This is a genomic window from Variovorax sp. H27-G14, assembly GCF_046156345.1.
GTDB lineage: Bacteria > Pseudomonadota > Gammaproteobacteria > Burkholderiales > Burkholderiaceae_C > Variovorax.
Map to the genome: position 1 here is coordinate 224,935 of NZ_JAYLVN010000008.1, position 46,031 is coordinate 270,965.

Here is a 46,031-nt window from a genome sequence, read left to right on the forward strand (position 1 = left end):
AGCCTGCGGGCGGGCTGACCTTGCTGGACCGCAAGCGGCTGGAGCTGGCACGCGCGCTGGCCACGCGGCCGCAGTTGCTGCTGCTCGACGAGATTGCGGGCGGGCTCACGGAGCCCGAGGCGGCGGTGCTGGTGGGCGAGCTCAAGCGCATCAAGGCGCGCGGCGTGACGATGATCTGGATCGAGCACGTGGTGCATGCGCTGCTGTCGCTGGCGGACCGGTTGTTGGTCATCAACTTCGGGCAGAAGCTGGCGGAGGGGGAGCCGCGGGTGGTGATGAACGATGCGGAGGTGCGGCGGGTGTACATGGGGATGGAGGCATGAGCGCGCCCTGTCTGCGCATGGCTCCTTCCCCTTCCGGGGGAAGGTTGGGATGGGGGCACGACGGCGCTGGTTTGGCCTGTGTGCTTCATCGCGTGCCGCCGGCCCCCACCCCCGCCCTCCCCCGGAAGGGGAGGGAGCAAAGACCCAGAACGCGCTGCGCGACGCGCGTGTCCTGCCTTGCTCCTTCCCCTTCCGGGGGAAGGTTGGGATGGGGGCACGACGGCGCTGGTTTGGGCACGGTGCTTCATCGCCTGCCGCTGGCCCCCACCCCAGCCCTCCCCCGGAAGGGGAGGGAGCAAATGCCATGAACGCCCTGCTCGACACCCACGCCCTTCAAGCCTTCTACGGCGACGCCCAGGCCCTCTTCGGCATCGACTTCTCGCTGACCCAGGGCGAGCTCGTCGCCATCATCGGCGCCAACGGTGCCGGCAAGTCGACCTTTCTGAAAAGCCTCACCGGCCTGGTGCGCGCACCGCGCGAAGCGATCCGCTTCAAGGGCCAGCCCATTGGCGGCCTGCCCCCCGGCGACATCGTGCGCCGCGGCCTTGCCATGGTCCCTGAAGGCCGCCGCCTCTTCCCCAGCCTCAGCGTGGAAGAGAACCTGCTCATGGGCGCCACCGCCGCACGCAAGGGCCCGTGGAACCTGCAGCGCCTGTACGCGCTGTTCCCCATCCTCGCCGAGAAGCGACAGCAGCCGGCCACCTCGCTTTCAGGCGGCCAGCAGCAGATGGTTGCGCTGGGCCGCGCGCTCATGAGCAACCCCGAGGTGCTGCTGTGCGACGAGCTCTCTCTGGGCCTCGCACCCATCGTCATCCGCGAGATCTATGCCGCCATGCCCACCATCACCGGCGAGGGCATGACGGTGGTCATCGTCGAGCAGGACGTGACCATGGCGCGCCAGGTGTCGCGCCGCATCTACTGCTTTCAGGAAGGCCGCGTGTCGCTCCAAGGCAATTCGATCGACCTCACGCGCGAACAGATCTCGCAGGCCTACTTCGGGATCGGGATCGGCACCGGCACCGGCAACGGCACCCACACGGAGACCGCCCATGCTTGAAACCCTCGTGCAAGGCGTGCTGCTCGGTGGCCTCTACACGCTGTTTGCGCTAGGCCAGTCGCTCATGTTCGGCGTGATGCGGCTCACCAACACGGCGCAGGGCGACTTCATCATTCTGGGCGCGTTCGCGGTCATCGCGGGCCTGTCGCTCACGGGCAGCGCAGCGCCCTGGATGGTGGCGCTCGTCGCGCTCGCGGTGCTGCCGCTGGCCTTCGGCTTCGGCTACGCGTTGCAGCGCTATGTGCTCAACGGCACGCTGGGCAAAGACCCGCTGCCGTCGCTGGTGGTCACCTTCGGCCTGTCGATCGTCATTCAGAACCTGCTGCTGGAGCTGTTCTCCGCCGACCCGCGCGCCATCGAGACCGGCGGGCTCAGCACGCAGGGCGTGGCGCTGGGCGACATGTCGGTCGGCGTGTTGCCGCTCGTTGTGCTGGCCATCGCGGTGGTGGCCACGGGCGCGCTGCAGTGGCTGTTTGCGCGCACGTCGCTGGGCCGGTCGTTTCGCGCGGTGTCCGACGACCGCGAAATTGCAGAGCTCATGGGGCTGAACGCGAAGAAGGTCTATGCCTTTGCCACGGCCATTGCCTTCGTGCTCATCGCCATTGCGGGGGCCCTGCAGGGCATGCGCACCACCGTGTCGCCGTCGGACGGCCCGCTGCTGCTGCTCTTCGCCTTCGAGGCCGTGATCATCGGCGGCATGGGCTCGTTCTGGGGCACGCTGGCCGGCGCGATGATTCTGGGCGTGACGCAGCAGATCGGCTTTCGGCTCGACCCGGGCTGGGGCATCTGGGCCGGGCACATCGTGTTTCTGCTGGTGCTGGTGGTGCGACCCCAAGGCCTGTTTCCCAAGACCCGTGGATGAAGCCGATGACACACATGCCCCCACCCCTCATTGCCGTGGAGCGTGCCACCGCCGCGAGCCGCGCCGCGCTGGCCATCGGCATTGCGCTGGTGCTCGTGGCCGCCAGCCTGCCGTGGTGGGGCGAGTCGAGCTGGATGCGCGAGTTCGTCGAAATTGCCTGCTACTTCATCTTCGCGATGATGTGGAACCTGCTGGCCGGCTACGGCGGCATGGTCAGCATCGGGCAGCAGGCCTTCTTCGGTTTTGGCGGCTACGTGATGCTGATGCTGGGCAACTTCGCGGGGCTCAACCCCTTCGTTGCCATACCGCTGGGCGCCTTGGCCGCGGGGCTTGTCGCCGTGCCCGTGTCGTTCGTGGCGTTCCGCCTGTCGGGCGGCTACTTCGCCATTGGCACCTGGGTGATTGCGGAGGTGTTTCGCCTGAGCTTTGCCAATGTGTCGGCGGTGGGTGGGGGCTCTGGCACCACGCTCACCGCGCTGCGCGGCATCGACAAGGCCACGCGCGAGAGCACCACCTACTGGATGGCGCTGGCCTGCGTGGTGGCGGCCGTTGCGCTGGTGTACCTGTTCTTGCGCAGCAAGCGCGGCCTGGCGTTGCTGGCCATCCGCGACAACGAGGTGGCGGCCGAGTCGCAGGGCATTCCGGTCGCGCGCATGAAGCTCGCGGTGTATGTGGTGGCGGCCTTTGGCGCGGGGCTGGCGGGCGCGCTGTACTTTGTGGGCAACCTGCGCATCAGCCCCGACGCGGCCTTCAGCGTCAACTGGACGGCCTTTGCCATCTTCATGGTGGTGATAGGCGGCATCGGCCGCATCGAAGGGCCGCTGGTGGGCGCGCTCATCTTCTGGGCGCTGAACAAATTTCTGAGCGACTACGGCACCTGGTACCTGCTGGGCCTGGGGCTGCTTGCGATTCTGGTCACGCTGTTCTTCAAGCAAGGGCTGTGGGGCTACGCGCAGCAGCGTTGGGGGTGGTCGCTGTTTCCGACGCAGCGCAAGCTGGTGCTGCAGCCCGTGGCCGCTGGCACTCCTGCTGCCGCCGTTGCTGCTGCTGTCAAGGCTTCTTCGCGGGCGTGACGTAGTACTCGAGCTTGGTGCGGTCCTTGTACGGGTCGTCCTCGAAGATCTTCTTCTCTTGCGAGATCTTGATTTCGTACCCGTCGCGCACGCCCCAGAGCTGGGTGGGTGTTTCGTAGGTCACGGGCGACAGCGCAGGTCTGTGAAAGGCCGCGACGGTCTTGAAGTCGTCGGTGCTGAAAGCCTTGACCGATGCGCTCGTCACGCGGCTGTTGCTGTCGGCGCTCACGTTCACGTCGGTCATTGCGGTGTTCGGCGGCACCGACAGCAAGGTGGCCAGCGGCGCGGGCAGCGCCTTGGCGCCGCTTTTTTCCTTGATGCGGTAGTGCAGGCCGCCTTGGCCGTCGGGCTCGCCGCCGGCCGCGGCCGAGTCTTCCATGCGGCTGACCAGCCATGCGCTGACCAGTATCAAAGGCACCGCGATGGCACCCACGTAGAGCAGGAAACGAATGCGTTCCTTGGTCCTGAAAAATTCGATCATGGCGTGGGTTCTCCCTGTTCTCCCTGTCGTTGGTATGCGTCGGCAACGCTGCGATGCGATGTCGCGGGCCATGCTAAAGCCCCTGCCCGGGTCGCTCTTAAGGTTTGCTTCATGAAGCGCCTTATGTAACTCTGTGTAAGCTATGGCCTCAAGTTTTCCCTGCTTTACTTTCTCTCTGGAGTTCACGTGACGATCACCAAACGCCGCCTGCTCGAAGGCGGCGCGGCCGCTGTTGCCGCATCGCTGTTTGCCAAGGCTTCCTGGTCGCGGCAGCGCGGCAGCGCCGCCGACACTGCCTGGCCCACCAAGGCCGTGCGCATCCTCGTGGGCTTCCCGGCCGGCGCATCGCCAGACCTTGCCGCCCGCGCCGTGGCCGAGCCGCTGTCCAGGCTGCTGCATCAGCCGGTGGTGGTCGAGAACAAACCCGGCGCCAGCGGCAACACCGTGGCCGAGCTGGTCGCCAAGGCCACCGACGACCACACCATCGGCGCGCTCATCAACGGCAACCTCACCATTGCCAAGCTGCTCAACCCGTCGCTGCCCTTCGACCCCGAAAAAGACTTTGCCCCCGTCGGCCTCATCGGCACCGCGCCGCTGGTGCTGGTGGTGTCGGGCAGTGCCGCCGGCAAGACCGCGGCCGAGCAGCTGCTGTGGGTGCGCAACCTCGCCGGTGCCGCCAGGTACGGCACGCCGGGCGTGGGCACCGTGGGCCACCTGGGCATGGAACTCATCAAGAGCCGCGCGGCCATCACCGCGCAGCACAAGCCCTACACCGGCAACCCGCAGGTCATTGCGGGCCTGCTGGCCAACGAGGTGCAACTGGCGCTGCTGCCGCCGGGCCTGGCCATGCCGCACATCGCGTCGGGCAAGCTCAAGGCCATCGGCGTGACCTCGCCCGAGCGCAGCGCGCTGGCCGGCGAGCTGCCCACCCTTCGCGACGCCGACGTGCGCGGCGCCGACCTGGAGATATGGACCGCACTGGCCGCGCCCGCCGCCATGAAGCCCGCGGCCGTCGCCAGGCTCAACGCCGCGCTGGTCGAGGTGATCAGCTCGCCAGACGTGAGCCAGGCGTTGCTCAAGACCGGCTGGCAAGCGCAGCCCGGGTCGCCCGACATGCTGGCCAAGCGCATGCGTGCGGACACGACACGGCTGGGCGGCGTCATCATCATGAAGGGCATTCGCTCCGAGAGCTGAGCGGCGTGCCGATGCAGGGCGCCAGTCAGCTCTTCGCAGAAGCCCCCAGCCCCAGCGCCGCATTGCGTATCGCTGTTGCCAACGCCCGCACCGTGGGCTGCTGCGCGATGCTCTGCGACACGAAGAAGCTGATCGGCGGCAGGTTCCAGGACAGCGCGTAGGGCAGCACCGCGCACGCGCCGCCTGCGGCCAGTTCCGCCGCCACGTCGCGCGCCAGAATCGTCACGGCATTGGGTTCGCTGCGCAGCACCGTGTCGATGCTGCGCAGCGACCACGTCTCCACCATGGGCGAGGGCGGCTGCACGCCCGCCCCCAGAAAGATCGCGTTGAAGGTGCGCCGCATCGGCGTGTTCGGCGGCGGCATGATCCAGTCGAGCGCGGCAAGCCTGCGCCAGTCCAGCGGCCCCTTCGACAGGCGCGCCCGGCTCTTCACCGGTACCAGCAGGCAAGGCACCTGCTGGTAGATGGCCTCCTGCGTGATGTCGATGTCGATGCCGCCATGGAACGAGCGCCCGATCACGCAGTCGAGCTCGCGCGCGCCCAGCAGCGCCACCAGCTCGTCGGTGGTGCCTTCCCTGGCCATCACCGCCACGCGCGGCGTCTGCCCCAGCAGGTGGGTGAAGGTGGCATTCAGCAGTGCCTCGGGCACGTGCGGCGTGACGCCGATGCGCACGCGCCCCGTCAGCCCGGTGTCGATGGCGGTCAGCACCTTGGCGGTCGACGCCATGTCAGCGAGCGAGATCAGCGCGTAGTGCAGCACCGCCTCGCCCGCGGGCGTCGGGTTCAGGCCGCGGCTGGTGCGCTCGAACAGCGGTGTCATGAAGATCTCTTCCACCTCCTTCAGCGCCTTGGTGATGGCCGGCTGGCTCAGCCGCATTTCCAGCGCCACGCGGCTGAGCGTGCGGTGCCTGTGCACGCTTTGCAGCAGGGCCAGGTGGCGCATCTTCAGGCGAGACACGAGGGTGTGGCGCAGTTGCTCCGCGCGGTCGTGAGGGGCGGTGGATGCAGGCGATGAAGGCGATGCAGGCGATGCAGGCGATGAAAGCGAGCCAGGGTTCTTGGCCATAAGCGTTTGGTTATAGCGTTATCAAAAAAGAGCGCGAATTGGTGAATGGCCGATCCTAGACTGCCCTTCATGTTCACGCCACCCGAAGCCACCAGCCCGCTGGCCACAGCCCTCTGCGCGAACCTGTTCGACGCGTTGGAGCAAACCAGGGACGTCGACAGCGCCATGCACCTGATCGACGGCTTCCTGCGCCTGATGGTCGGCCCCGTCACCTTCAGCATCAACCTGAACGTGACCACCGCGACCGACCCGGCCAACGAGGTGCAGCTGCAGCGCTTCTATTCGTCCAATGCCAACGAGTTTCCGGTGTCGGGGCGCAAGCGCAAGACCCTCACGCCCTGGACCGAAACCCTGTTCGCTCGCGGTCAGGTCTTCGTGGCCGAAGGCAGCCATGTGCTTGCCGAGGTCTTCGACGACTACAGCCTCATGGCGCCGCTGGGCCTGAACGCCGTCATCAACGTGCCGATTCTTCGCGGCACCACCTGCATCGCCACCTTCAACGTGTTTGGCGTGCGCGGCCGCTGGCAACCGCACGAGGTGCTGGCCGTGCGCTTGCTTGCACTGCTGGCGGCGCGCTGGATCGTGCCCGCGCCCGGGCTTCACTGTTGGCTGGGCAAGGCGCAAGCTGGCAGCTGACACCGACCTTCATCGCTTCCTTCTCAAAGGCCTCCTCATGACAGCCACGCAGAATTCGCAGCACGCCGCATCCCCGGCGCGAACCGCCGTCTTCATTGTTGGAGGCGGCCCGGTCGGCCTCTCGATGGCGATCCTCATGAACCGCTTCGGCATCGACTTTGTGATGGTCGAGCGGGCCTCGTCCACCACCGACCACCCGAAGGCGCGCGGCTGCTGGAGCCGCACCATGGAGATCTTTCGCCAGTGGGGCATCGAGGAGCGCATGCGTGCGCGCGGCCTGCCCGACAACTCCGACATGTTCGCGTTCGTCGAGTCGATGGCGGGCCACGAATACGGCCGCACGCTGCCCGAGGTCAACATTGGCCTGTCGCCCGCCTGGAAATGCATCCTCTCGCAGGACGCGGTGGAAGAAGAGCTGCTGAAGCACGCCCGTGAGCTTGGCGCCGCCGGCACCAGCCGCAACCACATTCTTTATTCGACCGAGTTCGTCGACTACACCGACACCCCGCAAGGCGTGAAGGTCACGGTGCGCGACCTCAAGACCGGCGAGACCGTTGCGTGGGACGCCGCCTGTCTCATTGCCGCCGACGGCGCGGGCAGCAGCGTGCGCCGCGTCAGCGGCCTGGAAATGCGCGGCCCCTCCACCATGGCGGTGATGGCCAACGAGTACTGGAAGGCCGACCTCAGCGGCATTCGCGGCGCCGCCAACACGGCCGCCTTCCGCGTGGTGCCCAGGGACTCGAATGTGCCCATGGCCTCGGTGCTCAACACCAACGGCTGCGACCGCTGGCTCAGCCTGATCAAGATCGGCGCGGACAAGGACGAGCGCCCCGGCGAGCGCACCGACGAAGAGGTGGTGCGCCTTGCGCGCATCCACACCGGCCTGCCGAACCTCGACGTGCAGGTCATCAACCGCTCCATCTGGCGGCTGAGCCGGCAGGTGGCCACGGGCTTTCGCAAGAACCGCGTGTTTCTGGTCGGTGACGCGGCGCACCGCTTTCCGCCCAGCGGCGGCTACGGCATGAACTCGGGCATTCAGGACGCGCACAACCTGGCCTGGAAGCTCGACCTTGTGCTCAAGGGGCGCGCGAGCGAGCGCCTGCTCGACAGCTACGACCAGGAACGCCGGCCCGTGGCCGAGTCGAACGCCGACTTCAGCTACGGCAACACCCAGCGCTTTCTGAAGACCGACGAGGCCTTTCGGCGCGGCAACATCGACGAGATCAACTTCTGGATCAAGGACACCGAGAACCACGTGCACAGCGTGGGCCAGAGCCTCGGGTTCAGCTACGACGAAGGCGCGCTCGTGCCCGACGGCACCGCCAAGCCCGCGATGCGCACGCGCTCGTACGAGCCGAGCGACCGGCCCGGCGGGCGCTTTCCGCACCTCTGGCTCGACCTGGCGCGCAAGCGCTCCACGCTCGACTGGTTCGACAAGCACTTCGTGCTGGTGGTCGGCCTGAAGGGCGAGGCCTGGCTGGAGGCCGCGAAAGAGGTGTCGGCCCGCAGAGACCTGCAGATCGACACCCGCCAGCTCGAGGAAGACGCCGAAAAGCACGGCCTGCTCATTGGCCTGCGCGGCGCGGTGCTGGTGCGACCCGACGGTCACGTTGCCTGGCGCATGCCGTGGCAGCCTTCGGACCCGGCCGCCGAACTGGCTTCGGCGCTGGACCAGCTCATCGGCTGAAAGAGGAAAGCACCATGCCCGTCATTGCGCTCCACCACTACACGCTGGGCTGCACGCCCGATGAACTCGACACGTTGCTCGCGTTCTACACGGTGCACATCGGCCTGACCGACGGCCCCCGGCCCGTCATTCCCTTTCCCGGGAACTGGCTGTACAGCCACGGGCAGCCGATCGTTCACCTCGCCGCGTTTCTCGACGAACCTGCCAAGGGCGGCACCGGGCCGCTCGACCACATCTCGTTTCGCGCACAGGGGCTGCAGGAGACACGCGCCCACTTTCGCGCGCACGGCATTGCGTATGAAGAGGCACCCGTGCCGGGCTGGCCGCTGCACCAGGTCTTCGTGCGCGACCCGAAGGGGTTGAAGGTGGAGCTCACCTTCTTCCTCGAAGAAGAACAACAACCGCAGCAGCAAAGCCGGGCAGGCCACAAGCCATGACCGCTCACGCAATCACCGGCGATGCGAAAACCGCTTACACAATGAGCGGCGATGGGCCGCCTCTGCTCCTGGTTCACGGTGCAGAGGCGAGTCGTCACATGTTCGATGCCATCACGCCGCTGCTGGCCAAGCGCTTCACCGTCATTGCCTACGATCAGCGCGATTGCGGTGAAACAGAAAGCCCGCCGCAGGCTTCAACGCTGGCGCAACTGGCACTGGACGCGAAGACGCTGGTGCGCTCGCTCGGCCTGCCGGCCGTGAACGTGTTCGGCAGCTCGTTCGGTGGTCGCATTGCGCAGGTGCTGGCTGCAACGCACGGCGACGTGGTCCACAAGCTGGTGCTCGGCAGCACATGGGCGCTGCCGTATTCGCTGGCCGAACTGAACCCCGACGGCAGCCAGGCCATTGCCACACTGCGCGCCGGGCTGCCGCACACCTCGCACCAGCTGGCGGCCATGTTCTTTCCCGAGCGCTACCTTGCGCAGAACCCCGCGCTGCGCGATTTCTTCAGCCAGGTGCACCCATCGTCGGAGCGCTCGGTGCGCCGTGCGCAGGCCGTGGCGTCGAGCGCCGACATTCGCCCGGCCAGCATCGCCGCGCCCACGTTGCTGCTGGCCGGCGACAGCGACCGCGTGGTGCCCGCGCACCTCACCTTCGACATGGGCATGTGGATAGAAAACGCCCACCAGTTGCTGCTGCCCGGCGTTGGCCACGCCACCTGCCTGCAGGCGCCCGCCCTGGTGGCGCAAGCCCTGACGCGCTTCTTCGAGCAGACCCCATGAGCGCCGCGCCGGCACTCCCCAAGCCCGAGCCCGAGCCCGAGCCGCAGCCCACTTGCACCGCGGTGCGAAGCACGAAGGCATCCCAATGAGCCACATCGAAATTCGCGGCCTTTCCAAGACCTTCGGCGCGCCGGGCACGGGCGGCGTGCTGGCGCTGAAGGACATCAACTGCACCATTGCCAACGGCAGCTTTGTGTCGGTGGTCGGGCCCAGCGGCTGCGGCAAGAGCACGTTGCTGCGCATCGTGGCCGGGCTGCTCGACTATTCGCAGGGCAGCGTCACCATGGACGGCCAGCCGATTCGCGGCACGCGCAACGACGTGGGCGTGGTGTTCCAGAGCGCGATCCTGCTGCCGTGGCGCACGATTCTGGAGAACGTGATGCTGCCCGCCGAGGTGCTGGGGCTGAACATGAAGGCCGCGCGCGAACGCGCCATGCAGCTGCTGCACATGGTGCGGCTCGACGGCTTCGAGCACAAGCTGCCGCGCCAGTTGAGCGGCGGCATGCAACAGCGTGCCTCCATTGCGCGGGCTCTGCTGCACGACCCCAAGATCTTGCTGATGGACGAACCCTTCGGGGCGCTCGACGCCATGACGCGCGAGCAGATGAACCTGGAGCTGCAACGCATCTGGCAGGAGAGCGGCAAGACCGTGATCCTCATCACCCACTCGATTCCAGAGGCCATTTTTCTCGGCGACGTGGTCTTCGTCATGACCGCGCGGCCCGGCTCGCTGGAGCGCGTGATTCGTGTCGACGTGCCCCGGCCCCGCACCATGGACGCCATGGGCACGCCGGCCTTTGCCAAGGTGGCGCACGAGATTCGCGGCATCTTCGACCACACCGGTTCCTTCGACTGACCGTTTCGCCACGCCAGGAGGCTCGCATGTCCAGCACACCCCTCTCTCACACTGCAATTTCTCACACTGCAATTTCTCACGCCGCGATTTCGACGGAGCCCACCATCGCCGATTGCGCCGTGCAACGCCCCTCGGCGCTGAAGCGCGCGCTGCGCTCGAACAAGACCGCCTCGCTCGTGCTGCTCGTGGTGCTGCTCGCCGCGTGGGAAGGCGGCACGCGTTTCTTCAGCGTGCCCAAGTTCCTGATACCGCCGTTCAGCGAGGTGATGGTGGCGCTGTGGCGCGGCCTGGCGACCGGTGTCATGGCCAAGGACGGGTTGTGGTTTCACACGGCCATCACGCTCGCGGAAATCGCCCTGGGCTTTTTCATCGGCAGCGCCATCGGGCTGGCGCTGGGCGTGGCCATCTCGCAGATGGAACGCGTGGAGGCCGTGCTGCAGCCCTACGTGGCCGCTTTTCAGAGCCTTCCCAAGGTCGCGGTGGCGCCCATCATCGTCATGTGGCTGGGCTTTGGCATCAGCTCCAAGGTGGCCATCGTGTGCATGCTGACCTTCTTTCCGGTGCTGGTCACCAGCATCGCGGGCTTCAAGGCCATCGACCCCGACCGCATCGACCTGCTGCGCTCGCTGTCGGCCACGCCGTGGCAGATTTTTCGCAAGGCCAAGTTCCCGAGCGCTCTGCCGTACATCTTCGCGGGGCTCGACATGGCCGCGGCCTTTGCGGTGGTGGGCGCCATCGTGGGCGAGTTCGTCGGCGCACAGGCCGGGCTGGGCGTGCTCATTCTGCAAATGGACGCGCAGATGGACACGGGCGGCAGCTTCTCGGTGTTTATCGTGCTGTCGGTCATCGGCATTGCGCTCACCAGCGTGCTGCGCGTGGTGCAGCGGCGCGTGCTGCACTGGATGCCGGTGGAGACGCACAAGCGCACCGTCAACGCCTAGCGTGGGCGCGGCCGGCCAAGTCTCATTCACTCTCCAGGAGATGTTTCATGCTCGATAGACGCAGGTTCAACATGACGCTTGGCGCGTTTGGCGCGGCCCTGGGCGTGGCGCCCGGACTGGCACTGGCGCAGTCTCAGCCGCAGTCGCAGTCCCCGAAGATCCTCAAGGTGGCCAACTCCGCGGGCGTCAACGACGCGCAGCAGGCCTTCATCACGGCGGGCCGGCATCCGAAGCTGGGCTACTACCAGTCGGAGGGCGTGGACGTGGAGTACGTCAACATGAGCAGCATCGCGCAGGCCATGCAGGCGCTCATGACCGAGCAGGTGGCCTTCGGGCCCGTGGCGCCCGGCATCTTCCTGCCCGCTGCGGCCAAGGACCCGAACCTGGGGTTGGTGGCGGCCTACAAATGGCTGCCGCGCAATGCCAACGTGATCGTGGTGAAGCCCGGCAGCCCCATCCGCACGGCGGCCGACCTGAAAGGCAAGCGCATTGGCGTGCGCAGCCAGGGCGACCCGGGCATCGTCGTCACCAAGACCATTCTTCTGGAGCTGGGCCTGGACGATTCGACCAACCAGTACATCGCCGTGGGCGACGGTGCTCCCGCCGGCCAGGCGCTGACGCAAGACCGCGTGGACGCCATCGTCACCTACGACACCGGCGCGGCGCGCATCGAGATGGTGGGCGTGCCGCTGCGCTACGTGCCGCTGCCGCCGAAGTACGCCGAGGTTGGCTCGGGCTGGATCTGCGTGCGCAAGAAGACGCTGAAGGAAGACCGCAAGAGCCTGGTGGGCCTGTTTCGCGGCATCGCAAAATCCACGCTCTTTGCGCACACCAACCTCGACCAGGCCATCAACATCCACTGGGCGCTCTACCCCGAGAGCAAGTCCAAAAGCAAGACCGAGGACGAGGCCCGCAAGGAGCTGCAATTCATCCTGAAAGACCGTAAGGAGAACTGGATGCGCCGCGCCGACGACACCGACAAGCGCATCGGCGCATCCAGCGTGGCGGAGTGGGCGTCCAACGTCGACACCGCCGCCGAGACCAGCAAGAACCCCAGGCTCGCCGCAGAAATCGGCGATGTGAACGGCGTGTTCACCAACGACCTCATCGACGAGGTGAACGACTTCGACAAGGCCGCGGTGATCAAGCAGGCCAAGGAATTCAAGCTCTGACATGACCCACTGGACGCTGGCCGCGCGCGCGGCAAAGATGAACCCCTCGGTGATCCGCGAGATCCTGAAGGTCACCGAGAAACCCGGCATCGTGAGCCTGGCCGGCGGCCTGCCGTCGCCGAAGACCTTTCCGGTCGAGGCCTTCGCGCAGGCCTGCGCCAAGGTGCTGGCCGACGACGCGCAGGGCGCGCTGCAATACGCCTCCAGCGAGGGCTATGCGCCGCTGCGCGAGGCCATCGCGGCCATGCTGCCCTGGCAGGTGGACCCGGCGCAGGTGCTCGTCACCACCGGCTCGCAGCAGGGGCTCGACCTGCTGGCCAAGGTGCTGATCGATCCCGGCAGCAAGGTGCTGGTGGAAACGCCCACGTACCTTGGCGCGCTGCAGGCCTTCGCGCCCATGGAGCCCGAGGTGGTGAGCGTGGCCAGCGACGCGCTGGGCGTGCGCCCCGACGACCTCGCGACCAAGGCCGCGGGCGCACGCTTCGCCTACCTGCTGCCCAACTTCCAGAACCCCACCGGACGCACCATGACCGAGGAGCGCCGCGCCGCCGTCTGCGCGGTTGCGGCGCGCACGGGGCTGCCCATCGTCGAGGACAACCCGTACGGCGACCTGTGGTTCGACGAGCCGCCCGCGCCACCGCTCACGGCGCGCAACCCCGAAGGCTGCATCTACCTGGGCTCGTTCTCCAAGGTGCTGGCGCCGGGGCTGCGGCTGGGCTTCATGGTCGCGCCGAAGCACATCTTTCCCAAGCTGCTGCAGGCCAAGCAGGCGGCCGACCTGCACACGCCGGGCTTCAACCAGCGGCTGGTGTTCGAGGTGATGAAAGACGGCTTCCTGGAGCGCCACGTGCCGACCATTCGCGCGCTCTACCGGCGCCAGCGCGATGCGATGCACGCCGCGCTCGTGCGCGACATGCAGGGTCTGGATGTGGCGTTCAACAAGCCGGCGGGCGGCATGTTCATGTGGCTGCGGTTGCCACAGGGCATGAACGCGGTGCAGTTGCTGGCGCATGCGGTCGCGCGCAACGTGGCCTTCGTGCCCGGTGCGCCGTTCTATGCGGGGGAGGGCGACCCGCGCACCCTGCGGCTGTCGTTCGTGACGGCCAGCGTCGAGCAGATCGATACCGCCGTTGCTGCGCTGGCCGAAGTGGTGCGCGAGCAGGCCGCGCGCCGCCAGACCTTCACGCCCTAAAGCAACTGCGACACCCGCCGCGCCGCGTCCACCAGCGCGGGCAGCATCGTCTCCTGCATCACCTTTGCGCTCGTGCGGTTGGCCTGCCCGCTGATGTTCAGCGCCGCCACCATGCGCCCCTGGCGGTTGACGATGGGCGCGGCCACCGAGATCAGGCCTTCTTCCAGCTCCTGGTTCACCAGGCACCACTGCTGCTTGCGCGCCTGCGCCACCTTGGCCATGAGTGCGTCGATGTCGGTCACCGTGTGCTTGGTCATGGCCTCGATGTTGGAGGCCTCCAGCCGCGCGCGCACCGCGTCGTCTTCCAGGTCGGCCAGCAGCAGCCGGCCCAGTGACGTGCAATAGGCCGGCAAGCGCGAGCCCACGCCCAGGCTCATGCGCATGATCTTCTGCGTGGGCACGCGCAGCACGTACACGATGTCGGTCGCGTCCAGCACGGCGGCCGAGCAAGACTCCTGCACCTCGCGCACCAGGTCTTCCATCACCGGCTCCGCGCGGTTCCAGATCGGCATGGACGACAGGTACGCAAACCCCAAGTCGAGGATGCGCGGCGTGAGCGTGAAGAGCTTGCCGTCGGTCACCACATAGCCCAGCGTCTGCAGCGTGAGCAGAATGCGGCGCGCCCCCGCGCGCGTGAGCCCGCTGCCGGCCGCCACCTCGCTGAGCGTCTGATGCGGCGCGTTGGCGCTGAACGAGCGAATGACCTGCAGGCCGCGCGCGAACGACTGCACGTAGCTGTCGCCGGGGGCGGGTGTGACCGGTTGGGTTGCCATGGTGCGCGATCCTCTCTAAAATTCATTATACGAACAAATGTTCTTTAGACGAACATTTTCAGGGTTCGCAGAATCGGGCAGATCACGCGGGGCGTTCTGCTTCTTCTTTCCTCACACCCGGAGACAAGCTTCATGATCAACAAGATCGCGCGCTCGGTCGCGGATGCCCTGGCAGGCATTCAAGACGGCGCCACGGTTCTCATCGGCGGCTTCGGCACGGCCGGCATTCCCAACGAACTCATCGACGGCCTGGTCGAGCAGGGCGCCAGGGACCTCACCGTCGTCAACAACAACGCGGGCAACGGCGAGACCGGCCTTGCGGCGCTGCTGAAGGCCGGCCGCGTGCGCAAGATCATCTGCAGCTTTCCGCGCCAGGCCGACAGCCAGGTGTTCGACGGCCTCTACCGCAGCGGCAAGCTGGAGCTGGAGCTCGTGCCCCAGGGCAACCTGGCCGAGCGCATTCGCGCGGCGGGCGCCGGCATCGGCGCCTTCTTCTGCCCCACGGGCTACGGCACGCAACTGGCGGGCGATCGCGAGACCCGCGAAATCGATGGCAAGCAGTACGTGCTGGAGTACCCCATTCACGGCGACGTGGCGCTCATCAAGGCCGAGCGTGGCGACCGCTGGGGCAACCTGGTCTACCGCAAGGCCGCGCGCAACTTCGGCCCGGTGATGGCCATGGCCTCCAAGAAAACAGTGGCCACCGTGCACGACATTGCCGAGCTGGGCACCCTCGACCCCGAGACCATCGTGACCCCGGGCATCTTCGTGCACCAGGTGGTGCGCATCGAACGCGTGGCGACGCAAGCCGGCGGTTTCAAGAAGGCAGCATGACCATGACTTACACACGTCGCACCAAGGACCAGCTCGCAGCGCGAGTGGCACAAGACATCTTCGACGGCGCCGTCGTCAACCTGGGCATCGGCCAGCCCACGCTGGTGGCCAACCATCTGCCCAAGGGCCGCGAAGTCATTCTGCAGAGCGAGAACGGCATCCTCGGCATGGGCCCCGCTCCCGAGGCCGGCGAAGAAGACTACGACCTCATCAACGCAGGCAAGCAACCCGTCACGCTGCTGCCGGGCGGCTCGTTCTTTCACCACGCAGACAGCTTCGCGATGATGCGCGGCGGCCACCTCGACATCTGCGTGCTCGGCGCGTTCCAGGTGTCGGCCACCGGCGACCTGGCCAACTGGCACACCGGCGAGAAAGACGCCATTCCCGCAGTGGGCGGCGCCATGGACCTGGCCATCGGCGCCAAGCAGACCTGGGTGATGATGGATCTGCTGACCAAGCAGGGCGCGAGCAAGCTGGTGAAAGAGTGCACGTATCCGCTCACCGGCATCGCCTGCGTCAAGCGCGTGTACTCCGACCTGGCCACGCTCGAATGCACGCCACAGGGCCTGAAGCTCGTCGACCTGGTCGACGGCCTGAGCCGCGAAGAGCTCGAGAAGCTGGTCGGCTTGCCCATCGCACCTGCTGCGCCTGCTGCACCTGCTGCACCTGCTGCACCCGCCGCCTGATTCATTCAAAACCTCCAAGAGACACACACACACCATGACCAACCAAGCCTTCATCTGCGACGCCATTCGCACCCCCTTCGGCCGCTACGGCGGTTCGCTCAGCAGCGTGCGCACCGACGACCTGGGCGCGGTGCCCCTGCGTGCGCTGATGGAACGCAACAAGAACGTCGACTGGCAAGCCGTGGGCGACGTGCTCTACGGCTGCGCCAACCAGGCCGGTGAAGACAACCGCAACGTGGCGCGCATGTCCGCGCTGCTGGCCGGCCTGCCGCTCGAAGTGGGCGGCGGCACCATCAACCGCCTGTGCGGCTCCGGCCTTGATGCGGTCGGCACTGCAGCCCGCGCCATTCGCGCCGGTGAAGCCGGCCTGATGATTGCCGGCGGTGTGGAAAGCATGAGCCGCGCGCCCTTCGTCATGCCCAAGGCCGAGAGCGCCTTCAGCCGCAACAACGCCGTGTACGACACCACCATTGGCTGGCGCTTCGTCAACAAACTCATGAAGGCGCAGTACGGCGTCGACTCCATGCCCGAGACGGCCGAGAACGTGGCCACCGACTACAAGATCGAGCGCGAAGCGCAAGACCTGATGGCGCTCAACTCGCAACTGCGCGCCGTGGCCTCGCAGAAGTCGGGCTTCTTCGACGCTGAAATCGTGCCCGTGAGCGTGCCGCAAAAGAAGGGCGACGCCGTCATCGTCAACAAAGACGAGCATCCGCGTGACACCACGCTGGAGGCGCTGGCCAAGCTCAAGCCCATCGTGCGCCCCGACGGCACCGTCACGGCAGGCAACGCCAGCGGCGTGAACGACGGCGCTTGCGCGCTGCTGCTGGCCGACGAAGCCAGCGCCGCCAAGCACGGCCTTACCCCGCGCGCTCGCGTGGTCGGCATGGCCACCGCCGGCGTGGCACCGCGCGTGATGGGCATCGGCCCCGCACCCGCCACACAGAAGGTGCTGGCGCTCACCGGCCTCACCATCGACCAGATGGACGTCATCGAACTCAACGAAGCCTTTGCCGCACAAGGCCTGGCCGTGATGCGCCTGCTGGGCCTGAAGGACGACGACGCCCGCGTGAACATCAACGGCGGCGCCATTGCGCTGGGCCACCCGCTGGGCGCCAGCGGTGCGCGCCTGGCCACCACCGCCGTGAACCAGCTGCACAAGAGCGGCGGGCGCTACGCGCTGTGCACCATGTGCATTGGCGTGGGCCAGGGCATTGCGCTGATCCTGGAACGCGTCTGACACACAGCAGGTCATGACCTTCACCTCGCGCCGAGTCGTTGTTGCCTCTTCAACCACCCGGCGCGAGATGCTGCTGGGCCTGCTCTCCGCGGCAGCCGCCCTGCCAGCCTTTGCGCAGGGCCAGCAGCAACAAGCATCCAACGCGTCGGCTCACGACGCCGCCAAACCCATTCGCATCGTCGTGCCCTTCGCCCCCGGCGGCGGCAACGACGTGTTCGCGCGCCAGATGGCCAAGGGCCTGGGCGAGCTGCGCAGGCAGAGCATCGTCGTCGACAACAAGCCCGGTGCCGGCGGCAACCTGGGCACCGGCGAAGTGGTGCGCAGCACGGCCGACGGCAGCACCTTGCTGCTGGGCCACACCGGCACCGTGTCGATCAACCCCGCGCTCTACAAGGGCCTGAAGTTCGACCCCCGCAAAGACCTGGCACCGGTGGCCATGTTCGCGTCGTCCGCGCTGGTGCTGGTGGTGCCCGCCAGCTCGAAGATCCGCACCATCGCCGACCTGGTGAACGAGGCCAAGGCGCGCCCCGGCGCCATCGACTACGCGTCCAGCGGAAGCGGCACCGGCGGACACCTGAGCGGCGAGTTCTTCGCCGAGCGCACCGGCACCAGGCTGACCCACATTCCCTACAAAGGCACCAACCCCGCGTTGACCGACCTCGCGGGCGGGCAGGTGCACATGATGTTCAGCGTGATTCCGCCGGCATTGGCTTTGGTGAAGGGCGGCCGGCTGCGCGCCATTGCGGTCACCAGCGCCAAGCGCTTGCCGTCGCTGCCCGATGTGCCGACGGTGATGGAGTCGGGCCTGGGTGCGCTGGCGGATTTCGAGAGCACGCTGACCTATGGAATTCTTGCGCCGCGCGGGACGCCGGCTGCGTTTGTGAACGAGCTGGCGGGGCAGATGTTGAAGGTGGCAGGGGAGAAGGAATTTCAGTCGCGGCTGGACGTGGAAGGGGCTGTGCCGTTGCTGGGTGGGCCGGTTGAATACGCGGCGCTGATTGCTCGGGAGAGTGAGAAGTGGGCGGGGATTGTGAAGAGTTCTGGGGCGGTGGTGGAGTGATCCGACTGCCGCCGAACAGTTGCCGTCCAGACGGCACAAAAGTGCCTTCTCCGATGTGCAGGCCACCCTCTTCCAGGTCCGCGTACTGATGGTGGCCCCCCAAAACTGCCGGGAACTACAACGCCGACTTTGATTTGGACCGTGGCAGCACCGATTGTCTCAGCGCGCATGAGTGGTGGGCAGGACTTGCTGAATGAAGGCAGCGTGTTGGTTGTGGAAGGGTTTGGCAGCACAGCAGAATCGGAGATGAAATCGCTGCTGCTGAGAGGTATTCGCCTTGACTTGGGCTGAAGGAGCTATCCACCTTGAAGTTGAGGGCTCGAGGGAACTGGGCGGGCCGACGCCGAGATAGAGGTTTTCTCTAGTTGGTGATCGCGCAGATCTAGCGTGGCACTAAGGATGGCTCGGTCGAACAGCTGCTGCTGAAGCTTACGAGTATGGGGTAGGAGGTTTATGCGGCAACCGCATCTTTATGGTTTGATACCAGATGATTACCCTACCGACGCTTATTTGTCGGCCAGGGCACCATTCAGGGTGAAGCGCGGATTATTGACGGTAGTGCTTAATTAAAAAATCACACTTTTGCCAGCACTGTTTTTCTGCTTTTCCACCCGTTGTTCTATTGGTGAATTTTCATTGCCTCGGTGTAGAAGGCGCATTTAATAATTTCGGCGATGCCACCGTCGGATTGGTTTGCATAATTTGCAAATAGGGAGACTCCATCGTCATCACCATATGCTGCTCGTCGGAAGGCGAGTGCTATCTGAATCGCAGGATGCTCTGATGGGCTCACAAGTAATTCGAGAGCTGCGACGGGACTATCTTCTAAAGATTCGTGGCCGCAGATCACGTACAACCAAATATCATAAAGAAGAAAGTTGGCAATCTCCCATTTTTGGCGATCAGTACTTGTCCCTGAAGAAATTTTTCCTTCTAAGTCACTTAGGTTTTTTTGTGTAAAAGCAATTTTTCTACTATTCAAAACTGGCGAAAGCCCAGCACCAAGGGCATGTCTCCATAGGTCTGCTGGCTCTAAATTAAAAGATTCAATTAAAATATGAATACCGGCATCCTGAATTGAAGCTCCATCAATAGACTTCGCTAATCTATTATTTCGACGCAGGGCAACCAGATGATTTTCGTTGATGTTAAGTTTGTTTCTGATTAGATCTCGAACCGACCACACCTCCGCATCATGGCCGATTGATCGGTTTCTCCAGTTTCCGCCGATTCCGCCCGCAGCATCGAGTGCCTTGGCGATTCCTTCCGTTCGCCACTTGCTGTAGTCGCCGATCCTGACTTCCCGCCATTTTTTCATGTACCTAATCGCACGGTGCTGTGAAATTTCAAATGCGGAATTTTCGGTTGTATCCTGTCCAAAAGTTTTGTTGTAAAAGTAATCTGCAAATGGACCGCGCCCAACCAAAATCGCCAACATGCCCCTGCAAAACATATGAAATTCAGAAAGACAATTAGGCGCTAAAGATAATGCGCCTTCGATAGAAACGGCGGCAGCGTTTGCCTCGTGGTTTTCTACTGAACTAAGTGTTACTCGTGCTTCAAAGTTATTGGCGCGAGCAATGAGTTTTTCGGGGAGTTGATGATTAATCGAAACTTCCCCGAAAAGTAGTGAAAATAGGATTATCTGGATGGGTTCGCAATTGATCGACTTCGGATATAGGATTGAATTTATACCCGATACATTCATCCCTACGGCGAAGGCGGCTAGAAGTAAAAGTTCTCGCAGGCGCGGAGTATCAACCCAAACAGTCTGTAAGGTAGTATGCCAAATATTAGGATAGCGGCTAAAGATGGCGCGCAAGAGGGAAACCAGACGATCCCGTTCTTCAGCTAGCTTTTGATCTATCAGAGCAAAGAGTAGCGCTCGGACGATAGCTTGAGCTTGTTCATCAGTACATTTAATGCCATCGACCAAGATCCCCCCCAAAAGATACAAGCGCTCAAACGCCGGCTTAATTTTATTAAGCTGCATAAGGTGCTTGACTAGGTACTCTTGACTACTGTCGGATTTCATCCCGGCTACAAGCAGTCTAAATATTTCATGCCATCGGGGGTCTGCAGTTTTCGGATTCCATTTATTCCAGAGCTTTTCAATACCCCCAAATTCCATATCCACAGCTAAGGCTGTGGCAGTCAGATATTCTTGAAACGTAAGGTGCACAAAGCTATATTGCGATTCGCCGACTTCGATCAGTAGTCCTGCTCGTTGTCTAACAAAACGCAAAAATTCGTCCGCAATATCGTTCGCGTCATCATGATTTGAAATTCCTTCGTGGGCCAAAATGTGTTTGGCTAGCACACTCATAACTTCTGCCTCCGTTAAAATCGTGCGGGCAGAACTTGTAGTTGTACTAGCAGCTAACTGCATATACGTTGCGAGGGCTTCGATGCGCCGCCTATTGCTGCGCTCAACACGTCCGCGCCCTGCCACAGATTCCACGCCGCGATATTTCCATGTGTGCCATGTATTTAGTAGCGTTTCCGTGCATTTTTGATATAGCACGACACGTTCGTCTGGCAGCACCGCATCTATTCGATGAACTAGAGCAACAATTGTTAAAAGCAGGGGGTTTTCGGCAAGATTGCGGATTGCTTTTTGCTCCGGATTTCTAAAAATTCTCTTTAAATCATTGACGTAAATTTGGCGCTCAGATTCATTTTCAAGTCGCACTCTATACCAATCAGATACGAATTGATCCATCTCTGAAAGAGTCAGTGGCGCTATTGTGTAGTGTGCATACTTTTCAGAATTAAAACTAAATGCGTTGTCGTACCCAACAATGCGAGAAGTGATTAAAACGGTGTTGAGAGGGTAGGACGTGGAAAATGCATCGATACGGTCTCGTACGGTTTTTTTAAGTTCGGGGTTGGGCAATTCATCCAGGCCGTCAAACAACAATATCGCATTGCCTGATTCGAGATAGTACTCAAAGAAATCTTGATCAGCGCCCCTCAAGCTGAAATCAGCATTTGCTGACAAAGAGATATATTCTAATAATGAAATATTTTTATTTTCGCGCAATGCATCGGCATATTTTCTTAGAATAACGAGGATAGGCAAGCGTGAATCAGGCAAGGCGGTGTAACGCAACTGAAGTTGCGAAGAATTTCCGACAAGAGCGAGAAATTTCAGTAAAGTGGATTTTCCGGATCCGGGGTCACCTAGAACAACGTGAAGCGCCCCTCTTGCCAGAAATGAGAGTGGATTTATTCTGTTATTTTCATCATCTCTAGGTGACGACCCGTATTTCATCGCTGAAACTGGAATGTAAATGTCAGCCATTTCTACTCCTCTAGTCGCCTCTGGCTTATATACTGACATCCCAACAAATTCAATTCGACTATACGTATTAACAAGGTTTTTATCGTAAGTAGCGCGTATCGCTGCTATATTTTTCTTCTTTAGAGCGCCTTCTGTTACTAATTCTGGGTAATAAAACAGGCACAAACTGGGTGCTAGCAAAAATAATGCTTGCAGCTTGCGATGGCCCCAGTGCTCAATGTTAAATGAAATTCCATTTTCACTTTTCAAACCCTCAAACCAAGATACGTCCCCTTTCGTCAATCGGCCGCTTGATTCGGAAAGGTCATCTGGCGTAACAAGTATCCAATTTTCAATTCTTGACTTCGTTTTGCTTTTGTTTGCAACTAGTAAAGACTTTTTTATCTCTGATCGATGAGATGCAGAGAGAGGTGATGAAAAGAATTTGTACTGATACCCCGTGCTCCAACCCTTTTTCTTTGGGTGGTCTTGAAAACTATCCAGTCCGAAGTAATCACCAGATCGGTCACTAAATATTTTCGCGGTTCGACCTTCTTTTGTTGCGGAATAGAAAAGAAGAAGATCGACAATTCTGGAAAATTCCTTTCCCCCTTCCGTGCCTTTGGGTAGGATTTCGGACAGGGGGCGAACCTCGGGCAGTCTCGTAATTCTTGCCATAAACGGCCTTTGTTAAATAAAATTAGTTGCGAAAAATTTAAAGGGAGATTTGTTTTTTATGCCATTAAAATTTCCGCAGAATTTTCTTGTGCAGTTGCAGGCAAAAAAATTTAGGGATATCAATTTTTTGGTTAGATGCAATTACATTTGATGCCAGCTTCGGATTTCAAATGGTCTTAAAGATTGGTTATCTTTCGCCCGTAAAAAATGTTAAAAGCGCCTGTCTTCTCGAAAGCTGCAATAGCCCCCGTCCCCAATAATGATGAAGTCCTGCAACGGCATCCCCAGTAATTTCCCCACCTCAACCAACCGCTCCGCAATCTCAATATCCGCCTGAGAAGGCTTGCAAGTCCCGTAAGGATGGTTGTGAACCACGATCAGCGAATGCGCCCTCGCCAGCATCGCGTTGCGGTACAGCTCCACCGGCTCAACCAGCGCCCCGGTTCCCGTGCCGATCGCAGCAAGCTCATAAGAAAGAACCTCCAGCTGCGGATTCAGGTGCAGAACGACGACCTTCTCCTTGGTCTCGTCCTGCATGTCCTTGAACAGCGCGAACACCTGCTCGGGGCTGTCCACTGGTTTGTTCAGCAAGTCGTCGTCGACGCGCTTGCGTGTGAAAGTGACCTTGAGTTCTTTCAGATAAGCCATCTTCAGTTCCTCCGTCGAGCGGTGTCCGCGTATTGAATAGTGCGGAAGATTGTCATCCACGTACCCTCGCCGAGCCACGGAGAAAACGACTGAAGTGACGCGCAAGTTCCTCCATATTTTTCGACTCGCGTCTTCCTGAAGTCCGCAGCAACCCGAAACATGAACCTAACCGCACTCGCCCGCAAAGCTGCTAAAGGCCCAGCCAACCCAGCCTACGGCGGCGCCATGGAAGTCGAAGACATGCTCCGCTTCGCGCTCGTTCACGGCGCGGCCGGTGCCGACGAAATCGATCGGCTCTGCGCGCAGCACGGCTGGCTGCGCAACGGCTTGCTGCCAGACGGCACGCGCGTCGTGCCGTTCGCGTGCTGGGCGCAGACCTGCGCGGCCTACGGGCGCGGCGGTGTCGCCGCGCTGCGCACGCTGCTGGCCGACCCCGACCTGGCCAGCTTCGCCATCGCCGTGCTGGAAGAGGTGAAGACGGTGCAGAGCGTGCAGGCGCTGCTCGGCTTTTGCGACGCTGCCACCTGGCAATCGCCCGACGCGACGCATGCCGAATGGAAGGCGCTGTCGGCGCTGAACCTGCTGCTGAGCCTTGATGACGGAGTGCAGGTCGACGCAGCCGCGATGGGCGATGTGCTGCGCGTCGTCGTCAAGGCCTTCGACACCACGGCCCAGCCTTTCCTGAAGCGCCTTTGCCTCTACGCCGCTCGCGGCGCGCCCACGGCGCAGACGCTGGCGTGGCTGCAGCAGCTCGATGTGCCCGAAGCTGAAGTCAAGGCTGAAGCCGAAGCCCAGGCCGCACGTGCCGTTGCCATCAAGTCCATCAAGCGCCGGCTGTCGCCGACCTATAAGGCGCCCGACGCCAAGGCCAAGCGGCAGATTCAGCGTGCGCGCGCTGCCGACCTGTAGCCAACGTGCAGCCGACCTGCAGCCGACATGCAGCCGTACACAGCCAGCGGCTTGCCAACCACCCAAGCTCAAGGCAAATTCAGCCCAGGGAGGGTGCCTTTTCATCGGGCACGAAACTGCCATGTGGCCGTTCAGCAAAAAGAAGAAACCAATCGAGCCATGGGAGGAGAAGTTCGCCGCCCTGGCGCCGCTCGTGTTGGCCTCCGATCAGGTGATGGGCCCCCACCGCGTGCCGGTGTGCTTCGCCTACCGCGTGGAGCCGAACAACCCGTACGACTCGGGCTGGATCTTCTCCAGCGGCAACGAAAGCCAGCAGCAGCTCGACGATCACCCGCCCAGCGTCTGCCCCCTGAACGCGTTCCTGAAGATGGACCCGACGCTGCGTGAGATCACCGAGTCCGCCATTGGCGCGGCCTGGGAGCGCAGCGGCGCCGGCGCGCCCTGGCAGGAGGTTCACGGCTTCAAGCCGCCCCGCTGAAGAGCACCCGGCTGCGTTCGTTCAGATGAGCGTGGCGCTCACGCCGCGCGCCACGACCGGTGCAATGCCGGCGTAGAAAAACGGCAGGCTGTCTTCCGGCCCGTTCACCGCGCGCCCGCGCACCTTGGCCATGGCACACACGCCGACCTGCGCGTCGCCCTGGCCGATGACCAGCACGAAGGGGTTGTCTTCGTCGCCGCGCAGGTAGCGCCCGCCAAACTCGCGGCGTGCCACTTCGAACACATAGGCCGACGCCAGAAAGTGAAGGTCGTCCGGCAGCGGCGCCTGCTGCTTGAAGAAGTCGTCGAGCACGTGGTCGACCAATGCCAGAGAGGCTTCGCTGTAGTCGAGCTGTTTGCCGTCGATGGGCGCGCCGGACTGCGAGAAGGCGTGAATGAAGTCTTCGGCCTGCGAGGCCATGCCGGCTTCCAGCGAGTCCGGCATGGCGGGCTTTTTCTTCTTCAAGAAATCGAACATTCCCATGGTGTGCATTTCCTTCTCGGGTTCTTTGGCGGGGAGTGAATGAACAGGCGCAAGCGACACGCGCGGCGCGCACGTTCCCGCAAAAGGCTAACGCACCGCGCCACCCGCGCTATCAGAAAAACGCCCGTGCTGCAGCGCGTGCGCAAGAGCCCGGTTCGCACCACGGGGGGCGTCACGGATCTGCCTTTTGCGCTGACTAGTCTTGCTCAGGGTTTTCCCGCATCTCCGGGTCGACTCCCTCCAAACAGACAGACAACTCACAGAAAAGACGAACCATGAAGACCACCCAACTCGCCCTCGCCGCCGCCTTCGCCCTGCTGGCCGTCGCTTCCGTCACCTCGGCCAACGCGCAGCAACGCACCCGCGAAGCCGTCGAAGCCGAAGCCATTGCCGCCGCGCACGCGCCCAACCAGAACGTGACGCGCGGCTCGCGCGGTGCCGATCCGTTCACCTCCACGGCCGACGCCGACGCCATGTACAAGCAGGCCGTCGACACGGCCCACGCGCCCAACCAGAACGTGACGCGTGGCTCGCGCGGTGCAGACCCGTTCACCTCCAGCCGTGACCCGGCTCAGGTCTACAACGAAGCCATGGCCACCGCCGCCGCCCCCGACCAGAACGTGACCGGCGGCTCGCGCGTGAACAGCAAGGTCATCTCGACCATGAAGAACCCGGTGCTGCAGTCGGCCCAGAGCAAGTAAGCCTGCACCACTGCCCGGGCTACGCGCCGCGGCGACCTGGGCGAGCCGGCGCTCAGAACCGAACTGCTCAGGCTGGTGCTGGCCTAATTGCGCGACCGCCAACAGCCAGACTGAAGCGAGAGGTGAGGGCAGGGCGCAGTAGCCCGCCGACAGGCTCTGGCAGCGGCAGTGGACAGAACCCGGCGGGCGGCAACACAATGCGCCCGTCCGGTTTCCCCAGCCCTCCCTGAAAGGTCATCGCGATGAAAAAGATGCTCATGCCTATGTGCCTTGTGTCATTGGCTCTGGCGCAAACCCTGGTGGTGTCGGCGGCGTTCGCGCAGTCTTCCGGCGAAGCCGATCCGTCTCAAGGCAAGGCGATGCCGTCAGCGCCCACCACGCGCGCCGAGCGCACCGAGGCGCGCAAGGAGCGCCGCGTGGAAGGCGCCGCGGCCGCGCGCGGTCCGCAGATTCAGGAAGGCGAAATTCGACCGACCACCGCGCCGAAGATGTCGCGTGCGGACAAGCGTGCCGCAACGTCCAAGCGCCGTGCCGCGAACCGGGAAGCGATGAAGGCGGGGCAGATGTCGCGCGGCGGCAGCGGCGACGCGCCTGAAAAACAGAAGAAGCCCTGAGCCGGCCCTGATCTGAAAGGCCGGGCCGTCAAGAAGCCCGAGGGCAGCTCAGGCGTAAGCCCGGGCCGCGCGCAACTGCAGCGAGGCCAGCATGCGCGCTTCTTCCGCATCACGAAGGCTCTTGGCGGCGCGCTGCGCGGCGTACGACACATAGAGCGTCTCGACGGCCTTGCCCCAGGTCTGGCTGGTCTGGTAGATGCTGTTTGCGCTGCCTGGCACCGCGGGCACGGTGTACCCGGCCTTGCGAAGGATGTTGGCTTTGTGTTCGGTGCTGAGCATGCGGTGGGCCCCTGTCGATGTTGCTAGGACCATAGCGGTGTCGCCAAACACACGCTATTAGCTACATGACGTATCTGGATGTAGGAAAAAGCCTATCCAGTGGCGCGTTGAGTGCTGCGAACTAACCCAAACGAACTAGGCAGCGCTGCCCGATTGCCACACCAGCGTGGCGGCGGTCAGGTCTTCGAGCGCGCTGCCTACGGCCTTGAACACGGTGCGCTCGGTGTCGCTGGCGCGGCCTTGCGGTCCTTGAGCTCCTTGCGCTCCTTGCCCTCCTTCGGTCCTGCCGCACAGGCTGGCCAGCGTGCCCTGCACGTCCTGTGCGCGCAGCGTGCCGGCGGCAATGGCGTCGAGCAGGTCGCCGGCTTTTTGCAGCGCCTCGTCGGTGTCGATGAAGGTGCGCGCGCCGGCAAAGCACTGCGCATCGGCCTCGCGCATGGCGGGCGTGAAGCTGCCGATCAGGTCCAGGTGCGAGCCCGCCGCCAGCCACTCGCCGCGCACCAGCGGCACGGTGGCCAGCGTGGCGCAGCTCACGATGTCGGCCTGGTGCACCGCGCTTGCCAGGTCGGTAACGGCCCGCGCGTGCCAGCCCTCGGCACGCCACTGCGCGGCCAGGGCCTCTGCGCCTTCGGGGCGATGGTTCCACACGCACACCTCGTCGATGGGCCGCACGCTCGCATGCGCGGCCGGCAGCATGCGTGCGATGCGCCCGGTGCCCAGCACCAGCAGTCGGCGTGCGTCGGTGCGCGCAAGAAACGACGCGCCCAGCGCCGCCGCGGCGGCCGTGCGGCGCGCGGTGATCTCGTTGCCGTCCATCATGGCCAGAGGCACGCCGGTGTGCGCGTCGTACAGCACATAAGTCGCATGCAGGCCGGGAAGGCCGCGCGCGCTGTTGCCGGGGAAGATGTTGATGGTCTTGATGCCCAGAAAGCCCGCGTCGCTCCACGCCGGCATGATGAGCACGGTGCCTTTGGTGGTGCGGGTGCCGCCGTCCTGCGGGGCAGTCTCGATGCCGTGCACATGGCGCGGCGGCACCTGCGCCCCGGCTGCGAATGCCGCGCGCAGCGCCGGCACCAGCCGTTCGAAAGACAGCGGTGCGGCGGTGGCTGCTGCGTCGAAGTGCTTCATCGTGCTCATTGCTGCAGCGGGCTCAGTGCCGCTTCGAAGAACGCCGTCAGCGCCTTGCGGTACGCGGGGCCGTAGCGCGGCGCGGTCATCGGCTCCAGGTGGCCGGCGCCCGGCACCTCGATCAGCCGCTTGGGCTCGCTCGCATCGGCCAGCAGGCGGCGCGAATGCGAGAGCGGAATCACCTGGTCGGCCGTGCCGTGAATGAACAGCAACGGAATGGGCGACACGGCCGCGACGTAGTTGGCCGCCGAATAGGTGTCGCTGACGAACAGGCCCGCGCCCTTGAACTTGTCGTTGGCGATCGAGGAATACGAATAGAAGGTCGACTCGATGGCCGCCGCCTTCACGCCCGACCGGTTGCCCGCGCCCACCACCGCAATGGCGTTGGTGCCGCCCAGGCTCTGACCGAACAGAAACAGGCGCTGCGGGTCGACGTCGGCGCGCGTGCGCACGTAGTTCAGCGCGGCGTTGGCGTCCTCGAACACGCCCTTGGGCTCGGGCTTGCCTTCGGACTGGCCGTAGCCGCGGTAGTCGAACACCAGAACGTTGTAGTCCTGCTTGGGCAGCCAGGCCACAAAGCGCCAGTGCGTGCTCATGTTCTGCGCGTTGCCATGAAAGTGCACCACCGTGCCCTTGGCCTCCTTCGGGTTGCCGCGGTTCTCCGCAGGCAGGAACCAGCCGCTGAGCCGCGTGCCGTCAGCGCTGGTGAACTGCACGCTCTCGTAGCGCACGCCGAGCGAGTCGGGCGTTTCGTAGCGCACGCTGTCGGGGTAATAGAACATCGACTGCACGCAGCCGCCGAGCACAAGCGAAAGCAGCGGCACGGCGCACAGCGTGACCTTGCGGAACCAGCCTGCGGGGCGTGCGCTCATGGCTGGGTGCCCTGCGTGCCCTGCGTGCCTTGTGCGCCCGCGCGGTTCTCCGCGAGCATGTTGCAAAACAGCGCGCCTTGCTCGATGGCGTCGTCCAGCGCCACGTGCGTGTGCGGCAGCTTGTCGAACCAGCGGCGCGGCATGGCGCGCTTGGTGCTGTCGCGGTAGTCGAGCCGCAGCATGGCCATGGCGAAAGACTTCATGTCCAGCGCCGAATGGCTGAACGGGCTCTCGCCTGCAAAGCGCATCAGGTACCAGTAGATGTAGAGAAAGTCGAAGCCCGCCGGGTACGCCACAAACACCGGCCGTGCGGGCAGGGCCTTGAGCCAGGCCACGTAGTTCTTCATGGCGTGCGCGGGGTCTTGCAGATTGGTGCGGCAGGCGGCCCAGGCCTCGGGCTGGGTCTTCCACCAGGCGGCCGTCTTGGGGTCGGCCTCGGCACCGGGCAGGGTGTGCAGGTTGGCGCTGAAGGTGGAGAGCAGTTGCTTGTCGGCGGTGTACGCGGCCGAGCCAAAGCTGAGCATCGAATGCGGGCCGGGAATGGGGCCGTCGGATTCGACGTCGGTGCTGATGTAGATCTCTGGCATGGGGTCAGTCGATTCCAAGAATGGACGGCACGGAGCGCTGCAGCTCTTCCACCAGCTCCGGGTTCATGTATTTGTATTCGTCGGGTATGTCGAGCACATGCACCGGCTTGCCTTCGAGCATGCGCGTGAACTCCGCCACCAGCCGCGACTTGTGCTTTTCTTCCATCACGAGAATCACGTCGGCCCATTCGATGTCGTCGATGGACACCCGGTGCCGCGCGTTCGGGCTGGTGCCGGCGGAGCGCGCGGACACCAGGGATGACGGCGCCAGAGTTGCTCGGCGGTGGGGCTGCGCCACTGGTTGCGGCTGCAGATGAAGAGCACGTTGCGCATGGGTCAGCGGGTGGCGGTGGGCAGCGTGAAGACATGCATGTCTTGCCAACGGCCGCTTGTGTTTTCGATCAATGTGACCTGGGTGCAGGTCGCATGCACGGGGCCTGATGCAGTCAGCCGCGCTTGCAACTCTGCAGCCGCTTCTTCCGCATGGCGCGCATCGCCATGGGGCACGGACAGGTGTGGAACGATGCCTTCGTGCTCGCCGCCGTAGGGCAGAAAACCGGGGAAGGCATCGACCAGCGCGAGCGTCATCGCGATGAACGGCGCGGCGGGTTCCGGTGCCAGGTAAGCCGTCTCCGGAAAGCGTTCGACCCGGCCCAGCGAGAACGCAAATGAAGCGGTTCGCGCAAGCGCTTGTTGTGCACGCGCCAGCACGTCAGGCGTGACCTGCGCCGGGTCCATGAACGGCACCAGCACGGTGATGTGCGCTGGCACGCCCAGCGCCACGGTGGCGTCGAAGCGGCGGCGCAGGTCACCGGCCAGCGCCTCGGCGGCGGGCACTTTCACGACGAATGCGGAGATGGCCATCGGGGCGGAGGATAGCGCGGCAACGCGGTTGTCGGGCTACTGGGCGCGGATCGCTTTCGCGTCCTTCGCCGCTATCCAGCCGCGCACCACGCGGCCTTGCCCGTTGACGAACTCGACCTGGAGCAGGTCGGCCTTCTCGGACACCACGCCCAGCACATCGCCACGAACGACGTAGGCGCGGCCCGCGTCGGTGGGCGACTTGCGCAGTGCCGTCTTGTCTGCGGACACGTTGACCAGCTGGGTCCACGCGCCCTTGTGCGTGAGGTCGAGCGCCAGGCCCGTGTCGATCAACGGCGGCAGCACATTGCCGCAGCCCGGCAACTGCTGCCCGCCCGGCAGTATCAGGGTGACGCCTTCCTTGCCGGCGGACAGCCGCCCTTCGATGGATGGCGCTGCACCTTCGCCGACCGTGCGGACCACCACCGCGCCTTGCGAGTTTGCGCGGCCTGCGATGTGAAAGGTGCAACTGCCTTGCTGCGCAAAGCTGCCGCTCACGGCGCCGCCGCCATCGACCGCCAGCATCAGGCCTTCGTACAGGCCCGGGCGCAGCACTGCCGCCTGCGCGCCCGTGGCCAACAGCAGCACCATGCCTGCCAACCCCAGGGCGCTTGTCATTCCACGTATGTTCTTCATCGGTTCAACCTCCCCATGTTTCTCTTGGTTTGCGGACCGTCGAATCTATCAGTGGCCCAACTGGTTCCAATCCAGCCCGTGCTTCACCAGGTACTTGCGCAGCCGGTCGGCATCGTTCACCACGCTGCGCTGCGCGCGCGAGGCCTGGAACAACTGGCGGCCCGCGTCCGACAGGCTGCGCGACTGCCGGCACACGCGCACCACGGCCTCCAGCTGCAGGCGGTCGAACAGGTCGAGCGCCGCGGCGCGTTCATCGCCCAGCAGCGCATCGAGGTCGACGTCGTCGTCTTGCGATGCACTCGGCCCTTCGCGCTTCCACAGCCAGCGCAGCCGCGCAATCTCTGCCTCCACCAGCGCCACCGGAATGCGCCCGCCATCGGCCAGCGTGGCCAGCCGCGTCACGCTGGCCGACAGGTCGCGGAAGTTGCCGCTCCACAGCGCCTCGCCGCTCTGCGCAAAGCGCAGATAGGCGGCGCGCGCCTCGGCGTTGAAGCGCACCACGCGGTGGTTCTCGCTGGCGTGCAGGGCCAGCAGGTGGTCGATGTTGGGCTCGATGTCTTCGGGCCGCTGCGCCAGGCCGGGCAGGTCGTAGGTCCAGAGGTTGATGCGCGCGAAAAGGTCTTCGCGAAAGCGCCCCTGCGCCACGTCGCTGCGCAGGTCGCGGTTGGTGCCGGCCATCAGCTGAAAGTCACTCTCCACCTCCTTGTCGGCCCCCACCGGGAAGAAGCGCTTTTCTTCGATGGCCTTCAGCAGCATGGCCTGCTCGTCGAGGCCAAGCTCGCCGATCTCGTCCAGAAACAGCGCGCCCTGGTGGGCTGTGCGCAGCAGCCCCGCGCGCTCGCCCGCCGCACCCGTGAACGCGCCCTTCTTGTGGCCGAACAGCGTGGAGGCGGCGCCGTCGCCGCGCAGCGTGGCGCAGTTCACTTCCACGAACGGCCCGCTCATCTGGTGGCGCGCCTGCTTCAGCTCGAACATGCGCCGCGCCAGAAACGACTTGCCCGCGCCGGTAGGCCCGACCAGCAGGATGGGCGCGCGCGAGCGCACCGCCACCCGCTCGATCTCGTCGATCAGCGCATTGAAGCGCGCGTTGCGCGTGGCAATGCCGCTCTTCAAGAAGGCGACCGCGTCGCGCTGCTCCGCGTCGAAGCGCCGCGCAATCACGTCGTAGCGCGACAGGTCGAGGTCGATCAGCGTGCACTTGCCGGCCTCGCCTTCGCGCTGCCGCTTGGGCGGCGAGGTCTGCGCCAGCACGCCGGGCACCACGCGCGACTCCGACAGCAGGAACATGCAGATCTGCGCCACGTGCGTGCCGGTGGTGATGTGCGTCCAGTACTGCTCGCGCTCGGTGTCGAAGGGGTAGGTGCGCGCCCAGTCGTACAGGCGCGTGTAGACCTCGCCGAAGTCCCAGGGGTCGGCCAGGTCGAAGGGCACGAGGTTGACGGTGGTCTCGGGCGACACGGTTTCGATGTCGGCCTTCACCACCTCGGCCAGCGCCTTGTGGCGCAACGTGTAGAGCAGCTCCATGCGCGAGACGACCATGTCTTCGTGCTGCGCGAGCGAAACGGTGGGGCGCCACTTGTTCCAGCGGCCCGCGCCCTGGCCGGCGTCGAGCTGGGTGCCCAGGAAGCCGATGACGACGGTAGATTTCTTCATTTTTTGGATAAAAAGTTAGCTGAAATTATAAGAAATTCAGATAAGTCGCCTCGAAAGAAGTGGTTGGTGAAAGTCGAATTTGCTAAAAAATTCAATCAAATCAACGACTTGAAAGATTTCAGCGTCAGCTTGGCTTTGGCTGGCACACCCGTTGCAATAAGAAAGACAACCCAAGACAACAAGTCGAACAAAACGAACCGAACCAAGGAGAAGTCACATGGCCAACCTTCAACTCTTCCAGACGCAGCGCGGTGCAATGCAACCCGCTGCCGATATGCGCAACGAAGCCGGCGGCGCCGCCTATGCGCTGTCGCCCAAGCACCAGCTGGCGCAGCTCGCGGCCACCGGTTGCCTGAACAACACCTTCTATGCACAGGCCAAGGATCAGCTCGACGCCGTGCTGGCCCTGGCCCGCGAAGTCGACCCGGTGTTCGTGGCCAAGACGGCCGTGTACGCCCGCCGCGCCGGCCACATGAAGGACATGCCGGCGCTGCTGACTGCCACGCTGGCGGTGCGCGACGTGTCGCTGCTCGCCAAGGTGTTCCCCCGCGTGGTGGACAACGGCAAGATGCTGCGCAACTTCGTGCAGATGCTGCGTTCCGGCGCGGCGGGCCGCAAGTCGCTGGGCACGCGTCCGAAGAAGCTGGTGCAGCAATGGCTGCTCGAAGCGACCGAGGCGCAACTGCTGAATGCATCGGTAGGCAACACGCCGTCGCTGGCCGACGTGGTGAAGATGGTTCACCCCAAGCCCGCCGAAGCCTGGCGCGCCGCATGGTTCGCATGGCTGATCGATCGTCCGTATGCGCTGGAGGCGCTGCCTCCGCTCACGCAGGCTTTCGAACGCTTCAAGCGCGACCGTTCGCTCGAGGTGCCCGACGTGCCCTTTCAGATGCTGACCGCGCTGGAACTGGACACGCAGGCCTGGGCGCGCATTGCGCAGCGCGGTTCGTGGCAGATGGTGCGTCAGAACCTGAACACCTTTGCACGCCACGGCGTGTTCAACGTGCAGGGCCTGGCGCAGGAAGTGGCCGACAAGCTGCGTGACCCGCAGGCGGTAGCCAAGGCCCGCGTGCTGCCGTACCAGCTGATGGCCGCCTTCACCGCCACCGGCGCCGACGTGCCGCACAAGGTGAAAGAAGCGCTGCAGGACGCGATGGAACTCGCGCTGGCCAATGTGCCGCAGTTCGAGGGCCGCGTGGTGGTGTGCCCCGACGTGTCGGGCTCGATGAGCTCACCCGTCACGGGCCACCGCGGTTCTGCAACGTCGGCGGTGCGCTGCATCGACGTGGCCGCGCTGGTCGCCGCCGCCGTGCTGCGCCGCAATGCCGATGCGCGTGTGCTGCCCTTCGAAACGAAGGTGGTGTCGCTGAAGCTGAATCCGCGTGATTCGGTGATGACCAATGCGGCCAAGCTGGCGGCGGTGGGCGGTGGCGGCACTGCGTGCAGCGCGCCACTGGCGCTGCTGAACAAGGAGAAGGCGCAGGCGGACCTGGTGGTGCTGGTGTCGGACAACGAGTCGTGGGCCGATACGGCACGTGGACGCGGCACCGCGACGATGAAGGAGTGGGCGGTGTTCAAGCAGCGCAACCCGAAGGCGCGCATGGTGTGCATCGACATCCAGCCGTATGCGACCACCCAGGCGCAGGAGCGTGACGATGTGCTGAACATCGGCGGCTTCAGCGACGAGGTGTTCAAGCTGCTGGCGGTGTATGCCGCAGGCGGGCTGGGCGCCGAGCACTGGGTGGGAGTGATCGAAGAGACTTCGATCTGAAGGAGAAGAGAGAGGGTGCCGTGGGCTCTGTCCCGCGGCGCCTGATCCGAATGAATTGAACGTCGTCGTTCGGCGAATGCAGGCATGACTACATCACCCTTCGAAGTCATGCCGACTGTTTGTCGTCGAACGGGGGTGAAGGTTTTTGTGCGAATGCAGGCAGGACTACATATGGTGTGACCAGGGTTCGAATCCCGGCGCCGGTTCACCGGCGTGGTCTGCGTCTTGCCACTCTTGTCGCACTGTTTTTTGCAGCGAATGCTGACGGAACTACAGAGTCTTAATCTCGTGGTCGCGGGTTCGAATCCCGCCGGTCGAAAGACCGTAGCTCAGTGGTAGAGCACGACGTTTCGTCGATTCTTGTCGCTGCTTTTTTGGTCAGAGGTGAATGCTGGCAGGTCTACAGGTAGAGCACCATGGTCTTGGCCATGAAGGTCCCGGGTCCGAATCCCGGTCTGTTTCGGCAGATAGCTCAGTCATCGACTTGTCGTTACTCGTCACCTCATTTTTGTTCAGGGCGCGCAGGCACAGAAGAGAGCGCCACTGCGAACAACGTCGTTGTCAGACAGAGAAAGAAGATCATGTTGGAAGAAGATTGCACCCCTGAACGAATGGGCTACGTCGTGAGCGGCGCGGGCTGGGCCAAGCTCAGTTTTCGTGCCGATGCCGATGCCGAACCGATGGTGTTCGCGGTGTCTTACCTGCACGATTCGCTGGGCGACCTCGCGCGCATGGGGGTGGAGCTGGTGAAGGGCGCGCAGAGCGCCACGGCGGTGTTCATGGACGAGCCCGGTGAAGTGCAGCTGGTGGTGAACGGCCGAAAGGGAAACAAGGACGACAAGGACGACCTGAGCTTCGAACTGCGCGGTTACCCCGACTGGGCAAGCTGGGACATGACCTCCGCCGACAACTACAAGGTGCTGGCAAGCGGCGTCGTGCGGCGAGCGGACCTGGTGCGCAACATCCATGCGATTCTGGAGCGCATCTATGTGGACCTGGGGCTTGTACGGTACCGCGAGCTTTGGGTGGAGCACGACTTTCCGCTGCGTGCGTACGAGGTACTTGTCGCGGCATTCAAGAAGCGGCCTCAGGCTTTCTAGAAGCAGCAATCGAACAGAGCAATACAGAACAGAGAGAGAAAAAGAAAATGGAACAGAACTACAAAGTGCATCAGGTCGCCAACGGCGTCCCCGTGAAGATGTGGACGAACGGCGTGCCCGTGGAAGACGAAGCGCAGAAGCAGCTGGAAAACGCCGCGCGCCTGCCCATCGTGTTCAAGCACATCGCGGCCATGCCCGACGTGCACTACGGCATCGGTGCGACCGTGGGCTCGGTGATCCCCACCTTCAAGGCCATCATTCCCGCCGCGGTGGGCGTGGACATCGGCTGCGGAATGATGGCGTGCAAGACCACGCTCAACGCCCGCGACCTGCCCGACAACCTGGGCCCGCTGCGCTCGGCGATCGAGAAGGCCGTGCCGCACGGAAGCAACCCCAAGCGCATGGGCCGCGACAAGGGCTCGTGGGAAACGCCGCCCGACGAAACCGATGCGGCATGGGCCAAGCTGGTGGAGGAGTTCGATCTGATCTGCGAGGACTACCCGCGCATCAAGAACACCAACAACCACAAGCACCTGGGAACGCTGGGCACCGGCAACCACTTCATCGAGGTGTGTCTGGACGAAGCGGGCGCCGTGTGGTTCATGCTGCACTCGGGTTCGCGCGGGGTGGGCAACGCCATTGGCACCCACTTCATCGAGCTTGCGAAGAAAGACGCCGAGCTGCACCAGCGCAACCTGCCCGATCAGGACCTGGCGTACTTCGAGGAAGGCGCGCAGTACTTCGGTGACTACGTGCGCGCGGTGGGCTGGGCCCAGAAGTTCGCGCGAGCCAACCGTGAAGTGATGATGCAGCGCGTGGTCTCGGCCGTGCGCAAGGTGATCACCAAGCCCTTCGAGGCCCACGTGGAAGCGGTGAACTGCCACCACAACTACGTGAGCCGCGAAACGCACTTCGGTGAAGACGTGTTCGTCACCCGCAAGGGCGCGGTGAGCGCCAAGGCCGGCGAGCTGGGGATCATTCCCGGCAGCATGGGCGCGAAGAGCTTCATCGTGCGCGGAAAGGGCAACCCCGAAAGCTTCATGAGCTGCAGCCACGGCGCCGGTCGAAAGATGAGCCGTACCAAGGCCAAGAAGCTCTTCACCATCGCCGACCAGATCGCCGCGACCGAAGGCGTCGAATGCCGAAAGGACGCCGACGTGATCGACGAGATTCCGATGGCCTACAAGGACATCGACGCGGTGATGGAGGCGCAGAAGGACCTGGTGGAGGTGGTGTACGTGCTCAAGCAGGTTGTTTGCGTGAAGGGGTGACCATGGGTGTGGACTACCGCGTCAAGGTCGTGTTGCCGTCGCGTGCAGTGGCGGAAGACTTCTGCAGAAAGGCGGCCATAGGCTGCCATGTGAAGCTGGACGGCGCGCGTGCGGACTTCTATCCCGCGCCGCCATCCTCGCCTTCGGAATGGGCGCATGTGTGTGTGACCATCAAGGGAGATGGCTTCGACGTTTGCCTGCTTGCGAACAGCAATTTCGCGCGGCAGGTGTTGGGCTGCATCGTTCAGCTTGCTGCGGGCGAAGGTATCGTGACAGTGGAAGAGCTATAGAAGGATTGCGGCACACCGGCCGGCCTTCGTAGCGACGTATTGCGAAGGTTCAAGAAAATGAAAAGCAACAAGCAACGCCGCGCCGAAATCAAGGCGCGACGCGTCGACCGCGCAGCCACGATGGCTGCGCGGTGCCATGCGCAAGGTGCGCTGAAGCCCTGGTCGGCAGCGCACGCATCGAACGCATCGCACGAGGCGCCTGCGGACCGTTCGGTGCTGCAGCGCTACAACAACACCTATGGGCCGCTGCCCACCCACTACATTGCGCGGCCTTTCACTTGTCGCGATTGCGGGGCGCAAGCGGTGTGGACGGCCAGGCAGCAGAAGTGGTGGTACGAGGTGGTGCACGGCCACATCGACAGCTGTGCGGTGCGTTGCCTCGCGTGCCGTCGCGCGCGCCGCCAACGGCTGCAAGACGTTGGCCCCGGCGCCAACCTGCTGCGTGAACAGAGCGAGCGTCTTCGCGCGCTGGCCGAGACGCAGCCGACCGCGCTGCGGGTGGCCGAAGTCCATGCGGCGCTGCAAAGCAAATGGTGGAGCCTGCGTGTCGTGGCGATCCAGACGCTGGCCCGCTGGGGCGGCGAAGCGAACCTTGAAACGCTCCATGCGCTGATGGCGGATCGCCCCGAAGGCGGTCGCCGATACTTTGGTTGGGAGCGCGTTGCCGCCGACGCCGCAAGAAGCGCACTGATAGCGCACTGATGCGCCGGGAGTGATCGACATGATGATGAAACTGACTTTTCTGGGCACCTCTTCCGGTACCCCCACGCGCCACCGCAACGTCTCCGGCCTGGCCGTGCAGACCGTGCTGAACGCCGACTGGTTTTTGTTCGACTGCGGCGAGGGCACGCAGCACCGGCTCCTGCAAACGCCGCTGTCGCTGCATGACATGGCCGCCGTGTGCATCACGCATGTGCACGGCGACCACTGCTACGGCCTGCCGGGCCTGCTCGCGAGCGCGGGCATGGGAAAGCGCACCAAGCCGTTGAAGCTCGTCGCGCCGCTGCCGGTGTGGGAGTGGTTCGAGGCCACGCGCCGCCTGACCGATCTGCATCTGCCGTACGACGTCACGCATGTGGACGTCGAAGACCAGGCGCTGGTGTATGAGGCGTCCGGTGTTCGCATCGAGCGCCATGTGCTGCGGCATCGCGTGCCCAGCCATGCCTACCGCGTGCAGGTGCAGACGCGCCGCGCGCGGCTGAAGGCCGATGCGCTCAAGGCCACCGGCCTGCCGCCCGGCCCCGCATGGCGTGCATTGCAGACCGGGGAAGATGTGCCCTTCAACGGCACGCTGCTGCGCAGTGCCGACTTTGCGGAAACCCAGATCGACACCGCGGCCGCCGTGCTGGGCGGCGACAACGCCGAGCCCGCGCTGCTGCACGACGCCTGCAAGGGCGCGCAGCTGCTGGTGCATGAGGCCACTTACACGCAGGAGGTGCTCGACAAGGTCGGCCCCGGGCCGATGCACAGTTCCGCGCGGCTGCTGGCCGAGTTTGCGCAAGCCACCGAAGTGCCCAACCTGGTTCTCACGCATTTCAGCGCGCGCCACCAGAACGAAGAGGGCATGGCGGCGCTGATGGCCGAGACGCGAGAGCACTACCAGGGCCATGCGTTTCTGGCCAACGATCTGGATGTCTATGAACTCGACAGTGCCGGCAAAGTGACCGTCACCCGGGCCTGACCGAAAAAGATGGAAGAAGAGAAGAACCGATGAGCACCCAAGAACTCCTGCGCTCCGCCCACCCGATCGAGCCCGCCGTGCGCGCGCAGATCATGCAGGCGCTGCGCGACATCGAAGCGACGCACGACGTCACCGTGCTGTTCGCCTGTGAATCCGGCAGCCGTGGCTGGGGCTTTGCCTCGCCCGACAGCGACTATGACGTGCGCTTCATCTATGTGAACCGCCTGCCCTGGTACCTCGCGGTGCAGCCGCGCCGCGACGTGATCGAGGTGCCGATCAGCGGCGACCTCGACATCAACGGCTGGGACCTGCGCAAGGCGCTGGGCCTGATGCGCGAGTCGAACCCGACGCTGCTCGAATGGCTGCGCTCGCCCATCGTGTACCGCGACGACGCGCAGGCCATGCCGCGCTTTCGTGCGCTGTCGGAGGCGGTGTTTTCCAACGCGCGCGGCTGGCATCACTACACCTCGATGGCCAGGAAGAACTTTCGCGAGCACCTGCAGGCTGAGGAGGTGCGCTACAAAAAATACCTCTATGTGCTGCGCCCGCTGTTGGCCGCGCGCTGGATCCGCGCGCAGCCCGGCGTGCCGCCGATGCGCTTTGCCGACCTGGCGCAAGGCACGCTCGACGCGGTGCGCGACGCCGCGCTGGTGCAAGAGATCAACGCGCTGCTCGAGGTGAAGATGCGCGCCGGCGAAGCCGCGACCAGCCCGCGCTGGCCCGGCATTCACGCGTTCATCGAATCGGAGCTGGCGGCCAATGCGGCAGAGCCCGTCACGCCGCTGCCGTCGTCCGACGGTGCGGGGCTGGATGCGTTTCTGTGCGAGACGGTGCTGCGCTTCGAGCACAACAAGTCGCAGGAGGCCGCGCATGGTTGAGCTCGACGGCTCGCAAGGCGAGGGCGGCGGCCAGATTCTGCGCACCAGCCTCGCGCTGTCGGTGGTCACGGGCCGCCCGATGGCCATCGACAAGATTCGCGCGGGCCGCGCCAAGCCGGGTCTCATGCGCCAGCACCTGGCCTGCGTGAACGCCGCCGCGCAAATCAGCGGCGCGCAGGTCGATGGCGCGGAGCTTGGCTCGCAGTCGCTGCGCTTCGTGCCTGGCCCGGTGCGCGCTGGCGACTACCGCTTCGCGATCTCCGGCGCGGGCAGCTGCATGCTGGTGCTGCAGACCGTGCTGCCGCCGCTGCTGCTGGCCGGTGCCACGAGCCATGTGCACCTGAGCGGCGGCACGCACAACCCGATGGCGCCGCCGTTTCATTTTCTGGAGCGTGCCTTTGCGCCGCTGGTGCGCCGCCTGGGCGCGGACCTGCAACTGACGCTGCGCCGCTGCGGCTTCTACCCGGCCGGCGGTGGCGAGGTCGACGCAGCCATCGTGCCGGCGGCCGGCGCGCTGCAGCCCTTCGACCTGATGGCGCGCGGCGCGGCGCAGCCGGGTTTTGCCGAGTGCCTGGCACCCGGCCTGCCGCGCCATGTGCCGACGCGCGAGCTCGACACGCTGGCCAGCTCGATGGGCTGGTCGGGCGAGCAACTGCGCCACGGCGGCGCGCGCCAGAACGAAGGGCCGGGCAATGCGCTGCTGGCCACGCTGCCGTACGAACACGTCACGGAGGTGTTCACGGCTTTCGGCGAGAAGTCGCTCAGCGCGGAGCAGGTGGCGCATGGCCTGGTGAAAGAAGTGCGTGCGTTCCAGAAGAGCGAGGCTGCTGTCGGCCCGCACCTGGCCGACCAGCTGGCGCTGCTGCTCGCGCTGGCCGCATGGCAGGGCCAGAAGGCCTGCGCCTTCACCTGCAGCGAGGTGACGGAACACACGCGCACCAACTGCGCGGTGATCGAGCGCTTTCTGCCGGTGCGCTTCGAGATCAGCGAGAGCGGCTCGGCTTGCACGGTGCGGGTGGCGCCGGCCTGAAAGTTCCGATGGCCTGAATGTCTTGCGGCTGGCGGAAAACTCCTTTCCGCTCCTGCCGTTGAACGCCGCGTGCCCCGGCCGGACACTCGCCGGTTGTGGCCCCGGCGTATCGTGAACATCCGCCACCGGCCGCTTCACCCTCCAGAGACAGCAACAGGACCGCCATGACCACCCCTTCGTTCGTCTACAGCAGCGTGCCGCAGCGGGTGGTGTTCGGCGCGGGCTCGCTGCGGCACCTGGCGCGCGAGATCGATGCGCTGGGTGCGCGCCGGGCGCTGGTGCTGTGCACGCCCGGCCAGCGCGCCGAGGCGGAGCGCGTGGCCGACATGCTCGGCAGCCATGCGGTGGGCGTGTTCGACCGGGCCGTGATGCATGTGCCCATAGAGACCGCGCGCGAGGCACGCGAAGTGGCCGCCCGGTTGGGCGCCGACTGCGCGGTGGCCATCGGCGGTGGCTCGACCACCGGGCTGGGCAAGGCGATTGCGCTCGACTCGGGCCTGCCGATTCTTGCCATCCCCACCACCTACGCGGGCTCCGAGATGACGCCCATCTACGGCATCACCGAGGCCGGCATGAAGAAGACGGGCAAAGACTTCAAGGTGCTGCCCCGCACCGTCATCTACGACCCCGAACTGACATTCGGCCTGCCCGTGGCCATGAGCGTGACAAGCGGCATCAACGCCATCGCGCATGCGGCCGAGGGCCTGTACGCGGTCGACTCGAACCCGGTGATGGACCTGATGGCGCAAGAAGGCATTGCGGCGCTGGGCCGCGCGCTGCCGGCCATTCGCGCCACGCCGCATGACCCGGGCGCGCGCGGCGACGCGCTGTATGGCGCCTGGCTTTGCGGCACGGTGCTGGGCAACGTCGGCATGGCGCTGCACCACAAGCTGTGCCACACACTGGGCGGCAGCTTCAACCTGCCGCATGCGGAAACGCACACCATCGTGCTGCCGCATGCGCTGGCCTACAACGCCGAAGCGGCGCCGCAAGCCATGGCACGCATCGCGAAGGCACTGGGAGGCAGCAGCGCGGCGCAGGCGGTGTACGACCTGGCGCGTGACAACGGCGCGCCGGTCGCGCTGCGCGACATCGGCATGAAGGAAGCAGACCTCGACCTGGCCTGCGAGCACGCGCTCCAGAACCAGTACCCCAACCCGCGCGCGCTGGAGCGCGATGCGGTCCGTGCGTTGCTGCAGGCCGCCTGGGAAGGTGCGCGGCCTTGACGGCGTGGACCGCGTGGACCGAGTGGGCCGCGCTGGCCGCGCGGCTGTTTACAGGCCGGCCTGGCGCGTGAACGACACGCTGGGCTTGCTGTAAGCCGACGGCACCTGGTCGCGGTAGAACGCGCGGCGGTCCAGGCTCTGCAGCGGGTTGTGCGCGGCGGCCACGGCCTGTTCGCGCACGGTGCTGCGGTCGAGCGTGGAGTTGAAGGCCACGGTGCCTTCGGCGTTGCTGTCCGAATAGACGTTGCCGCTGCGCGCGGCGGCCACGGCTTCGGCCTGCACGCTGCCGCGGCTGGCGGCCGACGTGACGGCGTGCACGCCTTCGTAGCTTTCGGCATGCGCTGCGGCGGTGCCCAGCAGGGCGAAGGCGGCGGTAGCGGCAGCGGCGATGAGTTGCTTGGTGTTCATGATCTTTGTCCCTTGAGTGACGGTGTGGTCGGCGGACATTCGTCGTTGCCACGGTATGCAGTGTGAAACCGCATCGTGGTTGACGCTGTGCGTTTGCGCACCGTTTTCAGCGATGGACCGGAGCAGATGCAAGCGACGCGGCATGCGCCCCGGCATGCGCCCCGTAGAGCACCGACAGGGGCTCCGAACGCCCGCGCACGCTCAGCGTTTCAGGCGTGCCCATGGCCTCGGCCACGCCGGCCTGCTCGGCCGCGAACAGCGACACCACCAGGCGCGACGCGGCGGTCTTCGAGTGGTCCTGCAGCCGGCTCGCGGTGTTCACCACTTCGCCGATGGCGGTGAAGGTGGTGGTCTCCAGGTAGCCCACCTCGCCCACCGCCGCGCGGCCCGCATGCAGGCCCATGCCGAACTCCAGCCGCTGGCCGAACTGCGCCTCGAAACCCTCGCTCCATGCGTCCATGCGCTGGCCGATGAGCTCGGTCGCGCGCAGGGCTTGCCTGCAGGCCGTGGGCAGGTCGCAGTCGAGCCCGAAGATGGCCATCACGCTGTCGCCGATGAACTGGTTGGGCACGCCGCCGCTTTCGCGCACGGCCGCGCCCACGGTCGCGAAATAACGGTCGAGCACATAGGCCAGGTCGAAGGGCCACTGCCGCTCCGACAGGCCCGACCAGCGCCGCAGGTCGACGAAGAGCACGGCCACGTCGCGCTCGCGCCCGAAGTTGCCGACCGGCGCGGGCCGGCCGTCGTTGGGCAGCGGCGCGAACAGCGGCGTGACCTCGATGTCGCCGCGCGGGCGCAGCTGGCAGGCCAGGCGCACGTCGGACGGCGCGCGCACGCGCTCCAGCGTGCGCTGCTCGTCGCGGCCCGGCTCGCCGATGTGTTCGGCGGGGCCCGCCACGCGCACGCGGCAGGTCGAGCAGCGCGCACGGCCGCCGCAGATCGACACATGGGCAATGCCGTGCGAGCGGCTGGCCTCCAGCACGCTCCAGCCGCGCGGCACCTGCACCGTGCGGCCCGGGTAGCGCAGCGTGACCGACGGCTGGCGCGACCATCGCGCCACGCTGTTGCGGCCCCAGCGCGCGGCCAGCAAAGCCAGCAGCGCCAGGCCATAGAACCACTTGATGCCGTTCTCGGCCGCGCCCAGCGCTTTGCTTTGCTCGGGCGTCGGCAGCGTGGCCGGCGGCACGCCGGTCCACTGAAACTCGCGCCCCATCGACACAAAGCCCATGGCCGCCGCCAGCGGCAACACCACCGCCACCGCCAGCAACAGGTAAGAAAAGCGCCGGTATGCCGGCTGCGCCCGCAGCGCGAAGTGCAGGCCCAGGCAGCCGTGCGCCCAGGCCGCGAACATCATCAGCAGTTGCGCGGCGGCGCCTTGCCAGTCCCACAGGCCCCACACCACACGCGCATAGGAGCCTTCGATGCCATAGGCCAGGTAGGCGCCGCGCATGGCCGTGAGGTGGGTGGCCAGCAGCAGCGGCAGCGCAAAGCCCAGCAGCACGCGCAGGCCTTCGAGCGGCGGCATGCGCAGGGTGCGCCGCTCCCACAGCGCGACCACGGCCAGCGCCAGGTGCGTGGCCGCCGCGCCGTACAGCAGCGCGGTGCCCGGCAGGCTGTGCCAGAACTTCTGCACGCCGCGCAGCACCGCCTCGGCCACGGCGAACGAATAGATGCCCAGCGCGTGGTTCAGCAGATGGAAGCTGATGTACGCCATCAACACCAGCCCGCTCACCCAGCGCAGGTTGCGCCGCGTGGGCGGTCTCAGCGAAAAACGGGGACTTGGTGGAGCGCGGGGGGAACGTCTGTCCATGAAGGGGTTCGAAACGGCACCCGAGCATAATCCGCGCGCTTCCAACCCCTGACCACACACCCCTGACCATCGACCCCTGGCATGGCCACACCTGACCTCATCCCCCGCTCCAGCCTTGCACTGCGCCAGATCGCGCTGTTCGACGGCCTGCCTGAACAGCGCCTGGCGCTGCTGGCCCAGCAATGCCTGTGGCACAGCGTGGAGGCCGGCAAGCCCTTGCTGCTGCGCGCGGAGCAGCAGGGCGAGGTGTTCCTGCTGGTGTCGGGTCGGGTGCGGGTGACGACCTATTCGGCCAACGGCCGGCAGGTGACTTTCAGGGACTCCGAGGCGGGCGAGCATTTCGGGGACATTGCAGCCATCGACGGCGGCCCGCGCTCGGCCGACGTGGTCACGTTGGCGCCCAGCGTGGTGGCCAGCCTGGACCGCGCCGCGTTCATGGCGCTGCTGCGCGACGAGCCGCTGGTGGCCGAGCGGGTGATGCAGCGGCTGGCGTCACTGGTGCGCCAGCTGTCGGAGCGGGTGATCGACCTGAGCACCCTGGGCGTGCAGAACCGGCTGCATGCCGAACTGCTGCGCCTGGCCCGCAGCGCCGGCGCCCATGAGGGCGACGACAACCAGGCCCGGCTGAACCCCGCGCCCAAGCATGCGGCGCTGGCCAGCCAGATCAGCACCAACCGCGAGCAGGTGACCCGCGAGCTGAATGTGCTGGTGCGCAGCGGCGTGCTGCGCAAGGACGACAAGGCCCTGCTGGTGGCCGACGTGGCCCGCCTGGAGACCATGGTCTCGCAGGTTCGGGGCGACGCCGGCTGAGCCGCAAGGCGCTCAGTTCCAGCGGCCCTTCAGGCCACCCACGCTGAAGCGACCCGCGCCCAGCAGCACCACGGTCAGCGCGCCGAACAGGTAGAAGCCCTGCAGCTCCAGCGCCCAGCCGCCTTGCTTGGTCAGCGCGAACATGTCGGCCATGTGCACCAGGCCAAAGGCCACCAGCATGTTGATGACGACCACGGCGGCAGCGGCGCGCGTGAAGACGCCGGCAATCATGAGCAGTGGCGCGACGATTTCGCCCACGTACACCAGGTAGGCCAGCCCGCCCGGCAGGCCGGACTTGGCCAGCATGCCGCCGATGAAGCCCACGCCGGCCGACAGCTTGAAGATGCCGTGCAGCAGCACCAGCACGCCGACCGTGAGGCGAATGAGCAGTTTGCCGGCGTCGTCGGTGTTGGCTGGGGAAAGAGCGGACAGCGACGGTGTGATCGGCGTCATCGGTGCGATCGGCGCACGCGCGGTGTTGGCGGCTACGGCCTGGGGGTTCATGGCAGATCCTTGGAAACGGAAGGGTCCGCCACGGAATGCGGCGGTTGCACTTGCAGTGTGCGCAGCCGCCTGAAAGCGCGATGTGCGTTTACGCACATGTTTCACCGCAAAGCGCCGCCGAACTGCCTCAGTGCGAGCCGAAGCGCCCCGTCCACTTGCGCTGATAGTCCATCTTCTGAAAATGCGCCGCCATGAAGTCGATGAAGCTGCGCACCTTGGCCGACAGGTGCTTGCGGCTCGGGTAGGCCAGGTTGATGGTCAGGCGCGGCAGGTCCCAGTCGTCCAGCGTGGGCACCAGCCGCCCGGCCACGATGTCGTCGTACACGATGTAGGTCGGCTGCACCAATATGCCCATGCCGTCCAGCGCGGCGGCGCGCAGCACTTGGCCGTCGTTCGACTCCAGCAGGCCCGTCACCTGCACCGTGCGCGTTTCCTCGCCTCGGCTGAAGCGCAAGGTGTTCGGGTTGTTGGCGTGGGTGTAGATCAGCAGCTTGTGCTGCTGCAGTTCGTCCAGCGTCTTCGGAAAACCGTGCCGCGCAAAGTAGCGCGGCGATGCCGCCAGAATGCGCCGCGTCTCGCCGAGCCGGCGCACCGTCACGTTGGAGTCGGGCTCGTACTCGCGGGTGCGAATGGCCACGTCGATGTTGTTGTCGATCAGGTCGAAGTAGCGGTTGGCCGCCTCCACATGCACCGTCACGCCGGGGTAGCGCTGCGTGTACTCGCGCAGCAGCGGCGCAATGTGGTGGACCGAAAAAGACAGCGAGGCCGTCACGCGCAGCGTGCCGGTGGGGTCGAGCGCGGTGGCGTTGACGGTCGACTCGGCGTCCGACAGGTCGGCCAGGATGGTGCGGGCGCGGGCGCAGAACTCGCGGCCGGTGTCGGTGAGGTACAGGCGGCGCGTGTTGCGCTCGACCAGCCGCGCGCCCAGGCGGGCTTCCAGCGCGCTCAGGTGCCGGCTTGCGGCGGCGTTCGACAGGCCCAGCGCCTCGGCCGCGCGGCTCAGGCTGCCGGCATCGGCAATCTGCACGAGCAGGGCGATTTCGGTCCAGCGGTCCATGGGGCGGTGTGTACGGAGTGGGCCTTGTGGGCG

General features: G+C 65.0%; 49 protein-coding genes (1 of these 49 running past the window's edge). 31 read left to right on the forward strand and 18 right to left on the reverse strand.

The annotated features are described in order from the left end of the window. The 4 genes from VLK31_RS20315 to VLK31_RS20330 form a co-directional block, all read left to right on the forward strand. Positions 1-323 carry the final stretch of an ABC transporter ATP-binding protein gene (locus VLK31_RS20315; RefSeq protein ID WP_409170233.1) on the forward strand. It extends 397 nt beyond the left edge of the window, so only the last 323 of its 720 coding nucleotides appear in the window; its start codon lies beyond the left edge, outside the window; the stop codon is at positions 321-323. Between the two features lie 304 nt (positions 324-627). Further along, a complete protein-coding gene (locus tag VLK31_RS20320) occupies positions 628-1,380 on the forward strand; it encodes an ABC transporter ATP-binding protein (RefSeq protein WP_409170234.1) in 753 nt (250 codons plus the stop codon). Continuing rightward, on the forward strand, positions 1,373-2,242 hold the full coding sequence (locus VLK31_RS20325; protein WP_409170235.1) for a branched-chain amino acid ABC transporter permease: 870 nt from the start codon (positions 1,373-1,375) through the stop codon (positions 2,240-2,242). Before VLK31_RS20320 ends, VLK31_RS20325 begins: the two co-directional genes overlap by 8 nt. 14 nt (positions 2,243-2,256) lie before the next feature. Beyond that, complete coding sequence (locus VLK31_RS20330; RefSeq protein WP_409170236.1) at positions 2,257-3,315, forward strand: branched-chain amino acid ABC transporter permease; 1,059 nt, start codon at positions 2,257-2,259, stop codon at positions 3,313-3,315. Here the strand turns inward: VLK31_RS20330 and VLK31_RS20335 are convergent. After that, a complete protein-coding gene (locus VLK31_RS20335; RefSeq protein WP_409170237.1) occupies positions 3,293-3,796 on the reverse strand; it encodes a hypothetical protein in 504 nt (167 codons plus the stop codon). The genes VLK31_RS20330 and VLK31_RS20335 overlap by 23 nt on opposite strands. Before the next feature lie 186 nt (positions 3,797-3,982). On the opposite strand from VLK31_RS20335, the gene VLK31_RS20340 reads away from it, so the two are divergent. Then, positions 3,983-4,990, forward strand: a complete 1,008-nt coding sequence (locus VLK31_RS20340) for a Bug family tripartite tricarboxylate transporter substrate binding protein (RefSeq protein WP_409170238.1) — start codon at positions 3,983-3,985, stop codon at positions 4,988-4,990. Positions 4,991-5,015: 25 nt separating this feature from the next. Here the strand turns inward: VLK31_RS20340 and VLK31_RS20345 are convergent, their stop codons facing one another. Further along, positions 5,016-6,056: a LysR substrate-binding domain-containing protein gene (locus VLK31_RS20345; RefSeq protein WP_409170239.1), complete on the reverse strand. Its 1,041-nt coding sequence runs from the start codon at positions 6,054-6,056 to the stop codon at positions 5,016-5,018. 69 nt (positions 6,057-6,125) lie between these two features. Between VLK31_RS20345 and VLK31_RS20350 the strand changes: the two genes are divergently transcribed. From VLK31_RS20350 to VLK31_RS20385, 8 genes are all read left to right on the forward strand, one after another. After that, positions 6,126-6,692 carry a GAF domain-containing protein gene (locus VLK31_RS20350; protein WP_409170240.1) on the forward strand — a complete coding sequence of 189 codons (567 nt, stop codon included), beginning with the start codon at positions 6,126-6,128 and terminating at the stop codon, positions 6,690-6,692. A gap of 37 nt (positions 6,693-6,729) precedes the next feature. Further along, positions 6,730-8,379 (forward strand): FAD-dependent monooxygenase, encoded by a 1,650-nt coding sequence (locus tag VLK31_RS20355; protein ID WP_409170241.1) that lies wholly within the window; start codon positions 6,730-6,732, stop codon positions 8,377-8,379. 14 nt (positions 8,380-8,393) lie between these two features. Further along, entirely contained in the window at positions 8,394-8,816 is a 423-nt protein-coding gene (locus VLK31_RS20360) for a hypothetical protein (RefSeq protein ID WP_409170242.1), read from the forward strand. Between the two features lie 41 nt (positions 8,817-8,857). Beyond that, complete coding sequence (locus tag VLK31_RS20365) at positions 8,858-9,598, forward strand: alpha/beta fold hydrolase (RefSeq protein WP_409170287.1); 741 nt, start codon at positions 8,858-8,860, stop codon at positions 9,596-9,598. An 85-nt stretch (positions 9,599-9,683) separates the two neighbouring features. Next, positions 9,684-10,454 (forward strand): ABC transporter ATP-binding protein, encoded by a 771-nt coding sequence (locus VLK31_RS20370; protein WP_409170243.1) that lies wholly within the window; start codon positions 9,684-9,686, stop codon positions 10,452-10,454. A 119-nt stretch (positions 10,455-10,573) separates the two neighbouring features. Beyond that, on the forward strand, positions 10,574-11,395 hold the full coding sequence (locus VLK31_RS20375) for an ABC transporter permease (protein ID WP_409170244.1): 822 nt from the start codon (positions 10,574-10,576) through the stop codon (positions 11,393-11,395). A 47-nt stretch (positions 11,396-11,442) separates the two neighbouring features. Further along, complete coding sequence (locus VLK31_RS20380) at positions 11,443-12,567, forward strand: ABC transporter substrate-binding protein (RefSeq protein WP_409170245.1); 1,125 nt, start codon at positions 11,443-11,445, stop codon at positions 12,565-12,567. 1 nt (position 12,568) lies between these two features. Further along, positions 12,569-13,759, forward strand: coding sequence for a PLP-dependent aminotransferase family protein (locus VLK31_RS20385; RefSeq protein ID WP_409170246.1), 1,191 nt, complete (start codon positions 12,569-12,571; stop codon positions 13,757-13,759). On the opposite strand, the gene VLK31_RS20390 is transcribed toward VLK31_RS20385, so the two are convergent. Next, on the reverse strand, positions 13,756-14,532 hold the full coding sequence (locus VLK31_RS20390) for an IclR family transcriptional regulator C-terminal domain-containing protein (protein WP_409170247.1): 777 nt from the start codon (positions 14,530-14,532) through the stop codon (positions 13,756-13,758). The two genes, VLK31_RS20385 and VLK31_RS20390, sit on opposite strands and share 4 nt — an antisense overlap. A 132-nt stretch (positions 14,533-14,664) precedes the next feature. Between VLK31_RS20390 and VLK31_RS20395 the strand changes: the two genes are divergently transcribed. From VLK31_RS20395 to VLK31_RS20410, 4 genes are read left to right on the forward strand one after another with little or no spacing between them, the layout of a single operon-like run. After that, positions 14,665-15,366, forward strand: coding sequence for a 3-oxoacid CoA-transferase subunit A (locus tag VLK31_RS20395; RefSeq protein WP_409170248.1), 702 nt, complete (start codon positions 14,665-14,667; stop codon positions 15,364-15,366). Continuing rightward, complete coding sequence (locus VLK31_RS20400; protein WP_409170249.1) at positions 15,363-16,052, forward strand: 3-oxoacid CoA-transferase subunit B; 690 nt, start codon at positions 15,363-15,365, stop codon at positions 16,050-16,052. Before VLK31_RS20395 ends, VLK31_RS20400 begins: the two co-directional genes overlap by 4 nt. 34 nt (positions 16,053-16,086) lie before the next feature. Next, the gene (pcaF, locus tag VLK31_RS20405; RefSeq protein ID WP_409170250.1) at positions 16,087-17,292 is read left to right on the forward strand and encodes a 3-oxoadipyl-CoA thiolase; all 1,206 of its coding nucleotides are present in this window, start codon (positions 16,087-16,089) and stop codon (positions 17,290-17,292) included. Between the two features lie 13 nt (positions 17,293-17,305). Further along, positions 17,306-18,352 (forward strand): Bug family tripartite tricarboxylate transporter substrate binding protein, encoded by a 1,047-nt coding sequence (locus VLK31_RS20410; protein WP_409170251.1) that lies wholly within the window; start codon positions 17,306-17,308, stop codon positions 18,350-18,352. A gap of 619 nt (positions 18,353-18,971) precedes the next feature. Here the strand turns inward: VLK31_RS20410 and VLK31_RS20415 are convergent. Next, positions 18,972-22,313, reverse strand: coding sequence for an NACHT domain-containing protein (locus VLK31_RS20415; protein WP_409170252.1), 3,342 nt, complete (start codon positions 22,311-22,313; stop codon positions 18,972-18,974). Positions 22,314-22,523: 210 nt separating this feature from the next. Beyond that, complete coding sequence (locus VLK31_RS20420) at positions 22,524-22,961, reverse strand: JAB domain-containing protein (protein WP_409170253.1); 438 nt, start codon at positions 22,959-22,961, stop codon at positions 22,524-22,526. 225 nt (positions 22,962-23,186) lie between these two features. On the opposite strand from VLK31_RS20420, the gene VLK31_RS20425 reads away from it, so the two are divergent. Both VLK31_RS20425 and VLK31_RS20430 read left to right on the forward strand, forming a co-directional pair. Then, positions 23,187-23,870, forward strand: a complete 684-nt coding sequence (locus VLK31_RS20425) for a hypothetical protein (protein WP_409170254.1) — start codon at positions 23,187-23,189, stop codon at positions 23,868-23,870. 121 nt (positions 23,871-23,991) lie between these two features. After that, the gene (locus VLK31_RS20430) at positions 23,992-24,348 is read left to right on the forward strand and encodes a DUF2185 domain-containing protein (protein ID WP_409170255.1); all 357 of its coding nucleotides are present in this window, start codon (positions 23,992-23,994) and stop codon (positions 24,346-24,348) included. A gap of 21 nt (positions 24,349-24,369) precedes the next feature. Here the strand turns inward: VLK31_RS20430 and VLK31_RS20435 are convergent, their stop codons facing one another. After that, positions 24,370-24,831, reverse strand: coding sequence for a hypothetical protein (locus VLK31_RS20435; protein ID WP_409170256.1), 462 nt, complete (start codon positions 24,829-24,831; stop codon positions 24,370-24,372). Positions 24,832-25,106: 275 nt separating this feature from the next. On the opposite strand from VLK31_RS20435, the gene VLK31_RS20440 reads away from it, so the two are divergent. Together VLK31_RS20440 and VLK31_RS20445 are read left to right on the forward strand one after the other, a co-directional pair. Further along, the gene (locus VLK31_RS20440) at positions 25,107-25,532 is read left to right on the forward strand and encodes a hypothetical protein (protein ID WP_409170257.1); all 426 of its coding nucleotides are present in this window, start codon (positions 25,107-25,109) and stop codon (positions 25,530-25,532) included. A 242-nt stretch (positions 25,533-25,774) separates the two neighbouring features. Beyond that, positions 25,775-26,146, forward strand: a complete 372-nt coding sequence (locus tag VLK31_RS20445) for a hypothetical protein (protein ID WP_409170258.1) — start codon at positions 25,775-25,777, stop codon at positions 26,144-26,146. A gap of 48 nt (positions 26,147-26,194) precedes the next feature. On the opposite strand, the gene VLK31_RS20450 is transcribed toward VLK31_RS20445, so the two are convergent. From VLK31_RS20450 to rtcR, 8 genes are all read right to left on the reverse strand, one after another. Beyond that, positions 26,195-26,425 (reverse strand): hypothetical protein, encoded by a 231-nt coding sequence (locus VLK31_RS20450; RefSeq protein ID WP_409170259.1) that lies wholly within the window; start codon positions 26,423-26,425, stop codon positions 26,195-26,197. Positions 26,426-26,560: 135 nt separating this feature from the next. Then, positions 26,561-27,553 (reverse strand): ornithine cyclodeaminase family protein, encoded by a 993-nt coding sequence (locus VLK31_RS20455; RefSeq protein WP_409170288.1) that lies wholly within the window; start codon positions 27,551-27,553, stop codon positions 26,561-26,563. A 5-nt stretch (positions 27,554-27,558) separates the two neighbouring features. After that, positions 27,559-28,425 carry an alpha/beta hydrolase gene (locus VLK31_RS20460; protein ID WP_409170260.1) on the reverse strand — a complete coding sequence of 289 codons (867 nt, stop codon included), beginning with the start codon at positions 28,423-28,425 and terminating at the stop codon, positions 27,559-27,561. After that, positions 28,422-29,012 (reverse strand): exonuclease, encoded by a 591-nt coding sequence (locus VLK31_RS20465; protein WP_409170261.1) that lies wholly within the window; start codon positions 29,010-29,012, stop codon positions 28,422-28,424. The genes VLK31_RS20460 and VLK31_RS20465 overlap by 4 nt, the downstream gene beginning before the upstream one ends. A 4-nt stretch (positions 29,013-29,016) precedes the next feature. Beyond that, entirely contained in the window at positions 29,017-29,265 is a 249-nt protein-coding gene (locus VLK31_RS20470) for a protein tyrosine phosphatase (protein ID WP_409170262.1), read from the reverse strand. An 83-nt stretch (positions 29,266-29,348) separates the two neighbouring features. Further along, positions 29,349-29,876, reverse strand: coding sequence for a 2'-5' RNA ligase family protein (locus tag VLK31_RS20475; RefSeq protein ID WP_409170263.1), 528 nt, complete (start codon positions 29,874-29,876; stop codon positions 29,349-29,351). Between the two features lie 36 nt (positions 29,877-29,912). Next, the gene (locus VLK31_RS20480) at positions 29,913-30,491 is read right to left on the reverse strand and encodes a hypothetical protein (RefSeq protein ID WP_409170264.1); all 579 of its coding nucleotides are present in this window, start codon (positions 30,489-30,491) and stop codon (positions 29,913-29,915) included. Positions 30,492-30,557: 66 nt separating this feature from the next. After that, a complete protein-coding gene (rtcR, locus tag VLK31_RS20485) occupies positions 30,558-32,162 on the reverse strand; it encodes an RNA repair transcriptional activator RtcR (protein ID WP_409170265.1) in 1,605 nt (534 codons plus the stop codon). 217 nt (positions 32,163-32,379) lie between these two features. On the opposite strand from rtcR, the gene VLK31_RS20490 reads away from it, so the two are divergent. From VLK31_RS20490 to VLK31_RS20530, 9 genes are all read left to right on the forward strand, one after another. Next, positions 32,380-33,933 carry a vWA domain-containing protein gene (locus VLK31_RS20490; protein ID WP_409170266.1) on the forward strand — a complete coding sequence of 518 codons (1,554 nt, stop codon included), beginning with the start codon at positions 32,380-32,382 and terminating at the stop codon, positions 33,931-33,933. A 581-nt stretch (positions 33,934-34,514) separates the two neighbouring features. Further along, the gene (locus tag VLK31_RS20495; protein ID WP_409170267.1) at positions 34,515-35,033 is read left to right on the forward strand and encodes a hypothetical protein; all 519 of its coding nucleotides are present in this window, start codon (positions 34,515-34,517) and stop codon (positions 35,031-35,033) included. Between the two features lie 47 nt (positions 35,034-35,080). Further along, positions 35,081-36,304 carry an RtcB family protein gene (locus VLK31_RS20500; RefSeq protein ID WP_409170268.1) on the forward strand — a complete coding sequence of 408 codons (1,224 nt, stop codon included), beginning with the start codon at positions 35,081-35,083 and terminating at the stop codon, positions 36,302-36,304. Positions 36,305-36,306: 2 nt separating this feature from the next. After that, on the forward strand, positions 36,307-36,594 hold the full coding sequence (locus VLK31_RS20505) for a hypothetical protein (RefSeq protein WP_409170269.1): 288 nt from the start codon (positions 36,307-36,309) through the stop codon (positions 36,592-36,594). 57 nt (positions 36,595-36,651) lie between these two features. After that, positions 36,652-37,296 carry a zinc-ribbon domain containing protein gene (locus tag VLK31_RS20510; protein WP_409170270.1) on the forward strand — a complete coding sequence of 215 codons (645 nt, stop codon included), beginning with the start codon at positions 36,652-36,654 and terminating at the stop codon, positions 37,294-37,296. A 19-nt stretch (positions 37,297-37,315) separates the two neighbouring features. Continuing rightward, positions 37,316-38,275 carry a ribonuclease Z gene (locus VLK31_RS20515; RefSeq protein ID WP_409170271.1) on the forward strand — a complete coding sequence of 320 codons (960 nt, stop codon included), beginning with the start codon at positions 37,316-37,318 and terminating at the stop codon, positions 38,273-38,275. Positions 38,276-38,304: 29 nt separating this feature from the next. Beyond that, on the forward strand, positions 38,305-39,153 hold the full coding sequence (locus tag VLK31_RS20520; RefSeq protein WP_409170272.1) for a nucleotidyltransferase domain-containing protein: 849 nt from the start codon (positions 38,305-38,307) through the stop codon (positions 39,151-39,153). Then, complete coding sequence (gene rtcA, locus VLK31_RS20525) at positions 39,146-40,183, forward strand: RNA 3'-terminal phosphate cyclase (RefSeq protein WP_409170273.1); 1,038 nt, start codon at positions 39,146-39,148, stop codon at positions 40,181-40,183. Before VLK31_RS20520 ends, rtcA begins: the two co-directional genes overlap by 8 nt. A 164-nt stretch (positions 40,184-40,347) precedes the next feature. After that, complete coding sequence (locus VLK31_RS20530) at positions 40,348-41,409, forward strand: maleylacetate reductase (protein ID WP_409170274.1); 1,062 nt, start codon at positions 40,348-40,350, stop codon at positions 41,407-41,409. 48 nt (positions 41,410-41,457) lie between these two features. On the opposite strand, the gene VLK31_RS20535 is transcribed toward VLK31_RS20530, so the two are convergent. Beyond that, entirely contained in the window at positions 41,458-41,817 is a 360-nt protein-coding gene (locus VLK31_RS20535) for an alpha/beta hydrolase (RefSeq protein ID WP_409170275.1), read from the reverse strand. A gap of 106 nt (positions 41,818-41,923) precedes the next feature. Continuing rightward, entirely contained in the window at positions 41,924-43,627 is a 1,704-nt protein-coding gene (locus VLK31_RS20540; RefSeq protein ID WP_409170276.1) for an adenylate/guanylate cyclase domain-containing protein, read from the reverse strand. A gap of 81 nt (positions 43,628-43,708) precedes the next feature. On the opposite strand from VLK31_RS20540, the gene VLK31_RS20545 reads away from it, so the two are divergent. Continuing rightward, entirely contained in the window at positions 43,709-44,437 is a 729-nt protein-coding gene (locus VLK31_RS20545) for a Crp/Fnr family transcriptional regulator (protein WP_409170277.1), read from the forward strand. 12 nt (positions 44,438-44,449) lie between these two features. Here the strand turns inward: VLK31_RS20545 and VLK31_RS20550 are convergent, their stop codons facing one another. Both VLK31_RS20550 and VLK31_RS20555 read right to left on the reverse strand, forming a co-directional pair. Then, positions 44,450-44,890 (reverse strand): DoxX family protein, encoded by a 441-nt coding sequence (locus tag VLK31_RS20550; protein WP_409170289.1) that lies wholly within the window; start codon positions 44,888-44,890, stop codon positions 44,450-44,452. A gap of 178 nt (positions 44,891-45,068) precedes the next feature. Continuing rightward, positions 45,069-45,998, reverse strand: a complete 930-nt coding sequence (locus tag VLK31_RS20555; protein WP_409170278.1) for a LysR family transcriptional regulator — start codon at positions 45,996-45,998, stop codon at positions 45,069-45,071. Between the last annotated feature and the right edge of the window lie 33 nt (positions 45,999-46,031).

Excerpts from the sequence above, each read along its gene's own strand:
- VLK31_RS20480 (WP_409170264.1), bottom strand. The coding sequence starts at position 30,491 with ATGACAAGCGCCCTGGGGTTGGCAGGCATGGTGCTGCTGTTGGCCACG.
- VLK31_RS20550 (WP_409170289.1), bottom strand. The coding sequence starts at position 44,890 with ATGACGCCGATCACACCGTCGCTGTCCGCTCTTTCCCCAGCCAACACC.
- VLK31_RS20435 (WP_409170256.1), bottom strand. The coding sequence starts at position 24,831 with ATGGGAATGTTCGATTTCTTGAAGAAGAAAAAGCCCGCCATGCCGGAC.
- rtcA (WP_409170273.1), top strand. The coding sequence starts at position 39,146 with ATGGTTGAGCTCGACGGCTCGCAAGGCGAGGGCGGCGGCCAGATTCTG.
- VLK31_RS20335 (WP_409170237.1), bottom strand. The coding sequence starts at position 3,796 with ATGATCGAATTTTTCAGGACCAAGGAACGCATTCGTTTCCTGCTCTAC.
- VLK31_RS20535 (WP_409170275.1), bottom strand. The coding sequence starts at position 41,817 with ATGAACACCAAGCAACTCATCGCCGCTGCCGCTACCGCCGCCTTCGCC.
- VLK31_RS20370 (WP_409170243.1), top strand. The coding sequence starts at position 9,684 with ATGAGCCACATCGAAATTCGCGGCCTTTCCAAGACCTTCGGCGCGCCG.
- VLK31_RS20540 (WP_409170276.1), bottom strand. The coding sequence starts at position 43,627 with ATGGACAGACGTTCCCCCCGCGCTCCACCAAGTCCCCGTTTTTCGCTG.
- VLK31_RS20510 (WP_409170270.1), top strand. The coding sequence starts at position 36,652 with ATGAAAAGCAACAAGCAACGCCGCGCCGAAATCAAGGCGCGACGCGTC.
- VLK31_RS20330 (WP_409170236.1), top strand. The coding sequence starts at position 2,257 with ATGCCCCCACCCCTCATTGCCGTGGAGCGTGCCACCGCCGCGAGCCGC.
- VLK31_RS20445 (WP_409170258.1), top strand. The coding sequence starts at position 25,775 with ATGAAAAAGATGCTCATGCCTATGTGCCTTGTGTCATTGGCTCTGGCG.
- VLK31_RS20365 (WP_409170287.1), top strand. The coding sequence starts at position 8,858 with ATGAGCGGCGATGGGCCGCCTCTGCTCCTGGTTCACGGTGCAGAGGCG.
- VLK31_RS20500 (WP_409170268.1), top strand. The coding sequence starts at position 35,081 with ATGGAACAGAACTACAAAGTGCATCAGGTCGCCAACGGCGTCCCCGTG.
- VLK31_RS20420 (WP_409170253.1), bottom strand. The coding sequence starts at position 22,961 with ATGGCTTATCTGAAAGAACTCAAGGTCACTTTCACACGCAAGCGCGTC.
- VLK31_RS20380 (WP_409170245.1), top strand. The coding sequence starts at position 11,443 with ATGCTCGATAGACGCAGGTTCAACATGACGCTTGGCGCGTTTGGCGCG.
- rtcR (WP_409170265.1), bottom strand. The coding sequence starts at position 32,162 with ATGAAGAAATCTACCGTCGTCATCGGCTTCCTGGGCACCCAGCTCGAC.
- VLK31_RS20460 (WP_409170260.1), bottom strand. The coding sequence starts at position 28,425 with ATGAGCGCACGCCCCGCAGGCTGGTTCCGCAAGGTCACGCTGTGCGCC.
- VLK31_RS20505 (WP_409170269.1), top strand. The coding sequence starts at position 36,307 with ATGGGTGTGGACTACCGCGTCAAGGTCGTGTTGCCGTCGCGTGCAGTG.
- VLK31_RS20410 (WP_409170251.1), top strand. The coding sequence starts at position 17,306 with ATGACCTTCACCTCGCGCCGAGTCGTTGTTGCCTCTTCAACCACCCGG.
- VLK31_RS20545 (WP_409170277.1), top strand. The coding sequence starts at position 43,709 with ATGGCCACACCTGACCTCATCCCCCGCTCCAGCCTTGCACTGCGCCAG.
- VLK31_RS20320 (WP_409170234.1), top strand. The coding sequence starts at position 628 with ATGAACGCCCTGCTCGACACCCACGCCCTTCAAGCCTTCTACGGCGAC.
- VLK31_RS20455 (WP_409170288.1), bottom strand. The coding sequence starts at position 27,553 with ATGAAGCACTTCGACGCAGCAGCCACCGCCGCACCGCTGTCTTTCGAA.
- VLK31_RS20440 (WP_409170257.1), top strand. The coding sequence starts at position 25,107 with ATGAAGACCACCCAACTCGCCCTCGCCGCCGCCTTCGCCCTGCTGGCC.
- VLK31_RS20475 (WP_409170263.1), bottom strand. The coding sequence starts at position 29,876 with ATGGCCATCTCCGCATTCGTCGTGAAAGTGCCCGCCGCCGAGGCGCTG.
- VLK31_RS20390 (WP_409170247.1), bottom strand. The coding sequence starts at position 14,532 with ATGGCAACCCAACCGGTCACACCCGCCCCCGGCGACAGCTACGTGCAG.
- VLK31_RS20395 (WP_409170248.1), top strand. The coding sequence starts at position 14,665 with ATGATCAACAAGATCGCGCGCTCGGTCGCGGATGCCCTGGCAGGCATT.
- pcaF (WP_409170250.1), top strand. The coding sequence starts at position 16,087 with ATGACCAACCAAGCCTTCATCTGCGACGCCATTCGCACCCCCTTCGGC.
- VLK31_RS20415 (WP_409170252.1), bottom strand. The coding sequence starts at position 22,313 with ATGGCAAGAATTACGAGACTGCCCGAGGTTCGCCCCCTGTCCGAAATC.
- VLK31_RS20425 (WP_409170254.1), top strand. The coding sequence starts at position 23,187 with ATGGAAGTCGAAGACATGCTCCGCTTCGCGCTCGTTCACGGCGCGGCC.
- VLK31_RS20430 (WP_409170255.1), top strand. The coding sequence starts at position 23,992 with ATGTGGCCGTTCAGCAAAAAGAAGAAACCAATCGAGCCATGGGAGGAG.
- VLK31_RS20400 (WP_409170249.1), top strand. The coding sequence starts at position 15,363 with ATGACCATGACTTACACACGTCGCACCAAGGACCAGCTCGCAGCGCGA.
- VLK31_RS20385 (WP_409170246.1), top strand. The coding sequence starts at position 12,569 with ATGACCCACTGGACGCTGGCCGCGCGCGCGGCAAAGATGAACCCCTCG.
- VLK31_RS20325 (WP_409170235.1), top strand. The coding sequence starts at position 1,373 with ATGCTTGAAACCCTCGTGCAAGGCGTGCTGCTCGGTGGCCTCTACACG.
- VLK31_RS20515 (WP_409170271.1), top strand. The coding sequence starts at position 37,316 with ATGATGATGAAACTGACTTTTCTGGGCACCTCTTCCGGTACCCCCACG.
- VLK31_RS20360 (WP_409170242.1), top strand. The coding sequence starts at position 8,394 with ATGCCCGTCATTGCGCTCCACCACTACACGCTGGGCTGCACGCCCGAT.
- VLK31_RS20555 (WP_409170278.1), bottom strand. The coding sequence starts at position 45,998 with ATGGACCGCTGGACCGAAATCGCCCTGCTCGTGCAGATTGCCGATGCC.
- VLK31_RS20450 (WP_409170259.1), bottom strand. The coding sequence starts at position 26,425 with ATGCTCAGCACCGAACACAAAGCCAACATCCTTCGCAAGGCCGGGTAC.
- VLK31_RS20530 (WP_409170274.1), top strand. The coding sequence starts at position 40,348 with ATGACCACCCCTTCGTTCGTCTACAGCAGCGTGCCGCAGCGGGTGGTG.
- VLK31_RS20495 (WP_409170267.1), top strand. The coding sequence starts at position 34,515 with ATGTTGGAAGAAGATTGCACCCCTGAACGAATGGGCTACGTCGTGAGC.
- VLK31_RS20350 (WP_409170240.1), top strand. The coding sequence starts at position 6,126 with ATGTTCACGCCACCCGAAGCCACCAGCCCGCTGGCCACAGCCCTCTGC.
- VLK31_RS20345 (WP_409170239.1), bottom strand. The coding sequence starts at position 6,056 with ATGGCCAAGAACCCTGGCTCGCTTTCATCGCCTGCATCGCCTGCATCG.
- VLK31_RS20465 (WP_409170261.1), bottom strand. The coding sequence starts at position 29,012 with ATGCCAGAGATCTACATCAGCACCGACGTCGAATCCGACGGCCCCATT.
- VLK31_RS20490 (WP_409170266.1), top strand. The coding sequence starts at position 32,380 with ATGGCCAACCTTCAACTCTTCCAGACGCAGCGCGGTGCAATGCAACCC.
- VLK31_RS20520 (WP_409170272.1), top strand. The coding sequence starts at position 38,305 with ATGAGCACCCAAGAACTCCTGCGCTCCGCCCACCCGATCGAGCCCGCC.
- VLK31_RS20355 (WP_409170241.1), top strand. The coding sequence starts at position 6,730 with ATGACAGCCACGCAGAATTCGCAGCACGCCGCATCCCCGGCGCGAACC.